Source organism: Chitinivorax sp. B (genome assembly GCF_005503445.1).
Taxonomy (GTDB): Bacteria; Pseudomonadota; Gammaproteobacteria; order Burkholderiales; family SCOH01; genus Chitinivorax.
Genome location: NZ_SCOH01000023.1, coordinates 1 through 57,671 on the forward strand (window position 1 = coordinate 1; position 57,671 = coordinate 57,671).

General features: G+C 53.5%; 44 protein-coding genes. 25 read left to right on the top strand and 19 right to left on the bottom strand.

Features of this window, described 5'->3' with window-relative positions:
• Positions 1-44: 44 nt before the first annotated feature.
• Positions 45-7,766 (top strand): YwqJ-related putative deaminase, encoded by a 7,722-nt coding sequence (locus FFS57_RS14505; protein WP_212749162.1) that lies wholly within the window; start codon positions 45-47, stop codon positions 7,764-7,766.
• Positions 7,767-7,780: 14 nt separating this feature from the next.
• Complete coding sequence (locus tag FFS57_RS14510) at positions 7,781-8,635, top strand: hypothetical protein (RefSeq protein ID WP_137938531.1); 855 nt, start codon at positions 7,781-7,783, stop codon at positions 8,633-8,635.
• Between the two features lie 38 nt (positions 8,636-8,673).
• Here FFS57_RS14510 and FFS57_RS14515 read toward each other — a convergent pair whose 3' ends face one another.
• The 4 genes from FFS57_RS14515 to FFS57_RS14530 form a co-directional block, all read right to left on the bottom strand.
• Positions 8,674-9,432, bottom strand: coding sequence for a transporter (locus FFS57_RS14515; protein WP_137938532.1), 759 nt, complete (start codon positions 9,430-9,432; stop codon positions 8,674-8,676).
• A 192-nt stretch (positions 9,433-9,624) separates the two neighbouring features.
• Positions 9,625-11,580, bottom strand: coding sequence for an acetoacetate--CoA ligase (locus FFS57_RS14520; protein ID WP_137938533.1), 1,956 nt, complete (start codon positions 11,578-11,580; stop codon positions 9,625-9,627).
• A gap of 192 nt (positions 11,581-11,772) precedes the next feature.
• Positions 11,773-12,384: a response regulator transcription factor gene (locus FFS57_RS14525; RefSeq protein WP_137938534.1), complete on the bottom strand. Its 612-nt coding sequence runs from the start codon at positions 12,382-12,384 to the stop codon at positions 11,773-11,775.
• Positions 12,381-14,303: a sensor histidine kinase gene (locus FFS57_RS14530; protein WP_171013959.1), complete on the bottom strand. Its 1,923-nt coding sequence runs from the start codon at positions 14,301-14,303 to the stop codon at positions 12,381-12,383. Before FFS57_RS14530 ends, FFS57_RS14525 begins: the two co-directional genes overlap by 4 nt.
• Before the next feature lie 153 nt (positions 14,304-14,456).
• Here FFS57_RS14530 and FFS57_RS14535 point away from each other — a divergent pair, with 153 nt between their 5' ends.
• The 4 genes from FFS57_RS14535 (at position 14,457) to FFS57_RS14550 (ending at position 17,635) form a co-directional block, all read left to right on the top strand.
• Positions 14,457-15,458 carry a TRAP transporter substrate-binding protein gene (locus tag FFS57_RS14535; protein ID WP_137938536.1) on the top strand — a complete coding sequence of 334 codons (1,002 nt, stop codon included), beginning with the start codon at positions 14,457-14,459 and terminating at the stop codon, positions 15,456-15,458.
• A 4-nt stretch (positions 15,459-15,462) separates the two neighbouring features.
• Positions 15,463-15,672 (top strand): hypothetical protein, encoded by a 210-nt coding sequence (locus tag FFS57_RS14540; protein WP_137938537.1) that lies wholly within the window; start codon positions 15,463-15,465, stop codon positions 15,670-15,672.
• Positions 15,673-15,701: 29 nt separating this feature from the next.
• Positions 15,702-16,250, top strand: a complete 549-nt coding sequence (locus FFS57_RS14545; protein WP_137938605.1) for a TRAP transporter small permease — start codon at positions 15,702-15,704, stop codon at positions 16,248-16,250.
• A 137-nt stretch (positions 16,251-16,387) separates the two neighbouring features.
• Positions 16,388-17,635 carry a TRAP transporter large permease subunit gene (locus tag FFS57_RS14550; RefSeq protein WP_249384009.1) on the top strand — a complete coding sequence of 416 codons (1,248 nt, stop codon included), beginning with the start codon at positions 16,388-16,390 and terminating at the stop codon, positions 17,633-17,635.
• A 139-nt stretch (positions 17,636-17,774) separates the two neighbouring features.
• On the opposite strand, the gene FFS57_RS14555 is transcribed toward FFS57_RS14550, so the two are convergent.
• From FFS57_RS14555 to FFS57_RS14595, 9 genes are all read right to left on the bottom strand, one after another.
• On the bottom strand, positions 17,775-18,554 hold the full coding sequence (locus FFS57_RS14555) for a substrate-binding periplasmic protein (protein WP_171013960.1): 780 nt from the start codon (positions 18,552-18,554) through the stop codon (positions 17,775-17,777).
• Positions 18,555-19,001: 447 nt separating this feature from the next.
• Positions 19,002-19,586 (bottom strand): GDP-mannose pyrophosphatase NudK, encoded by a 585-nt coding sequence (gene nudK, locus FFS57_RS14560; protein WP_137938539.1) that lies wholly within the window; start codon positions 19,584-19,586, stop codon positions 19,002-19,004.
• A 478-nt stretch (positions 19,587-20,064) separates the two neighbouring features.
• Positions 20,065-20,901, bottom strand: coding sequence for a heme-binding protein (locus FFS57_RS14565; protein WP_137938540.1), 837 nt, complete (start codon positions 20,899-20,901; stop codon positions 20,065-20,067).
• A gap of 312 nt (positions 20,902-21,213) precedes the next feature.
• Positions 21,214-22,368, bottom strand: coding sequence for an ABC transporter permease (locus tag FFS57_RS14570; RefSeq protein WP_137938541.1), 1,155 nt, complete (start codon positions 22,366-22,368; stop codon positions 21,214-21,216).
• The gene (locus FFS57_RS14575; protein WP_137938542.1) at positions 22,365-23,519 is read right to left on the bottom strand and encodes an ABC transporter permease; all 1,155 of its coding nucleotides are present in this window, start codon (positions 23,517-23,519) and stop codon (positions 22,365-22,367) included. Before FFS57_RS14575 ends, FFS57_RS14570 begins: the two co-directional genes overlap by 4 nt.
• Positions 23,516-25,465: an ATP-binding cassette domain-containing protein gene (locus FFS57_RS14580; RefSeq protein WP_137938543.1), complete on the bottom strand. Its 1,950-nt coding sequence runs from the start codon at positions 25,463-25,465 to the stop codon at positions 23,516-23,518. The genes FFS57_RS14575 and FFS57_RS14580 overlap by 4 nt, the downstream gene beginning before the upstream one ends.
• On the bottom strand, positions 25,444-26,547 hold the full coding sequence (locus FFS57_RS14585; protein ID WP_137938544.1) for an HlyD family secretion protein: 1,104 nt from the start codon (positions 26,545-26,547) through the stop codon (positions 25,444-25,446). Before FFS57_RS14585 ends, FFS57_RS14580 begins: the two co-directional genes overlap by 22 nt.
• 34 nt (positions 26,548-26,581) lie before the next feature.
• Positions 26,582-27,868 carry a TolC family protein gene (locus FFS57_RS14590; protein WP_171013961.1) on the bottom strand — a complete coding sequence of 429 codons (1,287 nt, stop codon included), beginning with the start codon at positions 27,866-27,868 and terminating at the stop codon, positions 26,582-26,584.
• Positions 27,869-28,065: 197 nt separating this feature from the next.
• Positions 28,066-28,932 carry a sterol desaturase family protein gene (locus tag FFS57_RS14595; RefSeq protein WP_137938546.1) on the bottom strand — a complete coding sequence of 289 codons (867 nt, stop codon included), beginning with the start codon at positions 28,930-28,932 and terminating at the stop codon, positions 28,066-28,068.
• 229 nt (positions 28,933-29,161) lie between these two features.
• Here FFS57_RS14595 and FFS57_RS14600 point away from each other — a divergent pair, with 229 nt between their 5' ends.
• From FFS57_RS14600 to FFS57_RS14630, 7 genes are all read left to right on the top strand, one after another.
• A complete protein-coding gene (locus tag FFS57_RS14600) occupies positions 29,162-30,544 on the top strand; it encodes a HAMP domain-containing sensor histidine kinase (protein WP_171013962.1) in 1,383 nt (460 codons plus the stop codon).
• The gene (locus FFS57_RS14605) at positions 30,541-31,176 is read left to right on the top strand and encodes a response regulator (RefSeq protein WP_137938548.1); all 636 of its coding nucleotides are present in this window, start codon (positions 30,541-30,543) and stop codon (positions 31,174-31,176) included. Before FFS57_RS14600 ends, FFS57_RS14605 begins: the two co-directional genes overlap by 4 nt.
• Positions 31,177-31,370: 194 nt before the next feature.
• Positions 31,371-32,075 carry a TerC family protein gene (locus tag FFS57_RS14610; protein WP_137938549.1) on the top strand — a complete coding sequence of 235 codons (705 nt, stop codon included), beginning with the start codon at positions 31,371-31,373 and terminating at the stop codon, positions 32,073-32,075.
• A gap of 32 nt (positions 32,076-32,107) precedes the next feature.
• Positions 32,108-32,533, top strand: coding sequence for a universal stress protein (locus tag FFS57_RS14615; RefSeq protein WP_171013963.1), 426 nt, complete (start codon positions 32,108-32,110; stop codon positions 32,531-32,533).
• 167 nt (positions 32,534-32,700) lie between these two features.
• Positions 32,701-33,507, top strand: a complete 807-nt coding sequence (locus FFS57_RS14620) for a transporter substrate-binding domain-containing protein (RefSeq protein ID WP_137938551.1) — start codon at positions 32,701-32,703, stop codon at positions 33,505-33,507.
• Positions 33,508-33,786: 279 nt separating this feature from the next.
• Complete coding sequence (locus FFS57_RS14625) at positions 33,787-34,425, top strand: TetR/AcrR family transcriptional regulator (RefSeq protein ID WP_137938552.1); 639 nt, start codon at positions 33,787-33,789, stop codon at positions 34,423-34,425.
• A gap of 137 nt (positions 34,426-34,562) precedes the next feature.
• Complete coding sequence (locus FFS57_RS14630) at positions 34,563-35,684, top strand: alkene reductase (protein WP_137938553.1); 1,122 nt, start codon at positions 34,563-34,565, stop codon at positions 35,682-35,684.
• 103 nt (positions 35,685-35,787) lie between these two features.
• Here the strand turns inward: FFS57_RS14630 and FFS57_RS14635 are convergent, their stop codons facing one another.
• Positions 35,788-37,668 carry a potassium transporter Kup gene (locus FFS57_RS14635; RefSeq protein WP_137938554.1) on the bottom strand — a complete coding sequence of 627 codons (1,881 nt, stop codon included), beginning with the start codon at positions 37,666-37,668 and terminating at the stop codon, positions 35,788-35,790.
• Between the two features lie 308 nt (positions 37,669-37,976).
• Between FFS57_RS14635 and FFS57_RS25235 the strand changes: the two genes are divergently transcribed.
• The 4 genes from FFS57_RS25235 (at position 37,977) to FFS57_RS14650 (ending at position 43,299) form a co-directional block, all read left to right on the top strand.
• Positions 37,977-38,135, top strand: a complete 159-nt coding sequence (locus tag FFS57_RS25235) for a hypothetical protein (protein ID WP_171013964.1) — start codon at positions 37,977-37,979, stop codon at positions 38,133-38,135.
• Positions 38,132-38,899, top strand: coding sequence for a ParA family protein (locus tag FFS57_RS14640; RefSeq protein WP_137938555.1), 768 nt, complete (start codon positions 38,132-38,134; stop codon positions 38,897-38,899). The genes FFS57_RS25235 and FFS57_RS14640 overlap by 4 nt, the downstream gene beginning before the upstream one ends.
• Positions 38,900-38,987: 88 nt before the next feature.
• Complete coding sequence (locus tag FFS57_RS14645) at positions 38,988-42,386, top strand: PAS domain S-box protein (RefSeq protein WP_137938556.1); 3,399 nt, start codon at positions 38,988-38,990, stop codon at positions 42,384-42,386.
• Positions 42,376-43,299 carry an ATP-binding response regulator gene (locus tag FFS57_RS14650; protein ID WP_137938557.1) on the top strand — a complete coding sequence of 308 codons (924 nt, stop codon included), beginning with the start codon at positions 42,376-42,378 and terminating at the stop codon, positions 43,297-43,299. The genes FFS57_RS14645 and FFS57_RS14650 overlap by 11 nt, the downstream gene beginning before the upstream one ends.
• A 195-nt stretch (positions 43,300-43,494) precedes the next feature.
• On the opposite strand, the gene FFS57_RS14655 is transcribed toward FFS57_RS14650, so the two are convergent.
• Complete coding sequence (locus FFS57_RS14655; RefSeq protein ID WP_137938558.1) at positions 43,495-43,968, bottom strand: hypothetical protein; 474 nt, start codon at positions 43,966-43,968, stop codon at positions 43,495-43,497.
• A 121-nt stretch (positions 43,969-44,089) separates the two neighbouring features.
• On the opposite strand from FFS57_RS14655, the gene FFS57_RS14660 reads away from it, so the two are divergent.
• Positions 44,090-45,829: a M14 family metallopeptidase gene (locus FFS57_RS14660; RefSeq protein ID WP_137938559.1), complete on the top strand. Its 1,740-nt coding sequence runs from the start codon at positions 44,090-44,092 to the stop codon at positions 45,827-45,829.
• A 28-nt stretch (positions 45,830-45,857) separates the two neighbouring features.
• Here FFS57_RS14660 and FFS57_RS14665 read toward each other — a convergent pair whose 3' ends face one another.
• Positions 45,858-48,263, bottom strand: a complete 2,406-nt coding sequence (locus tag FFS57_RS14665) for a DNA internalization-related competence protein ComEC/Rec2 (RefSeq protein ID WP_137938560.1) — start codon at positions 48,261-48,263, stop codon at positions 45,858-45,860.
• Between the two features lie 256 nt (positions 48,264-48,519).
• On the opposite strand from FFS57_RS14665, the gene FFS57_RS14670 reads away from it, so the two are divergent.
• Positions 48,520-49,386 (top strand): cation diffusion facilitator family transporter, encoded by an 867-nt coding sequence (locus FFS57_RS14670; protein WP_249384007.1) that lies wholly within the window; start codon positions 48,520-48,522, stop codon positions 49,384-49,386.
• A gap of 5 nt (positions 49,387-49,391) precedes the next feature.
• Here the strand turns inward: FFS57_RS14670 and rph are convergent, their stop codons facing one another.
• From rph to FFS57_RS14685, 3 genes are all read right to left on the bottom strand, one after another.
• Positions 49,392-50,108 carry a ribonuclease PH gene (rph, locus tag FFS57_RS14675; protein WP_137938561.1) on the bottom strand — a complete coding sequence of 239 codons (717 nt, stop codon included), beginning with the start codon at positions 50,106-50,108 and terminating at the stop codon, positions 49,392-49,394.
• Positions 50,109-50,240: 132 nt separating this feature from the next.
• A complete protein-coding gene (locus FFS57_RS14680) occupies positions 50,241-51,161 on the bottom strand; it encodes a PP2C family protein-serine/threonine phosphatase (protein WP_137938562.1) in 921 nt (306 codons plus the stop codon).
• Positions 51,162-51,249: 88 nt separating this feature from the next.
• Positions 51,250-52,197: a serine/threonine protein kinase gene (locus FFS57_RS14685; protein ID WP_137938563.1), complete on the bottom strand. Its 948-nt coding sequence runs from the start codon at positions 52,195-52,197 to the stop codon at positions 51,250-51,252.
• Between the two features lie 148 nt (positions 52,198-52,345).
• Between FFS57_RS14685 and FFS57_RS14690 the strand changes: the two genes are divergently transcribed.
• From FFS57_RS14690 to FFS57_RS14715, 6 genes are all read left to right on the top strand, one after another.
• Positions 52,346-53,212 carry a YicC/YloC family endoribonuclease gene (locus FFS57_RS14690; RefSeq protein ID WP_137938564.1) on the top strand — a complete coding sequence of 289 codons (867 nt, stop codon included), beginning with the start codon at positions 52,346-52,348 and terminating at the stop codon, positions 53,210-53,212.
• 162 nt (positions 53,213-53,374) lie between these two features.
• Positions 53,375-53,998: a guanylate kinase gene (gene gmk / locus FFS57_RS14695; protein ID WP_137938565.1), complete on the top strand. Its 624-nt coding sequence runs from the start codon at positions 53,375-53,377 to the stop codon at positions 53,996-53,998.
• Positions 53,999-54,077: 79 nt separating this feature from the next.
• Positions 54,078-54,284 (top strand): DNA-directed RNA polymerase subunit omega, encoded by a 207-nt coding sequence (gene rpoZ / locus FFS57_RS14700; protein ID WP_137938566.1) that lies wholly within the window; start codon positions 54,078-54,080, stop codon positions 54,282-54,284.
• 27 nt (positions 54,285-54,311) lie between these two features.
• A complete protein-coding gene (locus tag FFS57_RS14705) occupies positions 54,312-56,507 on the top strand; it encodes a RelA/SpoT family protein (RefSeq protein ID WP_137938567.1) in 2,196 nt (731 codons plus the stop codon).
• A gap of 18 nt (positions 56,508-56,525) precedes the next feature.
• Positions 56,526-56,765 (top strand): sulfur carrier protein ThiS, encoded by a 240-nt coding sequence (gene thiS, locus FFS57_RS14710; protein ID WP_249384008.1) that lies wholly within the window; start codon positions 56,526-56,528, stop codon positions 56,763-56,765.
• A gap of 77 nt (positions 56,766-56,842) precedes the next feature.
• On the top strand, positions 56,843-57,628 hold the full coding sequence (locus FFS57_RS14715; protein WP_137938568.1) for a thiazole synthase: 786 nt from the start codon (positions 56,843-56,845) through the stop codon (positions 57,626-57,628).
• Positions 57,629-57,671: the final 43 nt, after the last annotated feature.

A 57,671-nucleotide genomic window follows, 5' to 3' on the forward strand; every position in this document is an offset into this window, starting at 1 on the left:
GCAATGCGATTCATAGTTGGCAGTACTTCGATGCGGCTGGGCGGATGGTGGGCACCATCGACCAGAAGCGCATGTTGACCTTGTTGACCTATGATGCGCGCGGGAACAAGACCGCTGAGCAGAAGATGGGTCGTGCCGTGGCTGCTGGGGTCGATTTGTCTACCCTGACAGGCGACCATGCAGCGCTGTTCAATCTGGTTGGCGACCATGCTGACGATCAGGTCACCTTGTTCGTCTACGATGGTGCCAACCGTCTGACCGCGCAACGTGAAGCGCAAGGCAGCATCAGTCGCAGTACAGCTGGCTTCGTACTGGGCTTGGGTGGTGTGGTGGCCGAGCTAAGCTACGGTTACGACGCCCTGGGTAATCGCACCTATTCGCGTGATGCCAACGGCAACGTCACCCGCAGTCAGTTCGACAGTAAGGGGCGTTTGATCAAGACCATCAATGTGGATGGCAGTGGGACTGTTGCGCGTTATGACGCAGAAGGCAACCGAACCTTCGTCTATACCGGTGAAATGCCGAATCAGGCAGTCTTGCCAAATAACATCACAGCCGGGCAGGGTGATGGCATTCAGGTCGGCTGGAACCTGCCGACCGGGTCGTTGGGCCGTACCTGGGTAGTCTATGACAGTCAGTCCCGTTCAGACATCGACACCTATGCCAACCGTGCAGGCGAGCAATTGGCGACGTTGGGTGCCCATTTCGCCCAATTTGCCAAGCCGGCAGCAGGTAGCAAGGTTTACTTCCGTGTGGTCAGCCAGGACGTGGCAGGCAACCTGGTATGGAGCGAAGAGAAGGTGCTGACGGTCGCACCGCAGTATGACCGGATCGAGATCTACGAAACCGGCAACGGCGGCCTGCGTTTCCGTGTGCATTTTGAAGGTGAGGTGAACAACGCATCCATCAAGTGGGGTGGTACCAACACAGTGGCATTGACTGCGACCGGTGGCGGCTATTACCAAGGTGAGCTGGCCGCGGCCGGGAACCTGTCACTGTTCTCTTATACCGTGAACTGGCAGGATGCCAGCGGCAAGCAACAAGTTGGCTTGGCCCAAACACTGACGACAGCCAGCCGTCGTACCACACCAAGCACCACGGTCTACCATCAGGTACTTAACCCACAGGTGAGCGACAGCTCTGCCTACCAGTACAAACTGGTACTCAAAGCCGCATTTGATGCTGGTCAGACCAGCGACATGCAACTGATGTTGGCTGACTGGCGTCCTGCCGGGGCAGGTGGCATGCCACGCACCTCCAGTGTGGTGGCCAGACAGGAAGGTGGCCGTACCGTCTATGACCTGTTCATTGGCGACCCGGCGGAACCGCTTGCCGTGGGTGACTACGATATTGTCCTGCGTGGCATGCGTGCAGATGGCGTGGTCGTGGAACTGGATCGTTTCCGTTACACATTGACTGCCTTGCCCAAGCCCGCAGAAGGGGCAGATGCATCCAAACCTATCGTCTCATCGCCCAGCAGCATTCAACATGCCAGCTGGCGTAACCCACATGAAGGCTTCAGCGGTCAGTGGGTGGTGCTTGACGGTAAATTGCAACAGGTCAGCCAGCAGGGTGAGGCGACCATTCTGGATGGCGCGACGATCAGTAACGGCGCACATAATCTGGACGTGTTCTATACCCAGACGATTGCGCAGACCCGCACAGTCAATGCGGTGTCCTCACAGGCCACTCACATCGAGCAACGTGATCAGTCGATTGGCTTCAAGCTGGATGTCAATGTCGGTGTGCCAACTGACAAGGTGACTCAGACGGCAGGAGGGGTATTCATCGCTTATGGCCGTTTTGGCGGTACAGCACCGACCGATCCGAATGCAGCGGGTTATACCCGCATGACGCTGAACAATTCCGGTGGGCGCTTCTTGGGGACGGCCACTGGTCTGGCGAAGGATGTGTACAGCTATATCGTCTATGGCAAGGATGCGAATGGGGTGGTGACAGTGCTGCAAGCCAGCTCGGTCAATGTATCGGGCGGCAGTAACAGCAACAGTAGCGGTGCAGACGTCCGCTTCACCCACGCTGAGCAGTTCATCAAGGTGGATGTCGAGGTACCGACCCCGGATACCTATAACCTGAGCTACACCTTCACCCTCAGCAATGAAGAGCTCGCCAATCTGCAGGGCGACTTCAAGGTACGTTATCTGAAACAGGGTGAAAGTGTCGCCAAGGAAGCGGTGCTGGTACGCAATGGCAATCAGTTCACGGTCAAGGTCAAAGACCTGAAGGGGCTGCATGAACTGAAGGCCTATTACACCGACAACCTGGGCAGGACTGTGATTGCCGACTGGCGTAATCATGATCCGAAAACCGGGTTTGCCGATACCGCCAACAGTACCGTCATCGTTGCCAAAGAGCAGGGTATTCAGCTCAATAAAGATGGCAACGGTCTGCACAGCTATGCTGGTGTTTACCTTGGCCCGCAAAAGGGTGCCCCGCGTGCCTTGGATATCTCCGTGATCGCGACGGGCCTGGAAGGTGGGCAACGTGCCAGTGATGGCCGCAACACCGGCTACTATGTCGAAACCAAGTACGACGCAATGGGCCACAAGATCGGCAGCACCGAAACCGACGGCATCTGGCGTGAATACGGTGTGGATCAGGCTGGTAACGCAGTGTTGACGTCATTGTTCGACAAATTGGGCGGCACATGGCAGGCCAACAGTTTTGCTGAATACGACGGCCGAGGCCGCAAGGTCGCGGAATGGAGCGCTGCCTTTACCGCCTCCAGCGATGCCAATGACGTGACAGGCTATGCCCAACGTAATCTGACCCGCTATCGCTACCACCGCAACGACCAAGTGGCAGATCAGGTTTCGATCTATCGTGATGTGGGCGGCAATGTCTTCGACGATGTGCTTGATCCACGTACTGCCATCCGTCAACGTGCGATTTACGATGCGACAGGCCAGAAGGTGGCATCGGTCGATGCACTGGGCAAGACCACACATTACCAGTATGACGAAGCCGGCCGGTTGGTTGGCACAATCGACGCTCGCAGCTTCCGCAGCCAACAACGGTACGATCACTTGGGTAATTTGGTCGAAGAGGTCAATGGGGCCGGTGGGTTCAGTCGTTACGAGTACGACACTCTTGGCCGTCGCATTGTCAATGTCGATGGGGTGGGTAATCGAACCAGCCTGGTGTACAACCGCCGGAATCACCTGTTGCAACAAGGTGATACCGCATTCACCTATGACTTGAACGGCAACCGTATCAGCAGTCAGGTTGGCACCTACAAGGTCGTGCAGGATTACGACAGCATGAACCGTATCGTGGCCAGCCACACATGGCACGGTGGTCGGGAGCATGTTGAACGTCGTCAGTATGACGTCTATGGCAACCTGATTCTGGAAGTGGATGCAGCCGGCCGTACCAAGAGCTACCGCTATGGCGCGTTCAACCGCTTGTTGCAAAGCGCGGATGAAGGCGGGTTGATCACGCACTTCGAGTACGATGGCTTGGGCCGTCAGACACGCGAATACAATGCCGAAGGCAAGGATGTTCGCCGTGCTTGGCACGCTGCAGGGCAGTTGGCATCTGTCACGGATGTTGGGGTAGGTGGCAGCACGGTTTACCGGTATGACGATGCAGGCCGCAGGCTGCGTGAGCAATTCAACGGCCAAGGCCACAGCCGTGACCTGCGTTATGAGTACGATGCGCAAGGTCGGCAGATTGCCTGGCGCGATACCGTGACCAATGTCGCCAGTCGAACCGAGCTGGATGCCAGTGGTAACGTGGTTCGTGTCTGGAATGATGGCGTCGGCCAAGCCTTTGATCACCGTTATGAGTTCGACGGTGCCAATCGCGTCGCGCGTGAAGGCCATGCCGATGGTCGCCTGATCCACGCCTATCGCTATGATGCAGCCGGAAACCGTATCGAAGACAATGACGGCACCCGGGTTACGCATTACGTCTACGACAGCAAGAATCGCGTGGTGGCAGCTCGTTGGTATGGGAGTGCCGCGGCACAGGCCAGCTCGGCTGGTTTCGGCGATCTGGCTGCACTGGATATGTTGGGTATCCGTGACCGCAGCAGCGATGCTGTGACATTGCCGGCAGGCAATATCAGCCTGACAGTACAGTCCGGCCAGCGGCCGACACTGCGCAGTCTGGCAATTGACTACCTGGGTGATGGCAGTTTGTGGAACCGCATTGCCATTGTCAGTGGTGGTGATGGCGGCCCCGATACCATTCTGTCCGAAGGCACCGTTGTACGTTTCAACCGTACATTACGTGACGTTTCCCGAGCCCACTATGGCAACGAGGCTGGTTGGACTGAGCTGGCGAAAGCCAACGGCCTGACCGACCCTGACGCTGGCCTGCCGGATGGCACACAGCTGCGGGCACCGCACTTGTGGCAAATGACTTGGGAGTACGATGCCAACGGTAATGTGGTGGCCAATAATCAGGGCTTTGGCTGGTATCACGCCAAACGTAGCATCAGTCAATACACGGAAGGTAACCGCAAGACCTATAGCGAAGAACAATCGCTGGTGAAAATCCGTTATGCCACGCTCCGCAATCGGGACAATGGTGATGGGGGTGGCCGCTTCTTCAACTTCTTCATCTGGCATGAAGGGTTTGCGCTGGGTACCCAGCAAAGCACCAGCATGTCCTTCGACGCCAGCGGTCGCATGACTAATATGCAGCTCAAAGCATGGAGCGATCACAAGTTCGCGGGGGCTGCATTCGAAAACGGCGGTGCCAAGCAATTCATGAAACAAGCACCCAATGGCATGGGTGCCGACATCAAGGACTATTTCTACAACTACAGCTATACCGCCGACGGCCGTGCCAGCAGCATCACCGGTAGCGGCCCGAAACGGGCCAATGGGTCCAGCTCCTTCCAGTACAACGCCAACCGGCAGTTGGTACGGCAGGTGCAAGGTCAGGGCGACGGCATGGAGCGGAGCGAGGTTAGCACCTTCTCCTACGATCATGACGGTCATATCGTCTACAAGTGGCACGACGGTGGACGCAAGGATACCCAGGTCGAAACCATCCATTATCTGTATGCCAACGGCCAATCGGTCGGTGAAACCGGCCATTACGCAGATGGCAGCAACAAAACGCTGATTGACGACGGCCGCTTTGCCCGTATCGATAACATTGATCGTGAGTTCCCCAGCAGTAGTATTGGTAGCTACACGGCCAAGGGGGGTGAAAACCTGCGTCAGGTTGCCGCCAATGTCTGGGGCAATGCCGCGCTGTGGTACTTGATCGCCGATGCGAACGGCCTGAATAGCGATACCGAACTGCAAGCTGGGCAACGTATCACCATCCCGAATCATAGTCGTAGCGATGCGGTAACCAGCGACACCTTCCGCGTCTACCGTGAAGACGAGATCATCGGCAGCCAAACGCCGAACCTGAAGACGCCACCACCGAAGAAGAAGTGTGGTGGTTTTGGGGCGATCTTGATGATCGTGGTGGCGGTGGTGGTGACAGTGTTTACTGCCGGCGCCGGCGCCATGTTGCTGGCTGGCCAGGCTGTGACGTTTGCCGGTGCGATGTCTGCTGGTGTGGGGGTATTGGCAGGGGCAACGGCCAGCTTGGGCGGATTGGCGCTGGCTGCAGGAGCAGCAGCTGCGGGTTCGGTGGCCAGTCAACTGGTCGGTATGGCCACTGGTGACGTGGAGAAATTCAGCTGGAAGCAGGTTGGTGTTGCTGCGGTGACAGCAGGTGTCACGGCGGGTGTCGGTATGCTGGGCGCTGGCAGCGCAATGGCCAATTTCATGGGGGTTCAAGGTACATGGGCGGGTCAAGCCGTAGCGGCCATGACCAATACTGCGATCACCCAAGCCAGTCTGTCAGCTGCTGGGGCTGGCACGTTCCGCTGGAAGAGCGTCGCGGCCGCTGGACTAGTATCTGCTGCAGGTAGTGCAGTGGATGCACTGGGGTCGAGCTACTTCGGTATTGCTGCAAATGACGGTTCATTTGGTTATTACGCCAAAGAGTTCGCCAAGCGCGGTGTTCAGCAAACCATCCAGGCCCGGGCAAATGGCGCCAGCATGCGCGATGCTTGGAAAACAGGACTGGCCAACTCTTTTGCCAGTGTTGCAGCCAATGCAATCGGTGATCATACCGATACCGTTGTCAAGAACGGGCAAACCGGTGAATACGAACTGAAAGCTGGTTTCTTTGGTGAAGAAGGTAGTGTCGGACATGTACTTGCACACTCAGTGCTAGGGGCCACCGTTGCGAAGTTGCGTAAGCAGGATGCGTGGGCTGGCGCGATTGGGGGGGCAGCCAGTGCTTGGAGTGCTGGTTGGCTAGCTGACCAGATGCGTGATATGGGACTGAGTGGCCCCGCTCAGGAAAAGTTGTTATCTCCTTTGACCCAAATGATTGGAGCTGGGACTGCGGAAATTTTTGGACATGACGCATCGAATGCAGCCGGTGCCGCCGCAAATGCGACTGAAAACAACTTCTTGCCACACTCGTTACAGCGTCGGTTGCAAGAGGCTTATAAGCGACTGGAGAAAAATGCACGAGATCTAGATGCGGCGCAAACGGTATTATCGCTGACTAACCTTGACCGCAAGAGTGATCAGTTGCTGGCTCGGCGGAAGAAAGGCGAACAGATAAGTGCTGGCGAAAATAAGATTCTGGATGATTATCTCCAGATGTACAGGTACGAAAATGGGGAGTCCGCATTCCAGGCCTTGACTACCTATGGCCCCCTGCATCGAATGGAACCTTCCCCCAAACCGACACTTTGGGATCACCTGAAAGGCACGTCTTACAACAGTTCATATGCCCGTTCAGCTTGGAATTGGGTGAAATCGTGGGATGACGAGGATCCTAGATCCCGCGAACAGAAACTTAATGAAAGAGCTTTCCAGACATTTGTACGTGAGACTTCTGCCAATGCACAAATCGAACGTGCGGGTGAGCCGGCGATTTATTTCCTTAGCGGAGGACTGGGGGCTGCGGTTCGCTTTGCAGGTGTTGCAATGTCAGCCTACCAAATGGGGGAAGGGATTGGTCAAATCCGAGATGGAGAATATGGTTCAGGTGCACTAAATGTCGCAGTGGGTGGGCTCGGAATTTGGGGCAATTTTTCAATGCAACGAGGCATGAGTAGCACTGTTAAAGTGACTCCCAAGGTGAATTCGGGCGCCTCGATAGGTGGTGCCTTTGAAGGGCGTACTTTGATTTCAATGAATATTGAACGTCAAGTAGCTCTGGAGTTGGGCCAAGAGCTTGCGGATGATGCCGCAAAAATAATTGCAAGTTCTTCTAAGGGCGAGTTGGGACGTTTAGCTGCAACAGCGAAAGCAGCTGTTGCGGAAACCAGTTTGGTTAGCTCAAGATTCGAGAATATCTATGTAAAAACGCCGAATTTCCCTGGTGTTAAGGTCGCAGATGACAATCTAAGCTTTGTTATAACTGATAAGAAGAAGTATCTTGATGAGGTTGCAAAGCTATATGCTGAACGTGGATCGGGGTTAAGTCCGGCTGTCGAGAGGATGATCAAGAAGCATATAGAATCAAAAGTTGATTTTCCGACCCATGCAGGACTTCCAGGTTTACATGCTGAGGTCAGGGCTGTAAATGATGTTATGAACAAATTGACAGTACGTGGTTTCAATCCTATGGAATTTGATGTGAGTAAGATTCAGGTTTCAACGTTTAAATTAGCACCAGACAAAGTTGGTGGGCAGGGGCAACCATTCCTGGCCTGCAGCAATTGTGGGAGTATTCTTCCACGTGAGCTGAAGGTAAACACTGGGAGGAAGTTTTAATGCTTAGAGTTAGGATGTCTGCCTTAGAGGCTCTTGATGGGGTTTTCTATTATTTAGGGGAGAAGTTTTCTGGTGTGGTAATTGCCAGTGTGGATGATTTTCTCTCCATTTCGAAATTCTCTGATGGTCGTGTTGATTTGACTGAAAGTTTAGAATTGGCCAGGCAGTATGATGAGAAGCAATTGGTTGATTTTGATCTTCTGGAGAGCTTTTCTCCTTACGATGGTGATGAAATTTATAGTTCGGAGCCGTTTGAATATAAAGGACAGCTTTTTAATGGTATTGCTTTTGAATTTAATGGCGATATTTGTGTTGCAGAGAAAAGTATAGTCGATGGCTTGACTGTGAGTGAGAAGGCCTGGGGCCAGGCTGGTGATCTTATTGAGTTTGATGGCCAAGATGGGGGATTTTGGTATCAGTGCTCTTGGTATGCGAATAAGCAAGTTAAATATTTAAAAGTATCTGATCGAGATGGATTTGAACTATCTGTTGGATTATCCAGGTTTGGTGAGGTATCGAGTGTTGCTGCTGAGGGCGACTGGAGGACTAAGTGTCGTGAAGTGTCGACAGAGCTATTCCCATTGGATTTGAATGACCTGGTTCAGCGGCGGATGGCTGAGAAGCTTTCCCTTTCTGGGCGGGGGGTTGATGATGATTTGGTTGTGCCACTTCTATCAGCTGATTGCTTTCAAGGGATGAATTCTTTGTTGGTCAATAATGTGGGGCTAAGTGATTCCGTGATTGTCGAAATATGTTCGCATGAGAATGTGAAAGAGGTTTATGTTCGAGATTCTGATTGCGATAGGAGTGAGTTGGTAACTCAAATTCGTTTGGTTAACCCCAGGTGTAGTATTGTGTCCAGCTTTTGAGAGAAATATAGATTCTCAATTCCCTGTTGAGGAAGTGCTCAAAACCAATACATCACCCGCGCCTCCAGCTCAGTATCGTAATTCGGCATATCATCCTTCACCCCTTTCGACCACGTCAGGCTGACCATGGCCTGACGTGATAGAAAGCGGCCGATGCCGATGCCTGTCGATACGAACCATTTTTTGTCGGTTTCGTAGTTCACGCGTCCGTCGGCCACGGCTTCAACAAAAAAGTGCTGTGGCAGACGGATTTGGACTGTGGGCTGGATGATGGTCTGGCGGAATTTGGTGCGGTGGTCGTCACCACCGGCGTCGCGCATGTTGCGAACGATCAGTTGGGCGTAAGAGCCACGGCTGACGGGGAGGTCGACTTCGGCCATGACGGCGGGCGCCCAGGTGTAACGGCCGTAGCCCAAGCTATCGCGTGTGTTGGTGGGGATGGTGACTTGCAGGCCGGCACCGTAACGAAAGCCCGGTGTGGGTGACGTGATCAGTGCATAGTGCATCAAAGTGTCGCCCATGCCGGTGTGCCATTGCCCGGTACGGTTGTCGCGGGCGGGCAGGTCGGTGCTGACGAAATTGAGTTCAAGTCGTGACCAGCTGGACCAGTTGTCGGTGACCTGATCGATGCGGTCATAACGCAGCATGCCAAGATCCAGGTGGATGTCGCTGGTGACCTTGCGGTGTTTCAGTCGCGCATCAATCCATTGCTGTTTGGCCAGTCGTGGGTCTTGTGCTGCCTGTGAAACGATGGGTATCAATATGGCCAGTACCGCGGCACACCAAGCGGGTTGCATGATACGGCGCTCCTGATGGTTCGGTTTTCTCAACCGAATGAATATTGTCGGATTCGAGTATGTCAGGTGAAAGGGCCTTGCGTAAATCAGGCCGTGACATGCCCGTTATTGTGTCAATCAAACTTCAGGATGGCATGTCAAAAAACAAGCCAGCAGGGTACTGCTGGCTTGCTCGTATAGCTTCTTATTAATTCAACTTTGCAGCGCTGGCAAGTTTTCGAAGAGTTTCAATGCTTCTGGGTTGGCGAGTGCGTCCTTGTTTTTCACCGGTAGGCCGTGAATGACATTTCGTACGGCAAGTTCGACGATCTTACCGCTGACAGTGCGAGGGATGTCGGTAACCTCAATGATTTTAGCTGGAACGTGGCGAGGGCTGGCGCCTTCGCGGATTCGTGCTTTGAGGCGATCGATCAGTTCGGGGCTTAGTGTTTGTTTGGGCTGCATGCGTACAAACAACACGACGCGGACATCCCCTTCCCAGTCCTGCCCCACTGCCATCGATTCCATGACTTCCGGGCAGGTTTCCACCTGTCGGTAGATTTCAGCGGTGCCGATACGAACACCGCCCGGGTTCAGGACAGTGTCGGAACGGCCGTAAATGACCACCCCATCATGCTCGGTCAGCTCGGCATAGTCACCGTGGCACCAGGTGTTATCGAAACGTTCAAAGTAAGCGGCGCGATACTTGCTGCCATCGTCGTCATTCCAAAAGCCGATTGGCATGGACGGGAAAGGTTTGGTGCACACCAGCTCACCTTTTTCCTGGCACACTGGCCTGCCGTCGTCATTGTAGATGGCCACAGCCATGCCCAAGCCACGGCTTTGCAGTTCGCCACGATAGACGGGTAGTACCGGGTTGCCCAGAGCGAAGCAGGAGATGATATCGGTACCACCGGAAATGGAGCTAAGTCGGATATCGGCTTTGATGGCACGATAGACGTAGTCGTAGCTCTCGGGTAGTAAGGGGGAGCCGGTTGAGAGTACGGTCTTCAGGTTGTCGATTTCGTGAGTCTTGGCCGGGTTGCCGCCCGCTTTTTCCAAGGCTGACAGATATTTGGCGCTGGTACCAAAGATGGTGATGTTTTCGTCTTCTGCATAATCCCACAGCACATTCGCATTGGGATGAAATGGGGAGCCATCATACAGAGCAACGGTGGTGCCAACAGCCAGGGCAGATACCAGCCAGTTCCACATCATCCAGCCGCAGGTGGTGAAATAGAACAGTCGATCCTGTCGGGTAAGGTCGCCGTGCAGGACATGTTCCTTCAGATGCTGCAGTAAAGTACCACCGGCTGAATGCACGATACATTTGGGTACGCCAGTCGTCCCGCTGGAAAACATAATATAGAGGGGGTGATCGAATGGCAGCTGTGCAAACGTGATCTGGTTGGCGCTGTTGTCGGCAAAATCCAGCCAGTTGATGGCACGGGGCAGGTGGTCAATATCGGGATTGGCATCCAGATAAGGAATGATCACCAGCTTCTCGATGCTGGGCAACTGAGCGGCAATATCGGCAATGCGCGCCAGGCTGTCGATGGTTTTGCCTGCGTAATAGTAGCCGTCTGCGGCGAACAGGACTTTGGGTTCGATCTGGCTGAAGCGATCCAGCACACCCTGTACCCCAAAATCGGGCGAGCAGGAGGACCATACGGCACCCAGGCTGGTGGCGGCCAGCATGGCGACCACAGTTTGCGGCAGATTTGGCATGAAGCCTGCTACGCGGTCACCGGGTTTGACGCCTAACTGTTTCAGGGCGTGGGCTACCTTGGCCACTTCACTGTATAGTTCGGCAAAACTGTATTCGGCTTGCAGCTTGTCTTCACCGCGAAACAACAGTGCCGGCCGATGATCGCGAAAGCGCAGCAGATTTTCTGCAAAATTCAGGCGGGCACCGGTAAACCATGTTGCACCAGGCATTTTGTGGCCATCCTGCAAGACCTGATCCCAACGCTTGCTTGCCTTCACATCGCAGAAATCCCACAGCTCCGCCCAGAACGCTTCGTGCTGATCGACTGACCAGTCATACAGGGTGGGATAGTCTGCCAGCTTCAGGCCACGAGCTTTGTTTACATGTTTGATGAAGCGGTGAATGTTGGATTGCTCGATTTGCTTGGCAGTGGGCGACCAGAGGGCGTTAGTTGCAGGCATGGTGTTGTCCTCGACAGATTTGTTGTTTGGTTTTGTTGAGTGGCAATGATTCTACCACTCCTCTGTCAGGTTGCTGGGGCCTGGGTCATCAATAGATGACAGGTTTGCCATGCCAGTCGCAGGTCATGTATTGAAAACTTGTAAACAGCTGTTGAAACATGCCGTTAAACTCCCCGGCTTTGTTGAGGGCAGTTACTCACGTCCTGCCAGCAATTGTGCCAATTCGACAGCGGATCGAACGCCCATCTTGGTGAATACATTGGCGCGGTGAACTTCGACTGTCCGCATGGTGATGTTGAGTTCATCTGCAATGACTTTGTTCAGTTTTCCTGCCAGCACCCGGTCCATCACTTCTCGTTCGCGCGGCGACAATTTGGCCAGCCGTGAGTGTACCGCCTCCTGATTACCACGCGACTGGCGGCGGGCAATGCAAATCCCTAGTGCATCGTTCAGCTTGGCGAGCAGCACCTGATCAGTACATGGTTTTTCCAGAAAGTCATACGCCCCATCCTTGACTGCTTGGACTGCCATTGGAATGTCGCCGTGGCCAGACAGGAACATGGTGACCAGCTCGCTACCGCGTTGTCGTAAGGCAACGAAGACCTCCTGGCCGCTCATGCCATCCATTCGGATGTCCAGCACGGCGACGCCTTCCCAGTTTGGTTCCAGGGCGGCCAGAAACCGCTCACCCGATTCGAACGTGCGTACCGAATAGCCGTGCGATAACAGCAGCAGGCCCAGTGCATCACGCACTGCTGCATCGTCATCTACAATAAAAATGTTTTTCAGTTCAAGTTGGCTCATAGCGGTAAGGTAAAGTGAAAACAGGTGCCCACGCCGGATTCGGTGTCGAACCACAGCTTGCCCTGATGGTTTTCGATGATGGAGCGGCAGATGCTGAGGCCCATGCCCATTCCCATACTCTTGGTGGTAAAGAAGGCCTCGAACAAATGCTTGGCCACCTCTTCCGGGATGCCGCCGCCGGTATCGCGCACGCTTACTTGCAACAAATCATTGCACTCCCTGGCTTCAACATGAATTTCCCGCCCGCCGATCTGTTGGCTGGTACAGGCCTCAATGGCATTGCGCAATAGATTCAGTAACACTTGTTCAATCAGCACCTTGTCAGCCTGAATTTCCGGCAGCGGATGCTGGATGACCTGCAGCCGAATCCGTTTCTGTCGTGCATCCGGCTCTATCAAGCCCACTGCGTCATCAACAATCGTATTCAGGCTACATGCTTCGCGATGCGGCACACTACGCCTTACAAATTCGCGAATCCGCCGGACGATCTGTGCTGCCCGCTGGGCTTGCTCTGCAATCTTGTCCAGCGTGCTGCCCAGCAGCTCCTTTTGATGAGGCTGGGTGGCGAGCTGCCGTGCTGCGTTGGCATAACCAGACATGGCCATCAGCGGTTGATTCAGTTCGTGAGCAAGGGTCGATGCCATTTCCCCCATGCTGACCAGTTTCGCCGTCTGACGTAGTACATCTTCTTGCTGCCGGGTGTGCTCTTCAATTTTTTTTCGTTCGGTGATATCGACCACCGAACTCATCCATCCTCGCTGCTGGCCATCTGCATCAATCAATGGCGTGGTGTAAACCATTGTGTCTACATAATGTCCTTCGCGGTGCCGAATCCGTGATTCAAACCCGGCCATTGGGGCACGGCCGGTCAATACGGCCTCGTTCTGCTGCAGGTGTTGATCCATTGCTTCTGGCACCCAGTAAGGATAGGGTGGCAATGCACCCAGCAATTCATCGCGCGTATAGCCTACCATTTTGCAAAAGGCCGGGTTGACATAAATAATGCGGCCATCCAGATCTCTGGCTCGCATACCGACTGACAACGAGTCTTCCATTGCTTGTCGAAACGCATGTTCGGCCCGCAGTGCGGCTTCCGCCAGCAATCGGCCTTGCACATGGCGCCGCAGCCGCCACCAACTGTATAGCACAGCCAACGCTAGCCCGATGACCGACAATACCAACAGGTTGCGTACCATACTGCTGGGTTGGCGATACGCCGTGACTTTCAATAGTAAGTCTTTACCCGGTGGGTCCAACGGAAGCTGATAGGAAAGCGTCTCGTCCCCGGTTTCGACTTGGGATTTGCTCGCAATCACTTGACCGTTACCATCTATCACCATCAGACGGTACTTCACTGCAAACCACCAAGGGACTTGTTGCGCCACCATTTTGGGTAGCGACATCAACGCCACTGCGATAAATTCACCTTCCGGTACAACCAGTGCGATGATCTGATCCTGCCCTTGATTAAATACATCCGAATATGTGGCATGTCCTGTTCTGGTCGCAAAGTCCCGTGCAGCCTTGATTTCCGGCAGATACTGCGATCCGATTGGTGTACTATCGTAGATGGCTGCATCATCTGGCGAGCGGACCTGCACCCGGATTACTCCTGGGTTGCTGCTCTGGATGAAATGAAGCCGGGCATTGAAGGTCGCCAGATCAAGCTGATCGTTGTGCTGGCTTTGCAACAACGATTTCAACCGCTCTTCAGTTTGCTCAAATTGAAAACGTAAATTCTGTTCAACCCACAATACATCGTTGATCAAGACCAACCGCTGTTCATCCCGTTCATCCCGATGTGAATACCACAGCAAACTGGCGACAGCTGCGATGAACAACGCCAGCGCAATGCGTGGTAGTAACCATAATGAACGATTGATCGCAGGTTGGGTGCGAGGAGGAAAGATGGGATTCATACCCGTCATCGTAAAAACATTACAGCAGACTGCGCCAGCCTGTGGATTTCCACAGCGCAAGCGTATTCGATTTCCCACAATTGAGTACGCACTCTACCCATCCCACAATCAGTTATATATTTACTCTACAAACATCAATAAGGAGACACCCTAATGAAACGTCGTTCACTGCTGCTTGGCACGCTGGCCTTGGTATTCTCCGGTGCAGTATTTGCCAACAATCCTATCGTGATCAAATTCAGCCATGTGGTGGCATTGGATACACCTAAAGGCAAAGCCGCTGAACACTTCAAGAAACTGGCTGAGGAGCGCACCAAAGGCCGCGTGAAGGTGGAAGTCTACCCCAACAGTCAGCTTTATAAAGATAAGGAAGAGCTGGAAGCGTTGCAGCTGGGTGCCGTGCAGATGTTGGCACCCAGTTTGGCCAAGTTTGGCCCGTTGGGTGTGAAAGAGTTTGAAGTTTTTGATTTGCCGTACATCTTTGATAACTATGCTGAGTTGCACAAGGTAACACAAGGCCCGATTGGTGCCAGTCTGCTGGCCAAGCTGGAAAGTAAAGGTATCAAGGGCCTGGCCTTCTGGGATAACGGGTTCAAGCAGTTTTCCGCAAATAAACCACTGAAAAAGCCGGAGGACTTCAAGGGTTTAAAAATGCGCATTCAGTCTTCCAAGGTATTGGATGCCGAAATGCGCGCGCTCAGCGCTAACCCGCAGGTGATGGCATTCTCGGAGGTCTATCAGGCCCTGCAAACGGGTGTGGTTGATGGGACCGAAAACCCACCGTCTAATTTCTATACACAAAAGATGCATGAAGTGCAAAAGCACATGACGATTTCTGATCATGGTTACCTGGGCTATGCCGTCATCGTCAACAAGAAATTCTGGGATTCATTGCCTGGCGACATACGACCCGCGCTGGAAGGCGCCATGAAAGATGCCACCAAGTATGCCAACGATATCGCCAAGAGCGAAAACGACAGCGATGTCGATAACATCAAAAAATCCGGCAAGACGCAAGTCGTGACTTTGACTGCGGATGAACGGAAAGCACTCAAGCGAGCCCTGACGCCTGTCCACAAGCAGATGGAAAGCCGTATTGGTAAAGAATTGATCGAATCCATCTATAAAGAAACAGGTTTTAACGCGAACGAGTAATTGTTTGAAGCGTAAGGTGGCATATCAGTTGGCGTTGCCACCTACCGGTTTCTGTCCTATCGAACCCAATGACAGACTGAAGCGGTATCTGGCTGTTGCACTTGCCGGCCTTCAGGCTGCCATTTGGAACGAAATCAAGCGCAAAGCCGGTCTGTTGCCGGCCCCAAGCTATCGCCACGACCGTTGGTGTGGCAGCACCCTTGCGGGGGTGTGATCCAGAAGGAAGGTCCCATGACCCTATTCATGAAGCTACTTGATTACCTGGAAGAGTTCATTATTGCCAGCCTGATGGCCGTGGCGACCTTGATCATCTTTATGGCAGTGGTGCATCGCTATCTCACCGGGTTCAATTGGCCCTTGCAAGACTGGCTGTTGTCCCTAAACGTGTCGTGGGCTCAAGAGTTGTGTATCTACCTATTTGTATGGATGGCCAAATTCGGTGCGGCCTATGGCGTACGTACCGGCATTCATGTTGGGGTTGACGTGTTGATCAATCGGTTGAGTCATGACAATCACAAGATTTTTGTGATGATTGGACTGTTTGCTGGCGCATTGTTTACCGGGATTGTGGGCACTTTGGGTGCCACCTTTGTCTGGGAGATTGCTCAAACCGAACAGACCTCGGCTGATATGGAAATCCCGATCTGGTGGGTTTACATGGCGATTCCAGCGGGGTCGTATTTGATGTGTTTCCGCTTTTTGCAGGTCGCATGGGGCTTCTTCCGTACTGGGGAACTACCCAAGCATGACCACTCGCATGTGGAAGGTCTGGAAAAAGAAATGGAAAGGTAATCAGAATGAGCGCACCAATTACTGTACCCGCGAATCCAATGTCGATGAAAGTCCCGGTCGCTATTCTTGCTGCGCTGGCTGTACTGGCTTATGCCGGTGGCTCGAATGCCATCATCTTCTGCCTGTTGATTGCGCTGATGTTGACCGGCATGCCGATCTCGATTGCTTTGGGTCTGACTGTATTGACCTTTCTGTTCACAATGACCCAGGTGCCGATCGAGTCGGTGGCCCTGAAGTTGTTCACGGGCATTGAAAAATTCGAGATCATGGCGATCCCATTTTTCATTCTCGCTGGCAACTTCCTGACACATGGTGGCGTGGCCCGCCGCATGATCAACTTTGCCACCAGTATTGTTGGGCACTGGCATGGTGGTCTTGGCCTGGCGGGGGTGATGGCCTGCGCCTTGTTTGCCGCAGTGTCTGGCTCCAGCCCGGCGACAGTGGTTGCAATTGGCTCCATCATTCTGCCGGCTATGATCAAGCAGGGCTTTCCGAATCGGTTTGGGGCAGGGGTGATTACCACATCCGGTGCCTTGGGTATTCTGATTCCGCCGTCGATCGTTATGGTGATGTATTCCGTGGCAACGAACACTTCGGTCGGGGCGTTGTTTATGGCGGGTGTTATTCCGGGCATCATGCTTGCATGCCTGTTGGGTTTTACCACCTGGTGGCGTGCTCGTAAGAACAACTATCCACGCTTGGCCAAGGCAACCTGGGCTGAGCGTTGGCAGGCATTTCGCAAATCGATGTGGGGGCTGTTTCTGATCATCATTGTGATGGGCGGAATCTACTCTGGTATTTTCACCCCAACAGAAGCCGCGGCAATGAGTGCAGTCTACGCCTTTATCATCGCGGTCTTTGTCTACAAGGATCTGCGCCTGTCGCAGATTCCAAAGGTGCTGCTGGATTCTGCCTCCATGTCGGCGATGCTGCTGTACATCATCACCAATGCCGTGTTGTTCTCGTTCTTGATGACACACGAAAACATTCCACAGGCGATGGCAGACTGGATGATGGGCATGGGTTTGGGCCCCATCACGTTTTTGCTGGCAGTCAATGTCCTGCTGTTGTTGGCGGGTAATGTCATGGAGCCATCTTCCATCGTCCTGATCATGGCGCCGATTTTGTTCCCGGTGGCCACGCAGTTAGGCATTCATCCGGTACATCTGGGCATTCTGATCGTGGTCAATATGGAGGTGGGTATGTGCCACCCACCAGTTGGCTTGAACCTGTACGTGGCTTCCGGCATTACCAGGATGGGCATCACTGAGCTGACTATTGCAGTGTGGCCGTGGTTGCTGACGATGATTGGATTCCTGATTGCAGTGACCTATATACCAGAACTATCGCTGTGGCTGCCACGTATGTTGGGCATGATCACCTGATAGCGCAAAGCATGGCGGAGATGGTGTCGAGCTGTCTCCGTCAGGACCAAACAAAAAGCCTGATGTCGCGTGGTCCCACTTGGCCTCGGGCGGTTTGTTGAATGGTGTCAGCAATGCTCAGCGTCGGATGCGGGGCCACTTACCACTGTTGATTTTGTATCGGGTCTCGATAATTGACCAAAATTTTCTGAATGGCACCGGTTTGATAGCCTTTTCGCAAGGCAGTGTTGAATTGCTGAATAAAAGGTTTCATGTTCAGCTTCTTGGCGAACCCCAAATAATTGACATCATGCTTGAAAGGCGTGGCCAATATCGCCATTTTTTGTTGATGTGCATAAAGAAATGGGTCACTTTGCACAGTCAATTCATAGGCCAGTCGTCCCGGATTGATGAACGCCACATCAATCCGGCCACCCAGTAACTTGCGCAAGCGTTGAACAGGGCCGTTATCTTCTTCGATGACCAATTTGCCCGCTTTCTTGGCATGCTCGTATTCTTCGCCAAAGCTGCCATCCCTCCCTATGCCAACTTTCCTACCCGCCAAATCCGCAATGCCGCGGTAGGTGAATACATCGGTTTTCCTGACCACCATGATGACTTCATCGATAAAAATCGGATCGGAGTAATCAAAAATCGCCAGTCGCTCGTCTGTCTTCGATAAAGCAATAATGCCCCCTTCACCGACCAGGGCGGATCGATATGCCCGTGCCCAGGGATAGAGCTGGTAGGTGAATTCGTAATTCACCAGCTGTGTATCCATGTATTGCAGGATGCTGATCAATACACCACTTGGCTTGCCATTTTGCAGATGGACTTTGGGTATCGAGTAATCACTGCCAAGCAACGGTACTTGGATTGCATTGGCTGGTGATAGAGATTGCAAGGCCAGGGCTGTGATGATCAAACAGAGTATTCGCATTGAGTGATCCATAGTGGCGAATGGTCAACTGCGGCTGTTCAATCTGGTTTTGACGGGGTATTCCTTGAACCATGTACCCAATACCACTATTTGAATGACGCCGAGTCCCAACGTTTGACTGAAAAAACGGGAGGAAAATCTGCTGGGGCTACATCACACCCTTTAATGTCGTTGATTGCAACAACATGATTTACTTCGTATTTACGGCTCTATTTTAGACTGCGGGTGCCAGTGCTTACGGTATTCCGTTGAAAGTGTCTGCTGTCAGTCGTTGCATATTCATTTAGCAAGAAGGCGACGACTTTCAATGGTGGCAGTTGACGTGCCCACTTTGTTTGTTGCCAATACCCATGCTATCGATGCAGTGGCGCTGTCTTGCTGAATTCCCTGGCCTGGAACCATGCCCGTCATGGCTGTGATCCACATTGCAGGTAATTGATACAACGGTTACATAACGCCTTTCAATTTGACATGCTGTAGCAACATGATGGTCTTGGCATCGACGATTTCCCCTTGATCAATCATGGCCAACGCATCGTCCAGCTTCAGCTCCAGTACCTCGATCTCTTCTCCTTCTTCCGCCAAACCACCCCCTTGATGGTGCCGTTCATTGGGCTCGTACTCCCCAACAAAGAAATGAATGCGTTCAGTGACGGCGCCAGGGCTCATGAACACATCAAACACCTTGCGCACATTACTTACCTTGAAGCCGGTTTCTTCTTCGGTTTCGCGGCGGATACAGGTTTCCGGACCGTCTTCATCCAATAACCCCGCGCATGTTTCGATCAACATGCCGTGATAGTCGTTCAGGAAAGTGGGTAGACGGAACTGGCGAATCAGGATGACGGTTTGTTGTTCCCGGTTGTATAGCAAAATGGTGGCGCCATTGCCCCGGTCATAGACTTCGCGTACTTGCTGTTGCTGGGTGCCGTCATGGCGACGGTACTGGTAGGTGTATTTACGCAGAATGTACCAGTTGTCCGAGAGAACTTCTTCTTTGTCGATCTGGATACGGTCGTTATGTGTGGTCATGGCGGTATCTGCTGCTGCGATTCAAATCTGCGCAGTGTAACGCATCCATGTACTGGATAGGTCTAACGTGTCTATCCCAAGTTGGATTTGGTGGTGGGCGATTGATGATCAGGACAAAGTCACGTTTCGTGTATGGCGGGGGTGAGTCAGCTCAGACCAGTGGCTCAACTATTGTATGTGCACCGGAAATCAACCCGCTATCTAGCGGTCGAGCACGAACAGCATCGGTGTTATGAAGTTTGTCGGGAAGCAAGGACGACGATGTCTCGGGATTGGGTAAAGGGCGACTCATTTGTCTTGATCGGGAGCATGCAATGGGTGCCACCAACAAAACCCGTGGAAAGGAAAGGGCTGGGCCGACAGTGTAGGCTTATGTGCTGCATGGCAGCCCCAGACTTCAAACGGGTTTTGTTAGTGGTTTTCAAAGTGTTGAACAGATTCGAGCGTCATTCAACAGCCAGCACGCCGGCGTCGGTGATCAACGTTTGATCAGGGTGGCGACTGAGATATGTGGCCAGATCACTTCATCGAAAACCAGAAGCACAGTTTGTGTGTACTGCAATTGCATGAATTGCGAACCATCTTGGCGCTGTATGGTTTCAATCCAGAAAATGGCATCCAGTTCAGTGGCGTTGGCGTTACGGGTAATGAACGGAATGTTGACGATGCCACCTGCCGGTTTTGAACTGACTGGAAGATTGATGGTGTTGACAATTTCCAACCGCTGGTCGATTTGCCTGTTGAGGACATCAACCAATGCTTGATTGGGGTTCTCCATACAGAAACCCGGCGGGAACTGCCCATTCAGATAGGGATCGGTATAACCCAGTGGCAAGGGCTTGCCATCGACGCTTGTTGGCAGCGGGCTGACAGGTGCAATGACTGGGGCACGGTTTTCACAGGATGCCAGGCCTTGAGCAAGTAGTGAATCACCATGTGGAATGGTGGACTGGCGCACAATGGTCGATGGGGCATCGGGATCGCTGGTGGTGGGCACATTCAACCATAACCCGGGTTCAATATGGATGCCTTCGTCTGTTGCTGCATCGCTGACCTGCTGCAGATAGGTCAGTCCAAAGATATTGATGTCATTTTGTAGAGAACCCCGGTTCGGTACTGGGCCACCGATGGGGGTGAACGTGAGTACTTCCTTGGTGCTGTTGACGATCAAACGAAAAATCTGGTTGTGTTGGTGGTCGGGAACAGCAATCAGATTATAGCCATGTCCAGTCCAGGTACCAGCCAACTCAGCCAAGGGGCCAAGTTGTGCTTCGGTCTGGGAGATGGGTGCAGCAGCGCGTCGAAACAGGTTCATTTCTACTCCTCCATCGTAATTGATCGAAATCAGACAGTTGTGAAAGTGCAGAGCGCCAAGCAGGCATTGCCATATACAAACTGTTTATTTGAATTAATGCGGAATGATCAAATTAAGCGTTTTTTGATTCGAGTGAATAGAATAGGTGGTATGCGCTGGTTATAGGTTGACTGGTGGTAATGTCAAGGGAGAGGTGATATGGCTTGAGATAAGCGATTTCACTATTCTGATTAACAGAATAAATTTATTTTTGTGGATATGCTGAATTGAGGGATGGGACACATCATCAACTTGGCATGCGTCCCAATCAAATCAGCCAAATTGCCGCCGGAACCGATACAGACCAAATCCGAAAACCGTCCCCCCCAGCATCAGCATCCCGCTGATTGCTGGCCACAATGCCTTAAGTGGTAGCCCTTTCAACAAAATTCCAAATGCAATGTCGATGTAGTAATGCAGGGGCGAAAGATACATCATCCCGCGCAACCAGGTGGGCATGGCTTCCGGTGGGGTCCAGGCGCCGGACAGGAACAGCATGGGCGCCAGAATCAAGATGGTCAGCATGCCAACCTGTGCCAGATTGCGCGCCAATGTTGCGGCGAACAGTCCCAGGCCGGCGGTGGTGAATACATACAGTCCGGTTAGGCTGAAGAACAACAACAGGCTGCCACGTGTAGGTAGATCGAAGACGGGCATCAGTATTGCAAACAGGCTTAGACCGCTTCCTAGCAGAATGACAGTAGTCATCGAGATGACCTTGGGAAACATGATCTGAAACGGAGAAAGCGGCGATACCAGCAGCTGTTCGACCGTGCCACGTTCCTTTTCGCGCACCATGGCGGCCGCAGGCAACAGGATGGCAAATACGGTGATGACGGTCAGCAGTTCGGTAATGCCCATGAACCAGGCATCGTTCTGGTTGGGGTTGTACCAGACATGGCTACGGTTTTCGATGATGGGGAGTGCATCCAGCTTGCCACCACCCAGACCGGCTTGATGCAGGCTAACCTCCAGACCGTAGCTGCCGACAATTTGCGCAGCATAGCTGCTGGCGAGAAAACCCAATACGCTGTTGGTGGCGTCGATCTGCATCTGCAGTGCAGTCTGATGGCCGCTTTGCATGTCATGTTCGAACTGCGGTGGAACAGTCAACGTCAACATGGTGTGGCCATCATCAAGCAGTTGCTGGCCTTGCTGATTGGATGCCAATTGGCCATCCATCCGGAAATAGGGTGGTTGGAAACGACCCAGCAATTCGCGAGAAGCGGCAGAATGATCTTGGTCGCGCACCACAGTGGCAGCATGGTTCAGTTGCAAGGTGACGCCGGAAGCAGCCAGATACACATCGGCAGTAAAGGCATAGACGATGAATGCCAGCAGCACGATGTCGCGCAGCAGTTGCAAAAACTCCTTGCGGGTCATGACAGCCATGCGGCGTAGCCAAATGGTGAAATCAGCAAGGGTCATAGATTAGGCCGTTTATGGAACATGAAAAAACCTATGCCGAACAGGGCGACGGCGTAGCCGGCCAAAATCAGCACATCTGTCCAGAGCGCTGCCCAGCCAACGCCTTTCAGAAAGCAGCCAACCACGATATTGGTGAAATACATGGCGGGTAGCAGGTGGGCAATGCCTTGTGCAGTTGGGCCGAGTGAGGGGATTGGAATCAGTACGCCGGAATACAACACGGCAGGGATGACGGTGACAATGGCGGTCACAATCATGGCGGCGACCTGGGTCTGTACTACGACAGAGACCAGCAACCCGATGCCAGTAGTACAAATCACATAGATCAGACTGGCCAGCAAGAAGAACAGAAAATCACCCTTGAAGGGGACATTGAACAGCCATACCGTCAGCATCCACAGGATCAGGACATTCAGCGAGGAAATGGCAACATACGGTGCCAGTTTGCCAGTCAGGAATTCGCCCCGGGTAACAGTGGCACTGTAGATATTGAAGATGGAGCCGGATTCCTTCTCCCGGACCACGCCCAGTGCCGTCAGAAATGGTGGTGAGATCATCAGGATCACCATCAACAACTTGGGCGCCAATGACCAGATGCTTTTGACGCTTTGGTTGTACAGATAGCGCACCTCCAGTTTGACCGGTTGCAAGGCGTCCCGGGCCTTGGTCAGCGAGACACCTTTGGCCTGTGCCAACAAGCGGCCAATGTTGTCTTGATTGGCGGCGGCATTGAGTGCGGTCACATAGCCTTTCGTGGTCATGGCACGAAATGGAAAGGTACCGTCCACCAACGTCTGCACACTGGTAGCACGGCCAGTCTGTAACTGACGGCCGAAATGTTCAGGGATGATGATGGCGGCCCGAATGGTGTTTTGCGACAACAGATGGGCCAGTGCATGTTCATCCTGTACATAGCCTTGGAAATCAAAGTAACGTGAATCGATGAAGCGATAAGCATAGTCACGGCTTTCGGCCGTGCGGTCGTAATCCACCACCGCGAACGGAATGTCTTCCACATCCAACGACAAGCCATAGCCAAAGAGCAGCATCAGCAGCGCTGGCACCACAAACGCCAAGGTGAAGAACAGCCGGTCACGGACGATTTCACGCCATTCCTTATAGGCCACGGCCAGGACGCGATGTCGGTTCATCGTGCTTGCTCCAGTTCGGTCACGCGCTGTACGAAAACGTCTTCCATGGTAATAGGCCGTATGTCGATACGTGGGCAGGCGATGTCTGCCTTGGCCAAAACGGTGCTGATCTGTTCTCGAGCGGAGTTGGGTTGTTGGCTGAACAGATGCAGCTTCTTGCCGTACAGCGTGGCATCGGCAAAACCCGCAACCTGTAACAAGGGCAGGGCACGTTGTGGATCGCTGACGGAGATTTCCAGTAAGGTGCCCATCTTGTCGCGCAATGCCTGTTTCAATTCCGTTGGGGTGGCATCGGCCACGACCTTGCCGGCGAACATCAAGGCCAGATGGTCACAATGCTCAGCTTCGCTCATGTAATGGGTGGTGATCAAAATAGCGACATTGTCGACGCGAGCCAGGTGAAACAGGATGTCCCAGAATTGACGGCGGCCGACGGGATCTACGCCAGAAGTCGGTTCGTCGAGAAACAGCACCTGTGGTCGATGCACCAATGCGCAACCCAATGCCAGCCGTTGCCTTAAGCCCATGGGCAAGGTGGCGGCCAGATCCCGCTCGTGGCCGGTCAGGCCAGCCATATTGACGATCCAATCAGTACGTTCGTGGGTTTGTTGCCGGTTCAAGCCATAAATGCCGGCGTACAGGGCAATGTTTTCCAGCACGGTCAGATCCATATACAGCGAAAACGCCTGCGACATGTAACCGATGCGTTCCTTGATCCGTCGGCCGGCATTGCGCATATCGGCGCCCGCCACTTGGCCATAACCAGATGATGGTGGCAGGATGCCGGTCAGCATCTTGATCACGGTGGTTTTACCGGCACCATTGGCGCCCAGCAGGCCAAAAATCTCACCAGGTGGTACCCGGAAGCTGACTTGGTCGCAGGCCGTGAAATCGCCAAAGGTACGGGTCAGTTGCCTGGCTTCGATGGCTGCCTGATTGGCGATGGTGTGGCTTGCAGATGCTGGGTTACTTGTTTCGATATGGGTGGCTTCAGTCAGACCGCGTTGTTGCAACAAAGCCACAAACACGTCTTCCAATTCCGGTTCATTGGCATCCAGGCTGGTCACGGTCAGGTCGAATAGTCTGGCCTGGATCAATTCGGCTGCTTTGGTGGTAGTCTGGTCTTCCACAAACAACCGTAGTTGGGGGCCTTGCGCCTCGATTTGTGGATGCAGTGGTTTCAGGATGCCTAAGGCAGATACCTGTGGTTGGGCGTTAACGGTGACGACGCTGCCGGGTGCCAGTGCCAGAACATCTTCCGGGCTGCCTTGCGCTAACACCTTGCCGTCGAACAATAGCGACATGCGGTGAAAGCGAGCAGCTTCGTCCATGTAGGCGGTCGATACCAGGGCAGTGATGCCACGTTCACGCAACAGCTCACCCAGAATAGCCCAGAAATCCCGACGGGAAACCGGGTCAACGCCGGTAGTGGGCTCATCCAGAATGATCAATTCCGGTTCGTGGATCAGCGTGCAGACCAAGCCCAGCTTCTGTTTCATGCCACCGGAAAGGTTCTTCATGGCACGGTGGCGGAATGCGTCCAGCCGTGTCATTTTCAACAGCCGTTCCTTACGGATGGCCAGGTCCGCAGCGGGTACCAGGCGTAACTTGGCAAAGAAGTCGATGTTTTCTTCAATCGACAATTCGGCATACAGGTTTTGACCCAGCCCTTGCGGCATCAGGCCTATCCGGTCTTTGATGCGTTCGGCTGCAGCTTCGCTATCCAGTTCGACACCAAACACCTTCAGGTTGCCACCTTCAAAGCCCAGTACACCGGCAACCGCTTTCATGAAACTGGACTTGCCGGCACCATCCGGTCCGATCAGGCCATAGATTTCACCTTTGCCAACGGTCAAGTCCAGGCTGCTGACGGCGGTATGTTGACGATATCGCTTGGCAAAGCCCCGGGCCTCAATGATGCGTTCTACCACTTTGGGCGCTGCCATGCGATTTGTTCATTCCAGCGGATGACCGCGTCAGCCGGCAGCCCTGGCGTCAACTGCTGCTTGGGATTGCTGCCCAGGTATAGTTTGACTGCATAAACCAGCTTGACCCGCTCATCTGGGGTCTGGACTTCCTTGGGGGTGAATTCAGCGCGGCGGGCAATGTAACGCAAGGTGGCCGGGAAGGCTGCGTCAGGGAACGCATCGGTGTAGATCTGTGCGGGTAGGCCCAATTTCACTTTGCCAATCTGGTTTTCAGGTACGTATACCTTCAGGTACAGCTGGTTCAGATCGACCACATCAAATACCGGTGAGCCTGCCGCAACGACTTCACCAATGTCGCGGATGCGGCTGAGTACCACGCCGGCGGCTGGTGCCTTCAGCGTCAGATCATCTACCACGCTGCCGATCTCACGTTGCGTGGCTTGAGCTTGCGCTAATTGTGCTGCCAACGCGTTGATTTCCGCCTGTTTGGCTTGGACGCGTTCATTCCCCAGTTTGGCCTGCAACAGTGTTTGTTCAGCTTGTGTCTGCGCCGTGCGGGCTGCTGTGGTATCGGCTTGGGCGGCTATGGCTGCCAGTTCGGCCAATTCACGCTTGTGGCGGTCAACGGAACCACGCTCCTGTAATGCTCTCATGCGGACTGCATCACGCTGGGCCTGTTGTTCCGCTGCAAGCGCTTTATCGGTCAGTGCCTTGGCACGAACCAGCTGGGCCTGGTTGGCCGTGATGTTCAGTGGGACTTCCTGCTTGGCGACATCCAGTGCAGTTTGGGCGGCTAGCAGTTGGGCTTGAACTGCGGCCACGGTTTGTGCAACTTGATCAGCTCTGGCTTTCAGTTGGCTATCGTCCAGTTGTGCCATCGGTTGGCCAGCTTGCACGCTGTCACCTTCCTTAACCAGCAGTTTGATGATACGGCCAGGTGTCTTGCTTGCTATGGCAATGTGCTCACCTTCCAGGCGGCCATTTGCCTGTATCAGTCCTTCAGGCAAGCCTTGGCGGGCGGCCAATTGATGCCAGATCAAGTAACCACTTAGGGCCAGCGCGATGGTAGTGGGGATAAGAATTCTAGCGTTGAATGTCATGGTGCAGTCCGTTTGGATGAGGGGGCATCGTTGCTTACAGGCTGCCAATGGCGTGCTGCAATTGCAGAATCGCCAATTGCTCGTCGTAATGAGCGTTTTGGGCATTGCTTTGGGCCACGGTGCGACGGGTTTCGGCATCCAGTACTTCGCTTTGTGGTGCCAGGCTATGGGTGTAGCGATCACGTGCCACTTTCAGGTTCTCGTCGGCATAGTCAAGTGCATCCATCGCTACCTGTTTCCGCAGGTGTGCTTCTTGCTGGTTGTGCCAAGCTTGTCGCACTTCCAACTCAATCCATGATTGCACTTCATCGCGTTGCAACTGCAGTGCCTGCGCGCGCGCCTCAATCGCAGCAGCTTTATGGCGGGTGACGCCACCGTCAAACACATCCCATTTCACACCGAGTGTCAGTGAACGAAAACGGTCTTGCTTGAGATAGGGATTGTCCAAATGGTGATAACCAGCTATTAAGGCCAGTTGTGGACCCGCCTCGCCTCGCACGGCTCGGGCTTGGGCAGTAAGGGCTGTATTGCCATGGCTCAATTGGTCCAGTTCGGCACGTTGTTGTGCCAGGTGTTCCAACTGGCTCAGTGGTTGTTGATCCGGTGACAATTGGCTTTCTGCCAAATCAACCGGGTTGTCCATTGGGCGTTGCAAGGCACGGTTATATGCCGCGTTGGCCAGATCAACCGCGTTGGTTGCCTGAATCCGTTTTTGTTGAGCGTCGGCTAGCGCGACTTGGATAGCTAATTGATCAGCACGGGCCACCAAGCCTTGTTCAAAGAAGTGATCAACATCGTGTTGATGGGCTTGCAGACTGGTCAGGTGGTGATTTGCTACCCGTTGCAATTGCTGTGTGCGCAATACATTCAGGTAGGCCTTGGCGACCAACAGTTTGCTGTTCTGTCTGGTACGTATCAATTCAGCTGACGTCATACCCACACTGGCATTGGCGGCCTTGATATTCTGGCTGATGCGACCACTGGTAAACAAAGGCAGTGTGAGTGTGGCACTTCGAGTCTGAAAACGATCCTTGCTTAATGGCATATCAATGCGGGTGGGCATCGTAACAGGTAGCAGCGAGTGCGGGAGAGAGGCCGTGGCAGCCGGGGTGTCATCTAAGCGGATGTAAGCTGCCTCCACACTCAATCCTGGCCAACAGGCTCCTTCGGCAGCAGCCAGTAATTGCTGCGATGCCGCATATTGTTGCGCAGCAGCCTGAACAGGGCGATCATGTTTCAGGGCGGCTTCCCAGGCTTGTTGCAGGGTTTCAGCCGCCTGTGCGGCAGGCCAAGCCAGATACCAAGTCAGCAGCCACGCCAAAGTGGGTCTTGTTCGTGACCGGGAATCTGCAATGGCGTGGTATGAAGTTGAGCAGTGCGAGCTTTCGTGTCGGATAGCCATGGTGGGCGGGGTGCATTGAACGTTACCGCCCTATTGTAATGAAGCAAGCGATTGCTTTTATTGATGGCCGTCAAAGTTTGTGTTGCATTGCAGCGTAAAGCTGATCCTGGGTAAGCTCAGCCCACTGTCTGAGGATTCGGCTTGGTCATGGCAGACGAGGCTGGCTGCCAACCTGGCTTGTGATACAGGTATTGCAGGCGTGTCAACCAAGTCGGCGCGTGGTGCAGATCATGCCATAGGCGTTTTGCTTCGCAGAGATGGACCTCGAACGGATTACTGGACTGAATGGGTTGGGTCAGCCCATAGATGACGGTTTCCTCCTCTTTCTGGTAGGTACCAAACAGGCGGTCCCAGATGATCAGTACCGCACCGTAGTTCTTGTCCAGATAGTGTGGCTGGGTCCCATGGTGAACGCGGTGATTGCTGGGGGTATTAAGCCACGGGTCCAGCCATTTGAGCTTGCCGATGGTTTCGGTGTGAATCCATTGCTGATAGGCCAGCACAAAGGCGAACCAACCCACAACCAGGGCAGGGTTGAACCCAAGCAGGAATGCTGGTAGGTAGAACCAGGGAGAGGTGAAGCCATCGATGAACGAAATCCGTAGGCCAGTGGTCTGATCATACTGCGGTGAGCTGTGATGTACTGAGTGGGATAGCGCCCAATAAGCGCGGATCTCGTGCCCACAACGGTGATCGACGTAATACAGAAAGTCGACCAGCAGAAATGCCAGGAAAATAGTCAACGGATTGGTCGGAATGCGCCAAGGTGCCAGCTTGGCCGCGCCCATGAACAGGACAGTCAAATAGGCGGTGGTGATGCCGCCCAGTAACAGTGTGGGAATCAGCGGGCTGACAGAGGCAAGCATTTCCTTGAGGCAAGCGCGATTCAATTGGCCCAGTCGCCAACGCCGGAACAACTCTATCGGCAGCAGAATCACCAATAGATTGTCGACGTATTCGGCCAGGGCGGTAAGGTATTCCATTGTGGGGTCTCAGTTTACTGTGGAGGAGTCGCACCATACTTTACGCGCTGGTTCGTGCGTGTGCTTGAGCCCGCCAATCGTGCTGTTGGGTCCAGGGACTGTATGAACTGGGTCTGGAGGCCCGGTTGACATCAACAGTATGTCTGCACTACTGACCTGGGCAAATACGCATCAGGTTTGACAGTGTTTGTGCCTAATGTTTCTTTGGTTTATTTGTGAGGTAAAGCCCTTGCGGTTGTGGAAGTCGTTATGGTGGAAGCTGGCATTGAGTTATGTGCCGATCACACTGATTGGTAGCCTGTTGGCGGCCTTTTCGATTGGACCTATGGTAGATGCTGTGGTGTTCCGCGAGGTCGTAGCGCCACCGCATTTGAAAGCGTTGATCGAGCCGGAACGCCACATACTGGATGGCAGATTGGCCGATGTTGCGCTAGCGGGCAAAGTAGCACGCAATATCGCCGACCATTTGAGCAATGTGGCCGGGCCCAGTGGTTTGTATGGCATCCGCTATTCTTCCGATCCCAAGGTAAGTGTTGCCATCTATCGGACAGATGGGACCCGGGTGGCGGCTCACGAAGCCTTCGGGCTGATGCTGCCTTTTCACTGGGCAACAGGGCCAGAGCGCTTGATGGTGTTCTCAGAAGGCGAGCGCTGGTTGTCGTTGCCGATCAAGCCAGGAGGCACGTTGCTGATCCGCCATCAGGCGCGCTTCAGTATCCTGAAGAATATTCAAAGCAGTTTGCGTGACGCAGGGGCGTCGTTCTGGTTTCTGGTGATCATCGTATCGTTGCCTGGTATTGCTCTAGGGGCAGGTTTGACGGTTTGGCTGCGGCGCCGGTTGGGGCATATTGCCCAAGTGACTGATGCATGGGCGAAGGGGGATTTCTCGGTGAAGTTGCGGGATACCTCACAGGATGAGCTGGGTCGGCATGCTCAATCACTGGATCGGATGGCCAGCCAGCTGCAGGCCCATTTGGCGACGCAGCAACAATTGGCTGCATTGGAGGAGCGACAGCATTTGGCACGGGAGTTGCACGACAACGTCAAGCAGCAGGTATTTGCCACGGGTTTGCAAATTCATGCTGCTCAACGTTTCGCCTTACAGGATCAAGATAGGACCCGCCAGCTGCTTGAGCAGGCATTGGTACTCAATCAATCGGTTCAGCAAGACCTGTCCAGCCTGCTACTGCGTCTTAAGCCCACAGATGAAGGCCCGCAACCGTTGGAGATTGCGTTGGCAGACATCACCATGCTGTGGCAACAGCAGATTACCATTCACTTGATGGTGCCAGCCGCCATCAGCCTGTCATCGGCCATGACTCACGAGCTGCGTCGAATTGTCAATGAAGCGTTAGCCAATACCGTACGCCATGCCCAAGCCAGTATGGTGATGATTCGTGTCAGCCAGGCTTTGACTGGTCTGACCTTGCAAATTCAAGATGATGGTTGTGGTTTCGACGTGAATCAAGTGGGGCAGGGATTAGGCTTGGCTCACATGCGTGAACGTGCGGAAGCCTTGCCACATGGGGTATTTGAGGTGGTGTCATCGTCGGATGGCACTTGTTTGACCGTGCGTTTTGCAACAACAGCACAGCAGGAGCAGTTAGCGTGATTTCAATTTTGATTTGCGATGATCATGCCGTGGTGCGTTATGGCATTGCAGCAGTACTGGAGGCGCAAGGTGAGTTTCGCCTGGTCGGTGCAGTCGACCGGGCGGAGCGGGCAATCGACCTGGCGGCGATGACCCGTCCGGATGTCGTGTTGATGGATTTGTTGCTGCCAGACAAAAATGGTATTCATGCCACGCGTGAAATCCGCCGTGTCAGTCCCGGCTCGCGCATTATGCTATTGACCAGCCATGAAGGTGAGGAATACTTGTTGGAGGCCATGCAGGCGGGTGCATTGTCCTATTGGTTGAAATCGGCGTCGCCGAGCGAGCTGGTGGAAGCAATAGAAAACACCGCCCGTGGCGAGGCAGTGCTGCACCCACGGATTGCCGCCGCCATGGTTAGAGCCATGGCACGACCTTCAGGGCAGCAGGCAGGTCAGATGCTGACCGAGCGCGAAACTGATGTACTCAAACTGATTGCCGATGGTCTCAGTAATGCCAACATTGCGGCGCGCCTGGGACTGAGCGAAAAGACTGTCAAAAACCATGTTAGCCATATCCTGGACAAGTTGGCACTGACCGATCGTACGCAGGCAGCAGTGTATGCATGGCGTGAAGGAATCAAAAGCCGATAGGATCCGGCAATGCTTGAAAACGTTTTACTTAGGTGAAAAAGTCTATCGCAAGAATACGTTGAGGCGACAGTCGCGACAATGTCGCGGAACCGCTAGAATGGCCGGCTGTGCCATCACCCCGTCATACCGCAGAGGGTAAGCTGGGTGATTGGCCGTGTCGACCTAACATCAATCTAGAAAGTTCGTTTCTCAACATGGATATTTCCAGCCCACAATTCTGGCTTGCCCTCTTGCAGATTGTCGCCATCGACATCGTGCTGGGAGGAGACAATGCTGTTGTAATCGCACTGGCCTGCCGTCGTTTGCCCGATGATCTGCGCCGAAAAGGCATCATGTGGGGCGTGTTTGGCGCCATCATGTTGCGTGTCGTGTTGATTTTCTTTGCCATTTCACTCTTGCAGATTCCCTATCTGAAACTGGCTGGTGCTGTCATGCTGTTGTGGATCGGCATCAAGTTATTGTTGCCGGAACCTGATGACGGCGGCCACAACATTGATGGCGGTACCACGCTGGTCAGTGCCATCAAGACCATTATCGTGGCAGATGCGGTGATGAGCCTGGACAACGTGATTGCGATTGCCGGTGCGTCAAAAGACAGCATGGGATTGATCGTATTCGGCTTGGCGCTGAGTGTGCCCATCATCGTCTGGGGAAGCAAACTGGTCATGAAGCTGATGGATCGTTTCCCGTTCGTGGTTGTGCTGGGTGGTGCGTTGCTGGGCTGGATCGCTGGTGACATGGTGGCGACCGATGTGGCGTTCAAGGATATGCTTCATGCGGTATCACCCCATTTTAAATGGGTGCTGAGTGTCGGCGGGGCCGTTCTGGTAGTGCTTGTTGGCAAGCTGTTGGCGGCACGTATGCTGAAGGCTCAGCGAGCGTTGACCGACAATTCATAGCCCACAAATTGGAACCAATCAAAGGAATGCAGATGCAGAAAATTCTCGTGGCGATGGATGGCTCGCCCAGTGCCATGCGGGCACTGGATGCGGTTTTGGGATGGCTGGACCAATGGAAGCAGCCGCCAGAAATCCATCTGGTCAATGTGCAATACCCACTGCATGGCGAAGTAGCCAGCTTCATTGATGCAGGACAGATCAAACAATACCATCAGGACGAGGGTGGTAAAGCACTGGCAGTGGCAGTTGCCAAGTTGAGTCAAGCTGGCGTCGTACATACCGAGAAAGTACTGGTCGGCCGGCCGGAGGAAGTATTGGTGCGATACGCAAAAGACCATCATTGCGACCAGATCGTGATGGGTGCGCAAGGTGTTGGCTCGCTGACCAGCATGTTACTGGGGTCGGTTGCGATCAAATTGCTGCACCTGAGCGAATGCCCGGTGTTGCTGGTACGTTGAACGATATAAGTTGGATCATACAAGCAGAACGATAACGAAGGCGAAAAGCTGGAGAATCTGGCGATACAGGTGACGCAGATTGCCGTATCGACCATGGCAGTATTGACGGAAGGTGGTCGTGGTCCAATCCTGGCCTGCCACCACCTATTTCACATTAGGGAGGGTCAATGAAGAAGTGCTATGGCGTTATGCTGTTGGGTATGGTGTTGATGGGTGGTATGGCTCATGCAAACGATTACGAAAAAATTCAGAAGAAAGGTGAAATCGTTATCGGGGTGCGTGATAGTTCTCCCCCGTTTGGTTTTTTCGACAAGGCACGTGGCACGGTATGGGGATACGATATCGAGTTTGCACAAAATATCGCGCACAAACTGGGTGTCAAGCCGGTATTCAAAACGGTTGATCCAGCTGACCGCATCACCGCCTTGAAAGATGGTCGCGTCGATATCGTGTTGGCCACATTGGCCAAAACCGCAGAACGCATGCGTGAGATCGAGTTCAGCCTGGGTTACTTTCTGGCAACGCAAAAACTGCTGGCCAAGAAGAAAGTTGGTTTCAAGGATATCAACCAGCTGGATGCCATGACAGTGTGTGTACCGGCCGGTTCTTCCAACGCTCAGTACCTGCGCCGCTTGTCAGCCAATGTCAAGATTGATTCCACATTGCCTGATACCGCAGAAGTATTCAAGGCGATAGGTGAAGGCCGTTGCGAAGCCACCTGCGGCAGTGAAGGGTCGCTACTGCGTAATTTGTCCAAATTGCCAAACAAGGCGGACTTTGAAGTGCCGGATGTACCGCTGGAAGTAGAAGTCTATGCGGTTGGGCTGCGCAAGGGCGAAAAGAAACTGCAGGATCAGATCAATCTTGCCTTGCTGGACCTGGAAAAAGGCGGCGAAGCTGCCGCCATCTATGATCGCTACTTCGGCGCGGCATCGCCGGTACCGGTGACCCGCACTTTCAAAATCACCAAATGACCTGCGAAGCTGAGTATTTCATGCATTGATCAACAGGCCGGGTTGCATAAATGCCCGGCCCGTTATTTGTCTGGCGGTGTGTCGGTCGTCCAGCCCGCGCGATTGTTCAGGATGACATGTCTGAAAATAAATTCGTCTACTATTCAAATAAACTAGACGACCGGTCTAATTAATGTTACTGTCAAGTTGTCAACTGCCTGATTGAATGGCTAGGTCTGGTGACTGGCCTTGGTTGTCGGGTTATGATGGTAGTTTGTCGTATATTGGCTGGAAAACGTGATGAAAACTCCCTATTCGGATACCAGGGATCATATATTGAGCGTTGGTGAATCCATCATTCTCGGTAAAGGTTTTGCAGCAGTTGGGTTGTCGGAAATTTTGACTACTGCAGCAGTGCCAAAGGGCTCGTTCTATCACTATTTCAAGTCGAAGGAGCAGTTTGGCGTTGAGTTGCTCAAGCGATATTTTGATGAGTACGGTCAGCATGTTGCCATATTACTGAGCGAACCGGCGTTGCCGGCTGCCGAACGCCTGATGCATTACTGGCGTGGTTGGTACGCACGCCAACAAGATTGTCATGGTGATGCGCAATGCCTGGCTGTTAAGCTGGCTGGTGAAGTGTCGGATTTGTCCGAGCCCATGCGTGAAGCGCTGGAACAAGGCATGGCGAAGATTGTTGGGCATATCGCTAACTGTATTGAGGCAGGGCAGGTGGATGGCTCAATCACCGCAAAACAGGCGCCAGCGGCATTGGCGACGGTCCTTTACCAGCTATGGTTAGGTGCTAGCCTGTTGGCCAAGGTTCAAAAGCAATGTCAGCCATCCAGATTGGCGCTGGCGGCGACGCGGGCATTGTTGGGGATGCCACCGGCTGAGGATGTACTGATGGCGGACTCAGTATTGTGCTGCCCAAATTGATCGAGACTTGTGGCCTGCTTGGCGAGGCAAATTGGAGTTGCATCTAAATATTGAAGTCCGTCATTAACGAGTATGCGGCCCACGCCGCATTTTTTTGAAGTTCATTGAAGACGACCGGTCTAATATTGGAGTGAATTATGAAGCATGCAGCGTTGTTGTCCCCTGTTCGAGTCGGTGCCGTTACATTATCCAATCGCGTGATCATGGCACCATTGACCCGATCCCGTGCTGGGCAGCCAGGCAACGTGCCGCGGAGCCTGAACGTGGAATATTACCGACAGCGGGCCAGCGCGGGGTTGATCATTACCGAAGCATCACAGATATCTCAGCAGGGACAGGGTTATGCCTGGACGCCGGGTATGTATACCGATGAGCAGCAGGCTGGCTGGCAGCAAGTGGTAGATGCTGTGCATCGTGCTGGGGGTAAAATTGCATTGCAACTCTGGCATGTTGGCCGTATTTCACATCATCTGCTTCAGCCCGAGCAGGGGCAACCAGTTGCGCCTTCAGCGTTACAGGCACGTGACAGCATGAGCTTTGTCGTGTTGCCGGATGGTACGCCAGCTAATGTGCCTTGCGATGTACCACGTGAGTTGTCGACCGCCGAGATTGCTGCAATTGTGAAGGATTATGCGGCATCAGCGCGTCGTGCCAAAGCCGTCGGATTTGATCTGATTGAAGTACATGCAGCCAACGGTTACTTATTGAACCAATTCCTGGCAACCGGTACCAACCACCGCCAAGATCAATATGGTGGTTCGCTGGAAAACCGGGCCAGATTGCTGCTCGAAGTCGTGGATGCGGTAACAGCGGAAGTAGGGGCTGACCGGATCGGAGTGAGACTATCTCCGTGGGGTACGTTTGGCGACATTGAAGATGCTGAGCCGGCGGAAATGAGCCTCTACTTGGCACAGCAACTGAATCAGCGTGGTATTGCCTACCTGCATTTCAACGAGCCGACCTGGGCAGATGGGCCAGCCTATCCGATCGGTTTCCGTGAGCAGATTCGCGCTGTATTCAGTGGGGTATTGATGTATTGCGGTGGTTATCAGGCAGACCGCGCAACTGCGTTGCTGGAACAGGATCTGGCGGACGTGGTGGCGTTTGGCAGGCCGTTTATTGCCAACCCCGATCTGGTGGCTCGTTTCGCACAAGGAGCGCCACTGAATACGCCTGATGTCAATACATTCTATGGTGGCGATGCGGCAGGTTATACCGACTACCCGGCTTTACGTGCTGAAACACCAACGATGGCTTGAGCGCAATGCGGTATTGTCCGGTCGGATATGAGTAGGCCTAGGTCATGTTATATAACAACAACGCCTCGTTAAACGAGGCGTTGTTGTTTGAGCCTGCCAAAAGTCAGATCTCGACCTGAGTACCCAGTTCGACGACACGGTTGGTCGGGATTTTGAAGAAATCCGTTGCCCGCAATGCATTGCGTGACATGATGGTGAACACTTTTTCGCGCCACAGTGCCATGCCGGGCATTTCGCTTGGGATCAATGTCTCCCGTGACAGGAAGAACGAAGTATCCATCATGTCGAACGTAAGCTGTTGCTTGCCACACTGGTCCATGATCTCGTCAATGTTCGGTTCTTCCTTGAAGCCATAAGCGGCCTGCACGGTGTAAAACGTTTCACCGATCTGCTGAATTTGAATGCGATCAATGTCTGGAACGTAGGGGATGTCTTCGGTGGCAATCGTCACTAGCACAACCCGTTCATGCAATACCTTGTTATGCTTCAGATTGTGAAGCAGGGCATGGGGCACGCCTTCCTGGCTGGATGTCATGAACACGGCCGTACCTTGTACCCGAGTTGGCGGATGGGCTTCGATTGCTTCAACAAAGCTGTCCAGTGGGAGTGCATCGGCGGACAACCGCTCCGCAAGTATCTGACGGCCCCGCTTCCAGGTGGTCAACAAGGTGAACAGGATCAAGCCCATGCTGAAAGGGAACCAGCCACCCTGGAAGAATTTCAGGGCATTGGACGCAAAGAAAGTCAGGTCAACAATCAACAATGAGCTGAAGGCCAGAAACAGAGCGGGTTTGCTCCAACCCCAAACTCGGCGTGCCACAATGAATGCCATGCAGGTGGTGATGACCATCATGCCACAGGCTGTCATGCCATAGGCCGCTGCCAGATTGCTGGACGTTTTGAAACCTAGCACCAGGCAGATCACGATCGAGAACAACAACCAGTTGATGGCTGGAATGTAAATCTGACCAATCTCACGTTCTGACGTGTGCAGGATTTCAAGGCGTGGCAGGTAACCCAACTGGACGGCTTGGCGCGTCAGCGAAAAGGCGCCAGAAATCACAGCTTGTGACGCGATGACGGTGGCGGCGGTAGCCAAGATCAGCAATGGAACTTGTGCCCACTTGGGTGCCAGCAGATAGAACGGGCTTTGCACTGCTTCTGGATTGTGGATCAGCAGGGCGCCTTGCCCGAAGTAGTTCAGCAGCAGGGCTGGCAATACGAAGCAGAACCAAGCGCGGCGGATGGCGGATTTACCAAAGTGGCCCATGTCAGCATACAGTGCTTCGGCACCGGTCAGCGCCAGAACCACTGCACCTAGCGTTACGAAGGAATGCCAGGGATGTTCGGTGAAGAACGAAATGGCGAAAAAGGGATTCAGTGCGGTCAGCACATCTGGTGCGCGAAGAATGCTGGCCAATCCCATTGATCCCAGGCTCAGGAACCAGACCACCATGATGGGTCCGAAAGCTTTGCCCACGCTGGCTGTGCCATAGCGTTGCACGGTGAACAGAAACACCAACACCGTCAGCGTGACGGGGATCACATAGCTATGTAATGCGGGGGCAATGACGCCCAGGCCTTCCACGGCCGACAATACCGAAATGGCCGGCGTAATCATCCCGTCACCAAAGAACAGCGATGTGCCAAATATTCCAGCCAGCATCAACAGCCATCGACCGCGTGACTGGTCATCCCTGAGGCAGCGCTGTGCCAGCGCCATCAATGCCATCGAGCCGCCTTCACCTTGGTTGTCGGCCCGCATGATGAAGACCACGTACTTCAGGGAAACAATGATCAGCAGTGACCAGAAGATCAATGACAATACACCCAGAATGTTGCTAGGTGTGGGTGATAAAGCATGAGGGCCGGTGAAGCATTCCTTCATCGTGTAAAGGGGGCTGGTACCGATGTCGCCATAAACGACCCCAATGGCGCCAACGATTAACCCGGCCAGGCTGCCTTTTTGAGCGCCCAACTGCATGTAATTTCCTCCCTGATTGTGTGCACTGCGTCATTTTCCGGGAGTGGAAGTGCTGTGCCCAAAGTGGCGTCGAATGTTAGCACTTTGTCTATGACGGAGATAGTAGGACCAGTGCTCAACATGTTGCGTTGCCGCATTCGGATGCAGCGATGTCGAGAGGGGAGCGGTATCGCGTTAAGTCGCTGGAATGCAACGATTTGAACAGATCATTTATACCCAAGATACCTTCGCTTTACGGAAAATGTGAAAAAACGAATGTTTTCGGAGGCGATTCAAGGTGCAGGCAATACTGGCAAGAGGGGCCTGCTGTGAATTATGCTAATGGCAGCAACATGTTTTTTGATGGATTGGCTGGACTTGGTGTGGCATGGGGGAGTGGGTTTTTATATATGAAAATTGGTATATTTAAGCTGATTGTTGTGACTTTGCCAAATAGCCCGTCATCAGGGCATAAAGGAGACGCATGAAGCGCGTAATATTCAATCAGAAAGGCGGGGTCGGCAAATCCACCATTACGGTCAATCTGGCGGCAATTGCGGCATCGGAAGGAATGCGTACCTTGGTGTTGGATCTGGATCCGCAAGGTAATGCCACACGCTATCTGTTGGGTGATCAGGCTGATCAAGTCAAGCCAACTCTGGCAGAGTTGTTTGCGCAGACGCTGAGCTTCAGCTTGTATTCCAGAAAGATCAGTGACTTTGTCCATGCTACGCCTTTCGACAAGCTGTCGTTGATTCCTTCCAGCCCAGAGCTGGCTGACATGCAGTCCAAACTGGAATCACGCTACAAAATCTTCAAATTGCGTGATTCGCTGAAAGAAATCACGAATCAATTCGACTGTGTCTTTATCGATACACCACCCGCGCTGAATTTTTATACCTTGTCTGCCCTGATTGCTGCCGATTCCTGCCTGATTCCATTCGATTGCGACGATTTCTCACGGCGTGCGCTGTATACCTTGTTGGACAACGTTCAGGAGATTCGCGAGGACCACAACCCCAATCTGGATGTCGGCGGTATCGTGGTCAATCAGTTTCAGGCACGGGCGGCCTTGCCGACCAAGCTGGTTCAGGAGCTCAAAGACGAAGGGCTGCCGGTGCTCGACGCTTATCTGTCATCGTCAGTCAAAATCCGGGAATCGCACGAGCAATCGGTGCCGATGATTCATCTGGATGCTCGGCATAAGCTGTCACAAGAGTATTTGGCGTTATACCGTGCGATCAGTCAGTGACAGCCTGCTTGGCGCATTCACCCACGATTCCGTCCATAGATGGTGGCGGGGGTATGGTACGCCGGTTGCGACAGGCAACCGATAGATCATGACGACTGATGTACGACTCGTCAGCAAATTCCGGCTGGCGCTATCACGGCTGCTGCGTGCACTGACCATCCGTCCTTCGTTGAAATGGATTGTTTTGGTGGTCGGGTTGGGGCTGACCGCCGTGTCTGCATGGCAAACCGGCATGGATGCCGAGCGGGCCGCACGTGAGCAGGCAAGGCTCAAATCCAACGCTCGATTGGACGCATTGAGCGCCGAACTGGCTCGGGTTGTCTCGTACAGTCGGCAATTTTCGGCTTTCTTCACCGTTGATGCTTTCCCACATTTCCGCCAGTTCAATGCTTATGCTACAGCGCTTGGCAAGATGCCCCGAGGGGCGGTGATGATCGGCATGGTTTCCCGAGTACGCAACGATCAGGTGACTACGTTTCAGCAACGTTTTGACGCTGTGTCGGAAGGCGTACCGGAGTTGAAAGGGACCCGCTTCCCCTGGGCCCAGATCATCAACAGCCGACCCTATTATTACCCTTTGCAGTACGCCTATCCGCTGGTCGGGATCCCAGTTGGTACCGATATCGTCGGCATGCCTCAACTGCGCCGTAGTTTTGCCGATGCGTTGTCTCAGGGCGGGCCGCTGATTACCCCACCGTTCCAACTGGATGTGGCGGGTATCCCTCGGACGCTGGTTGCGTTGATCACGCCTGTGCAGCGTGACGCACAACAGCCGGCCGATGGCTTTGTGATGATGTTGCTGGATGTCGACAAGTTGTTGTCGTCCATCTCTGATGGCGGCGTGACGCATGATCGCTTCGTAGTGACCGTGGTTGATTCCAGTGATCCCCGAATGGGGCGACGTTTGTACCCGCTCAGCGACGCGGAACTGGCCAGCCATGTTCTGAGCTCGCCACAAAGTGTCCGTTTCCAGCGTGATCTGGATTTTGCGGGCCGGCGTTGGTCCGTGTATCTGGAAGGGGTGGTACGACCGGATATGGACATGATCTGGTCACGTTTATTGATCGGATTCGCGTTGACAGCCCTGGCTATGTTGCTGGTGATTGGTGCGCAATACCGCGGATTCGAGGCAGTACAGGTCACTGGGGAGCGGCTCAAACGCGCGGCCGAATCCAACGAAGCGTTAAGGGTATTGCTGCAGCAGCGCGAACAGACCGAAACAGCTCTGCGGGCCAGCGAAGCCCGGATGCGAACGATACTGGATGCCTCCAGCGATGCCATTGTGCTGTTTGATCGGCTTGGCACTGTAGAATTGTTCAATCCCGCGGCGGAAAAGATGTTCGGCCATCTGCACGATCATGTGATTGGCGGTCATGTATCCATCCTACTGCCGGAAACAATGCGGCACGAAGGCGCCGCACAACAGGTTCTGGAATCTTTGGTAGACGGCGTAGGACAGACCAGAGAATTGCTGGCACTACGTGGCAATGGTGAATTGTTCCCGTTGGAACTGACCGTGAATGTAGCCGAGCTAGCCGGTACACGCTATTTTGTGGCCACTGGTCGAGAAATCACGGAGCGCAAAAAAGCCGAGCGTTTGTTGTTTGAGAGCGAATACAAGCACCGTGCGATTCTGGATGCTGCCTATATCGGTATTTATGTATTGCAGGATGATGCCCTGCAATATGTCAATCCGACTTTCGCTCGTTACTTCCGCATGAAACGTGAGCATATGCAGCAGTTGCAACCGCTGAGCCTGCTGGCATCGGAATCGCAAGACATTTTCCGCGAACAGAGCGATGCTGCATATGCTTCGTCCAATCATGTGTTGCCGGTAGAGGTTGCCTGCGTGCGTGCCGATGGTACCCGGTTTGTCGGGCTGCTGACCATGCAACGTATTACCTACGCCAATCGACCAGGCTTGACCGGGTCGCTTCTGGATGTGACCGAGCGTAAGCAGGTCGAAGAGGCTGTCAGGCAGTCCGAACAGAAAACCCGGGCCATTCTGGCCGCGTTGCCTGATACAACAATTCGTTTGGATATGGATGGCGTGGTATTGGATTGCCGTAGCCCAGACGAGCGGCTGACCAACCTGTTTTCTGTTTCCTTGATCGGTCACCCGTTGGATCAAGTTCTACCAGAGGAGGTTGCACAACGAATCCGCAGTTTTATCGAGCAGGCTGCCAGGGTACGACAGATCAAGCAGCTGGAATTTGGCATGCTGGTTGGAGCCGCTGGCATGACTTTCGATGCCCGCATCGCACCTTACGGGCCAACCGAATGCTTGTTGATTCTGCGCGATATTACCGAGCGAAAGCGGACTGAGGCTGAATTGATCCGCCATCGCGACCATTTGGCGGAAATGGTCACGGAACGGACCTCCGAACTGCAGGCCATGTTGGATACCACGCCTTTGGCCATGGCGCGCCTGGCGCAACGTACCTTTGTGGATGTCAATCGCGCCATGGAGGATCTGTTCAAGCGCTCTGCCGTCGATTTCATGGGGCAACGTACGCGGGTGATCTACCCTGATGATGCTAGCTATTTGGCGTTGGGGCAGCGTATTTACCCATCCTTGGGGCGGGGTGATGTGTTTCACGAAGAGGTCAAGTTCGTGGATGCCAACGGTGAACACTTCTGGTGCGAAATGTATGGTAAGGCGATTGATCCAGCCAACCCACTGGGATCGTCGGTGTGGGTATTCCAGGATATTACCGAGCGAAAGATCACCGAGCAGGCGTTGACTGAGGCCAAGGAAATTGCCGAATCCGCCAACCGGGCCAAGTCCGAGTTTCTGGCCAACATGTCACATGAGCTGCGCACGCCAATGCATGCCATTCTGGGTTTTGCCGACATGGGTTTGTCCAAGTCGGACACGGCTACACGTGAGAAGCTGGCACATTATTTCGACCGTATCCGGCAAAGTGGCAAACGGTTGTTGTCCATTCTCAATGATCTGCTGGATTTGTCCAAACTGGAAGCCGGCAAAATGGAATACCGTTTCGACCGACGTGATGTGGTGCCCGTGATCGAAGAGGCGATGGATGAACTACACCAGTTGGCTGCCGACAAGCATCTGGATATCACATTGCAGATTCGGGGCGATACTTGGGGGGATTTCGATACCTTGCGTATTAGCCAAGTGGTACGCAACCTGCTGTCCAACGCAATCAAATTCAGTCCGCCCAACAGCAAGATCGATGTGCAATGTGGTCGAGAGCCGTGGTACAACAAGATGGCATTGCGGGTGACGGTGCGGGACTGGGGCCCAGGTGTGCCAGATCAGGAAATCGACCGTATCTTCGATAAATTCATTCAAAGCAGCCAGACCAAAACTGGTGCTGGTGGTACCGGTCTGGGGCTGGCGATCTGTCGTGAAATCGCCCATGCGCATGGTGGCGAGATCACGGCGCGCAATCATAGTGATGGCGGGGTGAGCTTCTCGTTTGTTCTCCCCGATTCTTACCGAGGTAACGATGGAAAATAACAGTAACGGCCATTTGCTGATTGTCGACGATGAACCCTTCAATCTCGAAATCCTGACGGAATATCTGGAAGACGCGGGCTATCAGGTATCGGCTGCGGAAGATGGGATGGCAGCTTGGGAAGCATTGCAACAGGACGACCAGGAGTTCGACGCGGTATTGCTGGACCGCATGATGCCACGCATGAATGGTATGGAACTGCTGACCAAGATCAAGGCCGAAACCCGTTTTGAAACCTTGCCGGTGGTCATGCAGACCGCGATGGGGGCACCGGACTCGGTGCGTGAAGGGTTGCTGGCAGGTGCGTACTATTATCTGACCAAGCCCTTTGAGCGCGAAACATTGTTGGCGATCGTGGCGGCTGCCATCCGTGACCGTCGTGAGCAGCGTGCGCTGATCCAGGAGTTGTCTCGCCAACGAAACACGCTGGCACTGCTGACCTCGGGCAGCTTCGTGTTTCGAACCATTGATGAGGCACATAATCTGACGGCTTTGTTGTCTTCCATGTGCCCACAGCCAGAAAAGACTGCCTTGGGTCTGTCGGAACTGCTGATCAATGCGGTCGAACATGGAAATTTGGCGATCACCTATCAGGAGAAGTCGACCTTGATGCATGCCAACCGCTGGCGGCAAGAGGTGGATGCGCGATTGGCTCGACCGGAATATGCAGACAAACATGTGACTGTCGAGGTCGCCCGTAATGACGATGCATTGCACATCGTCATTACCGATCAGGGGCAAGGTTTCGACTGGCAGCCTTTTCTCGACTTTGCACCGGAACGGGCGTTCGATCCACATGGGAGAGGGATCTCCATGGCCCGGATGTTGAGTTTTGATGCGGTCGAATACCAAGGGGTAGGCAATCAAGTGAAAGCTACCGTCAAATTAGTGGCCAATCGTACCAATCAGCAGTAGGATATCCTATATAAAAGATGATTATCGTCATTGGCTTGTCGATAGTTATTTACATTCAAATAATCAATTTTAAGCATGTTTCTTGTCAGCGCAGCCCTGGGTGAGATGTGCTACCGCCCTAATATGGCAAGTTCATTGTTTCTGCATAAAGCTGGCTGTGCTGTGCCTAGGATGTAGCGGCGACAGTTGTGTTGTTCATTCCCAGGCATTCAGCCACCCGGTGGCGGTCACCCGCCCGCGTTTGATTGCTATGACCAGCTGATCGTGGCCACCACGCCACTGGTATAGCCAGTACTGGCCTGCAGGTGCGCCTTGCCACTCGGTATGGTCACGTATCTCAGGATAACGTGGGTGGTCAGCTTGTATGGTGTCGTCCGGCTTACCCATGAGCTGTCGCGTTTGTGTCGTATCCAATCGTTTCTGTAGCACATACCCAGCCAGTGTCTGCATGGCACGATGTTTTCGTCCCTGCCACTGATCGACGTCGGGTATCCAGTTTCCTCCGCTGAAGTGGCCTTGCACTGTACGCAGTTGACGAAAGTCTGCGGCAGTTTGTGCAATCGATTGGTCAGATGTGGCGCTGGCTGTCTGCCCGGTCATGACCAGCAACAGGCTGGCTGTGACAGCGGACTTCAACAGTGTGTTCAACCAGAAAGAGGAGGTGGTCATCCTAAGCAGTCCTTGTAGGGAAAGGTGGTGAAAGTATGGCCCGCGATCTGCTGGCTTCACAAGGGCACTGCAGTCGCTACGGAGTGCAATGTTGTTTTCTCGATCAACTAAGGAGATACGCATGAAAAGGGCTCTAACCCTATGCGGGTTCGTCATGTTTACGAACGTCGCGCTGGGACCGATTGCCGTTGCAGCGCCGAGTCATGGTCCGGAAACCCTCCAGCTGCTGGAGCAGGAGAAGGCAAACAACAACATCTACAAGGCTTATTTCCCGAGCCAGGAGATCGCGCGTAAGGCCGCCATCTCTTTTCATGAGCAGATGCTGGAGTCACATTACGATAAGGGTTACCTGATCCTGGAATTGGACCAGCAGGAGTTGGACAAGTTGTCCCAATTCGGTTTCCGGTTTGAACCGGCGACGGAGTTCATTGCCCAACGCAATCAGATTCTCGATCAACTGCAACAGATTCAGGCCAAGCGTCGTGCGATCGACCCGATGGCAGCGGATGTCGAGCTGACGGCCATCCCTGGCTACAGTTGCTACGAGACAGTGGAAGAGACCTATGCGGCTGCACAGGGGTTTACTGTCACCAAACCCAATCTGGCTACCTGGACGGATGTGGGTGATTCCTGGCAGAAAACCAAGGGCTTGGGTGGCTATGATATTCGTGTCCTGAAGCTGACCAACAAGCTGATCACCACCCCGAAACCGAAATTGTTCATCAATGCTGCCATTCATGCTCGTGAATACACCACGGCACCGTTGGTTCTATCATTTGCCCGCTGGCTGCTGGACGGTTATGGGGTCAATGCCGATGCAACCTGGATTCTGGACAACCATGAAGTACACCTGATGCTGCATACCAACCCGGATGGTCGCAAGAAAGCTGAAACAGGGTTGTCTTGGCGCAAGAACACCAATCAGGCCTATTGCGGCGCGGCCAGCAACAGTCGTGGTGCAGATTTGAACCGAAACTTCACTTATGGCTGGAACAGTACCAATGGGCAAGGCTCCAGCGGCAACCCATGCAATCTGACCTATCGGGGGCCGTCGGCCGGTTCCGAGCCGGAAATCAAGGCCATAGAAGGCTATGTACGGGCAATCTGGCCAGATCGTCGTGGGCCTAACCCGGGGGACCCGGCTCCTGCCGACACCAGTGGTATTCACCTGGATATTCACAGCTATAGCGAGCTGGTGCTATGGCCATGGGGCAATACCAACAATCCGGCACCTAATGGCAACGCCCTGCGTACACTGGGCCGCAAGTTTGCCTATTTCAATGGCTACACCCCGCAGCAGTCCATCGGGTTGTACCCGACCGATGGTACCAGTGACGGTGTCAGCTATGGCGAACTGGGTGTAGCAGCTTATACCTTCGAGTTGGGGACAGCATTTTTCCAGAGTTGCAGTACCTATAACTCGACCATCAAGCCCCGAAACTTGAATGCCCTGATTTATGCAGCCAAGGTGGTCCGTACTCCTTACATTACGCCGGGTGGCCCGGATGTGACCAGCATCAGCTTGGCTGGTACGGCTTCCACTACGGGGGTGACGGCAGGTACACCAGTACCATTGGCGGCGGTAGTGACGGATACACGCTTCAACAATAGCAATGGTGTCGAGCCTACACATAATGTTGCAGCGGCTGAGTACTATATTGATGTACCGCCCTGGAAGGCCGGAGTAGCATTGCCACTTGTTGCTACGGATGGTGTATTCGATGAAAAGTCGGAAGACATCAAGGGGGTGATCAATACGGCCGGCTTGTCGGTGGGCAAGCATCTGGTGTATGTCCGGTCGCGTGATACAACCGGTACCTGGGGGGCGGTGAGTGCAGCCTTCCTGGTCATCAAACCATAGCGCGATATCCTGTTTGGGACGAGTCACTTCAAGGTTGGTTGGTCTCGTCCCAATAACGTTGTCGAGTCTGCCGGTATCGCATGAGTTTGATGCCGGCAGGTCCGATTTCCAGTGAAATTGCGCCATCCAGATCGTTCCGGGCAATAATGCTATGGGCTTCGCGATAGCGGGACAGCACTTTTGCCGTCGGGTGACCAAAGCGGTTCTGATAGCCAGCACTGATGATGGCATAGCGTGGCGCTACCGCAGCAATGAAATCGGCTGTTGATGAGGTATTGCTGCCATGATGTGGTGCCGCGAGGATGGTGGACTGTAATGGCAGGCCGGATGTAACCAGACTCATTTCCCCTTGTCGTTCCAAGTCTCCGGTCAGCAAAACGCTGCCAAATGGCCCGGCAATACGTAGGACGCAACTTTTCTCATTGTCTTTGATGGTGATGTCCGCCGCGGTGGCTGGGTCCGGGGCCAATACCATGAAGGAAACGGCATCCCATTGCCATTGCAAGCCTTGCTGGCAGGGAATGAAGCGTTTGGCTTGATGAGCCAGGGTATGGCCGTCCGGTAGGCTGCCCAATAGCCATCCGGGTGGGTAAGCTTGCATGACGGAGTCGGCCCCGCCGGTGTGATCCAGATCATCATGACTGAGTACCATGCCATGAAGTTGCGATATACCAGCTGCCCGAAGCAGCGGTACGATCACCCGATTACCTGCATCTGGAATCACGACGCTATCTGACTTGATCGGTGCAGGTTGCGCCCCTTGCTTGTTGAAAAAACGTGTTTGAAAGCGTGGGCCCGTATCGTAAAGTAAATCATGTTTGGCAGTTTGTACCCATACCGCCAGGCCTTGCCCTACATCGATGAACATGATTCGAAAGCTTTCGGCTGCCGGCCTGATCGGTATTTGCGTCAGTAGGGGCAGCATCAGCAAGCTACCCTGCCAGCGATTTGGCCAGCCACGTGGTAACAGGCACCAAGCCAAGCCGGGTAGCGCCAGGCAAATGGCCCAAAGTGGCGGAATGGCTTGGTTCCACATGCTGCCTGGTAATTGTGCGAGCTCTGTCAGTGCTTGCATGCACGGCGTCAGCACCCAATGTGCGAGGGGTAGCAATGGCGTGATCAGGCTACCTAGGAGGGCCAAAGGGGTAATGACCATACTGACTAGGGGGATCGCAAAGGCATTGGCAATCGGGGAGAGCAAAGGTAGCTGTGCAAAATAACCCAGTAATGCCGGGGCCAGCCCCAAGGTCACGGCCCATTGAACGCGAGTCCATTCTTTCAGCCAATGTGGTCTGGCTAATCGATTGGCCGATACCCACACAATGAAGCCTACTGCGCCGAATGAAAGCCAAAATCCTGGGGCCAGTACTGCCCAAGGGTCTAGCAGCAGGCAGATCGAGAGGGCTAGCAGCCAGATCACACTGATCGGATAGGATCGACCACGCCACAACATGATGGCAGCGACCACCAGCATCCATAGCGTGCGTTGGGTTGGTACAGAAAACCCGCCCAGCAACGCATAAAACAATGCAGCGATCACGCCAGCCGCTATGGCAGCCTTACGGGCAGGCCAACTGCGTGATAATGGAGAGTGTCGCCACAGCTTGCCGACCAGTCCACCAACCAGACCGGCAATCAAGGTGATATGCAGACCGGAGATGGAGACCAGATGTGTGACACCGGTTCGATTGAAGATTTCCCATTGCGGTTGCGGAATGCTGCGTTGATCACCCATGACCAAGGCCACCAAGACCCCGGCGTAAGGGCGGGGGCCTAATGTAGTTTGCATACGGGTCCGCAGTGCCTGTCGCAGTTGATGAATCCAGATCATTGGTGAATTGGTGCCGTCTGGTAACTGTTGGTAGTGGCGTATGCTACCGGTGGCACGAATATGTTGTTCCAGCAGCCAGGCTTCAAAGTCAAAACCATGCGGATTGGCGTTGCCATGAGGACGCCGTAGCTTGACGCCAACCTGCCAGCGTTGCCCGGGCTCGAATCTGGGGAGCTCGGTTTCGTCACCATAAACCGATAGCTGCAGCCGGGCTGGAACAATCGCACCCTGAGTCAGAACCTGATCGGTACGCACTTGTAGTCTCAATCCACCTTGCGTGGTATCTGGCAGTGCCACTACTGTCACTTGCATTTCAATTGCCTTGCCTTCCCAATCGGCGGGCAAGTGATCAGCCATGCGCCAATGTGCCAGCGCGGCTGCCCAACAAAACCCCAGCAACACGCTGCTCAGTAACCAAGCCAGCCCGGGTAATCGACGGGATACCTGCATAATCAGCAACAGCAAAGGTGGTAGTGCCATGATGGCCCAGCGGCTTGGTAGTACGGCTTGCTGTTGCAACAGGACAATGCCAGTCAGCCCGCCTGTGACCAGCAACCAGAAATGCCAATAGTTTGGGGAGGTGACAAAGTGAGGAGAAGGCATGACCGTGTTCCAGATCAAGCAGGCCGCATTGGGATATGCTGATTAGGCAGTACCTGGAAGCTGTTCAAGGTCAATGATGAGCGGTCACCAGTAAGGTGAGCTCAGCGCAAAAAACTGGAATGTATGTGTGACGCACGAGGATGTTGAGCAGCACATGAGCCCCGATAGCGGTTGCGCAATAAGACATCGAACAGGTTCTTAAGCATAGTCTGCATTTGATCGACTATCATCCCGATATGATTACGGACCTGACTGTATGCTCTTGACCCCACCACAGCGGATGGCGCTGTTATCGATCCTGGCCGCATTGATCACCTTGGCACTGAAATTCACGGCTTATCTCGCTACTGGGTCCGTCAGTTTGTATTCAGATGCCATGGAATCCTTTGTGAATCTGGCTGCGGCGGTCGTGGCACTGATCGTGTTGACTGTGGTGGCTATCCCTGCGGATGAGGGACATCCCTATGGGCATGACAAGGCAGAATATTTCTCCAGTGGGGTTGAGGGGGGACTGATACTGTTGGCTGCGGTAACCATTATCTATGAAGCGATCCGACGGCTATGGCATCCGACGCCGGTAACCGATCTGGGGACGGGGCTGGTTATTTCGGTGTTGGCGTCGGGTGTGAATGGTGTAGTGGCTTGGCTGCTGCTACGGGCCGCGCGTCGCCATGACAGCATTACGCTGGAAGCCGATGCCAAGCATTTGTTGACCGATGTCTGGACATCGATTGGTGTGGTGGCTGGGCTGGCGATTTTGCTGTTTGCACCACCCAGTTGGTTGATTCTGGACCCGATCATCGCCATTTTGGTGGCTTTGAACATCATTCTGACCGGGGTGGATTTATTGCGTCGCTCAATGAATGGTTTGATGGATGCGACGTTGCCTGCTGACGAACTGTCGCAGATACGTGCTTTACTGGAGGCTGCCATGCCTGTCGAATCCAGCTATACAGACCTAAAGACCCGCAAGGCCGGTGCTCGCCGTTTTATCGATTTCAAGTTACGGGTACCGGGCAATGTCCCGGTGAGTGTCGCGCATGGCTGGTGCGACCAATTAGAGAACGAGCTGGCAAAGGCCCTGTCCAATGTGGTCGTCACCATTCATGTCGAACCCAAGTAGCGTGATCAGCTGGCCAACGCTGCTTGCTGCAAGGCAATCAGTTCGCGAATACCATTATCGGCCAGTGCCAGCATGGCGTTCATTTCATCCCGGTTGAATGGTTCGCCCTCAGCTGTGCCTTGTACCTCGACAAAACGGCCATCACCGGTCATCACTACATTCATATCGGTTTCACAATCGGAATCTTCGATGTAATCCAGATCCAGCACAGGTTTACCTTGGTAAATGCCGACTGAGACTGCAGCCACGTGATCTCGAATCGGTGATTGCGTCAGCTTGCCTGCCGCGATCAGCTTGTTGATGGCATCCTGTGCGGCGACAAAGGCACCAGTAATACTGGCAGTACGGGTACCGCCATCAGCCTGGATGACATCGCAGTCGATCTGCAAAGTCCGTGCCCCGAGCTTCTCCAGATCCACGACCGCTCGCAAGGCACGCCCAATCAAGCGTTGAATTTCCTGAGTACGGCCAGTCTGCTTGCCGCTGCTGGCCTCGCGCTTCATGCGGCTATTGGTGGAGCGGGGTAGCATGCCGTATTCGGCGGTCATCCAGCCCTGATTCTTGTCACGCAAAAATGGCGGGACGCTTTCTTCCACGCTGACTGTGCAGATGACCTTGGTGTCGCCAAATTCAACCAGTACCGAACCTTCGGCATGTTTTGTGTAATGACGAGTGATACGGACTGGGCGGAGTTGATGGGGTTCACGGTTGCTGGGGCGCATCTTGAAAGCCTCAAAGGTGGTAAAGGCGCATTATCGGCGAAAATAGACATGACGTGCAGCTTGGTCAACGCTTTGTCGCTGAAAGCACAACGCCCCATCAAGGGGCGTTGTAAGGTGAACATCAGGCTGGGATTACTTGGAATACTTGGCGATTGTTGCCTTGATCTCTTCAATTGCAGCTTCAATGTCCATTTCCGACACACCCTTGTCATCCTTCAGGGTTCGGTCGGCATCCAGTTCCTTCACGCGAGTGGTGAATCCATCCAGTGGCAAGGTCTTGGTATGAACGGCATTCTTGGTGTCGGCGACGGTGTCTTCTTCAAGCCAGGTAATGCCAAGTACCGACAGGTTGTCGCCATGTTTGCCACCTCGCATTTCGGCGCGATCCATCAATTGTGGCAGTGCATACAAAACGGGATAATTGCCGAAAAATGCACACATTTCATCTGCTGGCAAAGGGCCCCAGAAGCCATCGGTACACAGGACAAGCGAGTCACCTTCATTCAATGGTACTTTGCCGCCAAACTCTATTTCCGGTGGGATCATGCCGCCAAGACAGCTGTAGATCTTGTTGCGTTCGGGATGACGCATGGCTTCGGCCTCTGTCAGCAGGCCGTTTTCCACCATCTGCTGAACCTTGGAATGATCACGGGTATGGCTCAGGATTTTGCCATCCCGGAAGTGATACAACCTGGAGTCACCGGCATGTGCCCAATAGGCGGTACTGTCTTGTACCAAGCAGGCAATACAGGTGGTACGAGGTGTTTCCAGCAGATTGTGGTTGGTCGAGTAATTCAGGATGGCGTCATGGGCCTTGGTCAGCGCTTCCTGCAAAAAGGCCAATGGGGCCGGTACCACCGGCCGTGCCCTTTTCTGAAACAATTCGGCCAGGAGTTCGATGGTGATCTGCGATGCCACCTCACCATGCAAGTGGCCCCCCATCCCGTCTGCGACAACCAATAACAACGCATCCCGACTATAAGAATAGCCGATGCGATCCTGGTTATACTTGCGCGCGCCGCGCCGGCTTTCCTGATAGATCGAGAACTTCATTTCAATTGAGTAATATGTTGTTTGGATAAGTATAGCTGCTTTCCGTTGGGCATGAAACGCTGTTAACCGTTAAATGGCATAACAGTCGTCAGGTCTTGCGGATGCGGGCCAATGTCATCTTCAGATTGTTCAAAATCCCGGCTTTCGGGGGCTCCTGGTGTTGTTGTGGCTTGAATGACAAGGCCTTCTGCAGCGCATGTACGCTTTGTGGACGGTCAAGATGGTTAAGGTGCAGACACCAGTCGACAATATCCAGCAGCTCGTCACTATATTTGCCTTTCCATAACTTTTTGGCCGATACCAGTTTGTCTTCTTCGACACGGGAATCGGCTGCCTGAGGGGCGAACCCAGCCATGCAGGCAAAAATGCTGGCGCCTACCGCGTAAATGTCCGTCCATGGACCCAGATTCTCGCGATTCTTGTACTGCTCGGGCGCTGCAAAACCGGGGGTATACATCGGCGTGAAGCGTTTGACTTCATTGGACAGGGTCTGGCGTGCTGAACCGAAATCCAATAGGACAGGGCTGCCGTCACGGCGGATGTAGATGTTTGCCGGTTTGATATCCAAGTGTAGCAATTTGTTGAGATGCACTTCGCGCAGGCCATTCAACATGTGATAGAACACATGGCGGATAATGTCCTCACGAACCGACTGGTGTAACTGGATTTCCCGCTGCAACGTTCGGCCACGCTCGTATTCCATCACCATGTAAACCGTTTCGTTGGCACGGAAAAAATTCAATACCCGTACGACATTAGGGTGCTGAATATGTGCCAGCGTCTTGCCTTCCTCAAAAAAACACTTCAGGCCAAAGCGAAATGTAGCGAGCTTATCGGGGTCAGTCGCTACAATTTTGTCACCATCGGTACGTAGCACCAGTGAGCTGGGCAGGTACTCCTTGATCGCGACTGGGCGGTCGTTCTCGTCATGAGCAAGATAAACCAAGCTGAAACCACCGGCTGAGAGCTGCTTGACGATGGTGTAATTCAGCAACTGATAGCCGCGGGGTAGGGGCCGGTTGGATTGATTAGCCATCGCTGATATTTGTATATGGTATAGTTCTAAAAAACCAGACAGTCATTTTCTCGGCTCTCTGCTTCGAAGTAAAGATACTAAAGTTAAGAAACCGCTAATATTTCTACCGACTGTTTTGTCGGGACGGCCTAATGATTGGAGCAACTACATGATTTTTAGCATGACAGGCTTTGCAAATGCCAGCCGTGAACTCGGCGGCGTGTCGCTTACCCTCGATTTGCGGGCCGTCAACCATCGTTATCTTGAAGCCCAGTTCCGCATGCCTGACGAGCTGCGGATCATCGAACCGCAAATGCGGGAACAGATATCTGGCCGCTTGTCGCGAGGCAAGGTGGATTGTCGCATTCAGTTGAATGTACAAACCGGAGCCCAGACGACATTGTCACTGAACCAGGTCATGCTGGAACAATTGGCTGCACTGACCAAGCAGGTTCGCCAGGTTTTTCCGGATTCCGGCGATCTGAAAATGGGTGAGCTGTTACGCTGGCCTGGGGTGCTGGAAACCCAGGATGTACCGGCAGAATTGCTGCAGCAGACCGTGCTCGAAATGTTGGCCCAGGCGTTGGAGGATTTTACTGCCAGTCGTCGTCGCGAGGGTGGCAAGCTGGCCGAGATGATTTTGCAACGAGTAGATCGGATTGAGGTGCTGGTCACGGAAGTTGAACCCAAGATACCAGCCTTGTTGGCTGCCTATCAGGAAAAGATAAGCCTGCGCCTGAAAGAAGCAATGGTCAATGGTGAAGATGATCGCATTCGCCAGGAATTTGCCCTTTTTGCGCAAAAAATTGATGTGGACGAAGAGATCTCCCGACTACGCACGCACCTGGGTGAGCTGCGACGCATTCTGAAAGCTGGCGGTACGGTGGGTAAACGTCTGGATTTTCTGATGCAGGAACTGAATCGCGAAGCCAATACACTTGGCTCGAAATCCGTGTCAGCAGAAGTGTCGCAAACGTCGATGGAGCTGAAAGTGTTGATCGAGCAGATGCGCGAACAGATTCAGAATATCGAATGATCGTAACGGGTTCATCATGCGTGCTGGCTGTTTCATCTGTTGGTTGGATGCATGTTCCTGTGCGGTGACATGGTGGCTTTGAGTACCGACAGCGCGGGTTTGTGATACATTGAATTATTGAAGACATCAGGAATGCCAAGCCATTCCGCCACGAAATCCACTATGCAACAAGGTACAATTTTTATCGTTGTGGCACCTTCCGGTGCTGGTAAGACCACTTTGGTCAATGCGTTGCTGGATGCTGATCCGCACGTGAAGTTGTCTGTTTCCTACACTACTCGTACACCCCGCGAGGGGGAGGTGAACGGACAGCACTACCATTTTGTCTCACGAGACGTGTTTCAGGCAATGACCAACCAAGGCGAATTCCTGGAAAGCGCCGAGGTCTATGGTAATTATTACGGTACTTCGCAGCGCTGGATTGCCGAACAATTGGCAATGGGTAACGATATTCTGCTTGAGATCGACTGGCAGGGCGCGCTGCAGGTACGCAAGTTATTCGAAGATGCCGTTGGTATCTTCATACTGCCACCGTCGCTGACGGCACTGGAGAGCCGTTTACGTGGGCGTGGCAAGGATTCGGAAGAAACCATCCAGCGCCGCTTGGCGGCGGCGCGTGACGATATCTCTCATGTCGATGAGTTTGACTATGTGGTGGTGAACGAGTCGCTGGATGTGGCTTTGGCTGATTTGATAGCTATTGTTCACGCGCAACGTCTGCGTCTGCTGAATCAGGTAGCGCGCTACAGTGCACTGTTTACACAATTGAAGGGTGGCTCGTTTTAACTGACGGGCAAATGTTTCATTCACCTGTTTCAATCGCATTTTCCTTTGTAACCTTATTGTTTCTATTCAGGAATAAATCATGGCCCGAATTACTGTTGATGATTGCTTACACAAGATTTCCAACCGCTTTGATCTGACGCTGGCGGCAACTTATCGTGCCCGTCAGCTTGCCAATGGTGCGACACCATTTGTTGAGCCGGGTCGCGACAAGGTGACTGTGTTGGCACTACGTGAAATCGCTGCTGGGCATGTCGGTTCGGAGATCATGAACCGCGGTCAAGCCTGATTGTATTGTTGAATAGCGGAGTGGAGCATGCTGGGTGCGCAATCGACGATCCCGTCCAAACGCCCCTCGGTTGGCAATCCCGACCTGGATCCGCTATTGCCTGAAGCCCAGGCCCTGTTGGCCAAGGTTTCAGGTTATCTGAAGCCAGATGAGGTCACCTTGCTTGAGGTGGCCTATCGCTTTGCAGCCAAGGCCCATACTGGCCAATTCCGCAAGAGCGGTGAACCTTACATTACTCACCCGATCGCTGTTGCTGGCATCTTGTCGGAATGGTTTCTGGATTCCCAGGCGTTGTGTGCAGCCTTGATGCACGACGTGATGGAGGATACCGGCGTCACCAAGTTGGAGATTGCCGAACATTTTGGCCGCCCGGTGGCGGATTTGGTGGATGGCCTGTCGAAGTTGGAACGGCTGGAATTCCAGACCAAAGAAGACGCGCAGGCAGAGAATTTCCGCAAGATGTTGCTGGCCATGGCGCGAGATATCCGCGTCATTCTGATCAAGCTGGCCGATCGCCTGCACAATATGCGCACGCTGGATTCGATGAATCCGGACAAACAAAAGCGTATCGCTCGCGAAACGATGGAGATCTATGCGCCCATCGCTAACCGCATTGGTCTGAATAGCGTCTATCAAGAGCTGGAAGATCTCAGTTTCCGCTACGTGCACCCGCACCGTTATACAGTGTTATCGAAGGCGATGCGCGCGGCACGTGGCAATCGCCGTGAAGTGGTGACCAAGATTGCCGATGCGGTTCGCAATAAATTGGCGGATGCTGGTTTGGAAGCGAATATCTCGGGCCGGGAAAAGCATTTGTTCTCGATTTACCAGAAAATGCAGGAAAAGCACCTGACCTTCTCAGAAGTGCTGGATATCTATGGCTTCAGGGTCATTGTCAAAGATGTGCCTTCCTGTTATCTGGCGCTTGGAGCGTTGCATGGTCTTTATAAGCCGATTCCTGGTAAGTTCAAGGATTACATTGCCATTCCGAAAGCCAATGGATATCAGAGCTTGCATACCACGCTGTTTGGTCCTTACGGTACCCCGGTCGAGATCCAGATCCGCACGCAGGAAATGCACAAGTTGGCTGAAGCCGGTGTCGCTTCACACTGGATCTATAAATCCGGCAATGTCAGCATCAATGAGGTACAGCAAAAGACTCATCAATGGCTGAAAAGCTTGCTGGAGATTCAGTCGGAAAGCGGCGACTCGGTTGAGTTTCTTGAGCACATCAAGGTCGATCTGTTTCCGGACGAAGTTTATGTATTTACGCCCAAAGGCAAGATCATGGCTATGCCGCAAGGGGCAACTGCAGTTGATTTCGCATATGCAGTACATACCGATATTGGTAATCGCTGCATTGCGGCCAAGATCAATTACGAGTTGATGCCATTGCGTACCATTCTGCGCAACGGTGATCGCGTTGAAATTATTACTGCCAGCACGGCAAGGCCCAATCCATCCTGGCTCAATTTTGTGGCTACAGGCAAGGCGCGCTCTCATATTCGGCATTTCCTGAAGACCATGCGTTATGAGGAATCGGTTGCACTGGGTGAGCGTTTGTTGAATCAGTCGCTACATGCCTTGAAAACCGAGCATGTGGAAGTTGACGATGTGTTGTGGGAAAGATTCCTGAAGGAGTCAGGTGATCGCTCCCGGCAGGAAATCCTGTCGGATATTGGCCTGGGCAAGCGATTGCCAGTGGTGGTCGCGCGGCGATTGCTGCAGATATCCGGCCAAATGCCGAATGAGGAGCAAAAGCCTGATCCGATTACCATTTATGGTACGGAGGGCATGGCTGTGCAGTTTGCGCCGTGTTGCAATCCGATTCCGGGTGACCCGATTATTGGTGTCGTCAAGAAGGGGCAAGGGTTGGTGGTGCATACCCATGATTGCCCGGTATTGCAGAAGAGCCGTCCCGATCCCGACAAGATGCTGGATGTGCAATGGGATCCGGCGGTCAAGCGCATGTTTGATGTGGCTGTCAAAGTGTTGGCGGTACATGAGCGAGGTGCACTCGCGCAGATTGCCTCCACTATTGCTGACGAACATGCCAATATTCAGAATGTGCACATGGAAGATGAACCCAACCAGAGTGCGTATACCACGCTGAATTTCACTTTGCAGGTCGAGCATCGGCAGCATTTGGCGAAGGTGATGAAAGCGTTGCGTCAACTTCAGGTGGTGGTGCGTATCAATCGGATGCGGGCCACATCAGCTTGACCGCCCCCAGGTGGTACAATGGCGACCTTTTTCTTGCTTGATAGTGTGAAGACCGTGATTGAAGTCATGATTAATGGCAAGTCGCGCCAGTTTACAGCCGCTATGCCGATCTCGGCAGTGCTGGCAGTGCTGGAGCTGACAGGAAAACGTGTTGCAGTAGAACGCAATGGCGATATTGTGCCACGTAGCCAATTTGATTCTGTTGCCATCGCTCATGGCGACACGCTGGAAATCGTGGTGGCAGTAGGGGGCGGCTGATTTACGTGGCTTGTCACATGTCCTTCGTTGTATCTCTCTGAATTCTTCTAACCGCTTATTTTGTTCAGGCATATCCCATGGACACTCTCAATATTGCAGGCAAGGCCTATTCTTCCCGTTTGCTGGTCGGGACTGGCAAGTACAAGGATTTCGACGAAACCCATGCTGCCATTGAAGCCAGTGGCGCAGATATCGTTACGGTTGCCATTCGTCGCGTGAATATCGGACAAGACCCCGGCCAGCCCAATCTGCTGGATGCGGTGCCACCGTCGAAATACACCATTCTGCCCAATACTGCGGGTTGCTATAACGCTGACGATGCGGTGCGCACATTGCGCTTGGCCCGTGAGCTGCTGGACGGCCATAAACTGGTCAAATTGGAGGTGTTGGGGGATCCCGCCACCTTGTTTCCGAACGTGATGGAAACGTTGAAAGCAGCGGAAACGTTGGTGCGTGATGGCTTTGACGTGATGGTTTATACCTCGGACGACCCGATCATTGCCAAGCAATTGGAAGACATAGGTTGTTGTGCCATCATGCCGTTGGCGAGCCTGATCGGATCTGGCATGGGAATTCTCAATCCGTGGAATCTGCGTCTGATCATCGAACAGAGTAAAGTGCCAGTCCTGGTGGATGCGGGTGTAGGAACGGCATCTGACGCGGCGATTGCGATGGAGCTGGGTTGCGACGGTGTGCTGATGAATACCGCGATTGCTCATGCCAAGCAGCCAGTGCTGATGGCCAGTGCTATGAAAAAAGCGGTCGAGGCTGGCCGTGAGGCGTTTCTGGCTGGTCGTATGCCGAAAAAGCTCTATAGTGCAGATCCGAGTTCGCCAATGAGTGGCTTGATCGGGAAGCCCTGATTTTTCTCAATTTTCATTAAGTTGGCAGGATATTTGTCCTGCT

Excerpts from the sequence above, each read along its gene's own strand:
- FFS57_RS14615 (WP_171013963.1), top strand. The coding sequence starts at position 32,108 with ATGCAGAAAATTCTCGTGGCGATGGATGGCTCGCCCAGTGCCATGCGG.
- FFS57_RS14545 (WP_137938605.1), top strand. The coding sequence starts at position 15,702 with ATGAAGCTACTTGATTACCTGGAAGAGTTCATTATTGCCAGCCTGATG.
- FFS57_RS14530 (WP_171013959.1), bottom strand. The coding sequence starts at position 14,303 with ATGAATCCCATCTTTCCTCCTCGCACCCAACCTGCGATCAATCGTTCA.
- FFS57_RS14535 (WP_137938536.1), top strand. The coding sequence starts at position 14,457 with ATGAAACGTCGTTCACTGCTGCTTGGCACGCTGGCCTTGGTATTCTCC.
- FFS57_RS14690 (WP_137938564.1), top strand. The coding sequence starts at position 52,346 with ATGATTTTTAGCATGACAGGCTTTGCAAATGCCAGCCGTGAACTCGGC.
- gmk (WP_137938565.1), top strand. The coding sequence starts at position 53,375 with ATGCAACAAGGTACAATTTTTATCGTTGTGGCACCTTCCGGTGCTGGT.
- FFS57_RS14635 (WP_137938554.1), bottom strand. The coding sequence starts at position 37,668 with ATGCAGTTGGGCGCTCAAAAAGGCAGCCTGGCCGGGTTAATCGTTGGC.
- FFS57_RS14650 (WP_137938557.1), top strand. The coding sequence starts at position 42,376 with ATGGAAAATAACAGTAACGGCCATTTGCTGATTGTCGACGATGAACCC.
- FFS57_RS14610 (WP_137938549.1), top strand. The coding sequence starts at position 31,371 with ATGGATATTTCCAGCCCACAATTCTGGCTTGCCCTCTTGCAGATTGTC.
- FFS57_RS14585 (WP_137938544.1), bottom strand. The coding sequence starts at position 26,547 with ATGACATTCAACGCTAGAATTCTTATCCCCACTACCATCGCGCTGGCC.
- FFS57_RS14685 (WP_137938563.1), bottom strand. The coding sequence starts at position 52,197 with ATGGCTAATCAATCCAACCGGCCCCTACCCCGCGGCTATCAGTTGCTG.
- FFS57_RS14655 (WP_137938558.1), bottom strand. The coding sequence starts at position 43,968 with ATGACCACCTCCTCTTTCTGGTTGAACACACTGTTGAAGTCCGCTGTC.
- FFS57_RS14580 (WP_137938543.1), bottom strand. The coding sequence starts at position 25,465 with ATGGCAGCGCCCAAAGTGGTAGAACGCATCATTGAGGCCCGGGGCTTT.
- FFS57_RS14640 (WP_137938555.1), top strand. The coding sequence starts at position 38,132 with ATGAAGCGCGTAATATTCAATCAGAAAGGCGGGGTCGGCAAATCCACC.
- FFS57_RS14525 (WP_137938534.1), bottom strand. The coding sequence starts at position 12,384 with ATGAGCCAACTTGAACTGAAAAACATTTTTATTGTAGATGACGATGCA.
- FFS57_RS14555 (WP_171013960.1), bottom strand. The coding sequence starts at position 18,554 with ATGCGAATACTCTGTTTGATCATCACAGCCCTGGCCTTGCAATCTCTA.
- FFS57_RS14670 (WP_249384007.1), top strand. The coding sequence starts at position 48,520 with ATGCTCTTGACCCCACCACAGCGGATGGCGCTGTTATCGATCCTGGCC.
- nudK (WP_137938539.1), bottom strand. The coding sequence starts at position 19,586 with ATGACCACACATAACGACCGTATCCAGATCGACAAAGAAGAAGTTCTC.
- FFS57_RS14645 (WP_137938556.1), top strand. The coding sequence starts at position 38,988 with ATGACGACTGATGTACGACTCGTCAGCAAATTCCGGCTGGCGCTATCA.
- FFS57_RS14715 (WP_137938568.1), top strand. The coding sequence starts at position 56,843 with ATGGACACTCTCAATATTGCAGGCAAGGCCTATTCTTCCCGTTTGCTG.
- FFS57_RS14550 (WP_249384009.1), top strand. The coding sequence starts at position 16,388 with ATGTTGACCGGCATGCCGATCTCGATTGCTTTGGGTCTGACTGTATTG.
- FFS57_RS14575 (WP_137938542.1), bottom strand. The coding sequence starts at position 23,519 with ATGAACCGACATCGCGTCCTGGCCGTGGCCTATAAGGAATGGCGTGAA.
- thiS (WP_249384008.1), top strand. The coding sequence starts at position 56,526 with ATGGCGACCTTTTTCTTGCTTGATAGTGTGAAGACCGTGATTGAAGTC.
- FFS57_RS14620 (WP_137938551.1), top strand. The coding sequence starts at position 32,701 with ATGAAGAAGTGCTATGGCGTTATGCTGTTGGGTATGGTGTTGATGGGT.
- FFS57_RS14680 (WP_137938562.1), bottom strand. The coding sequence starts at position 51,161 with ATGAAGTTCTCGATCTATCAGGAAAGCCGGCGCGGCGCGCGCAAGTAT.
- FFS57_RS14595 (WP_137938546.1), bottom strand. The coding sequence starts at position 28,932 with ATGGAATACCTTACCGCCCTGGCCGAATACGTCGACAATCTATTGGTG.
- FFS57_RS14510 (WP_137938531.1), top strand. The coding sequence starts at position 7,781 with ATGTCTGCCTTAGAGGCTCTTGATGGGGTTTTCTATTATTTAGGGGAG.
- rph (WP_137938561.1), bottom strand. The coding sequence starts at position 50,108 with ATGCGCCCCAGCAACCGTGAACCCCATCAACTCCGCCCAGTCCGTATC.
- FFS57_RS14520 (WP_137938533.1), bottom strand. The coding sequence starts at position 11,580 with ATGCCTGCAACTAACGCCCTCTGGTCGCCCACTGCCAAGCAAATCGAG.
- FFS57_RS14505 (WP_212749162.1), top strand. The coding sequence starts at position 45 with ATGGTGGGCACCATCGACCAGAAGCGCATGTTGACCTTGTTGACCTAT.
- FFS57_RS14565 (WP_137938540.1), bottom strand. The coding sequence starts at position 20,901 with ATGAACCTGTTTCGACGCGCTGCTGCACCCATCTCCCAGACCGAAGCA.
- FFS57_RS14515 (WP_137938532.1), bottom strand. The coding sequence starts at position 9,432 with ATGCAACCCGCTTGGTGTGCCGCGGTACTGGCCATATTGATACCCATC.
- FFS57_RS14705 (WP_137938567.1), top strand. The coding sequence starts at position 54,312 with ATGCTGGGTGCGCAATCGACGATCCCGTCCAAACGCCCCTCGGTTGGC.
- rpoZ (WP_137938566.1), top strand. The coding sequence starts at position 54,078 with ATGGCCCGAATTACTGTTGATGATTGCTTACACAAGATTTCCAACCGC.
- FFS57_RS14625 (WP_137938552.1), top strand. The coding sequence starts at position 33,787 with ATGAAAACTCCCTATTCGGATACCAGGGATCATATATTGAGCGTTGGT.
- FFS57_RS14665 (WP_137938560.1), bottom strand. The coding sequence starts at position 48,263 with ATGCCTTCTCCTCACTTTGTCACCTCCCCAAACTATTGGCATTTCTGG.
- FFS57_RS14570 (WP_137938541.1), bottom strand. The coding sequence starts at position 22,368 with ATGACCCTTGCTGATTTCACCATTTGGCTACGCCGCATGGCTGTCATG.
- FFS57_RS14660 (WP_137938559.1), top strand. The coding sequence starts at position 44,090 with ATGAAAAGGGCTCTAACCCTATGCGGGTTCGTCATGTTTACGAACGTC.
- FFS57_RS14630 (WP_137938553.1), top strand. The coding sequence starts at position 34,563 with ATGAAGCATGCAGCGTTGTTGTCCCCTGTTCGAGTCGGTGCCGTTACA.